We start from the raw sequence: 57671 nt of genomic DNA, 5'->3' as shown, positions 1-57671 counted from the left end.
TGCAGCGGCTGGAGCGGGAGTACGAGAACCTGCGCACCGCCCTGCGCCACGCCGTCGCCCTGCGCGACGAGCAGGAGGCGCTGTGCCTGGCGCTCTCCCTCGTCTGGTACTGGCAGATGCGCGACCTGCGCATCGAGGCCCGCAACTGGTGCCGCGAGGTCATGGCCCTCGGCCCCGACCCCTTCGCCGGGCCCGTCCGTCCCGCCGCCCCGGTGTGGCAGCGCTGCACCGACGCCCCGCCCCCGATGACCGGCGAGGTCCTGTGGGAGGCCCGGCGCGGTGTCCACCTGGCCCACCTCGCCTGCATGGACACCGAACTGGACGCCTGGCAGGACCCCCGGGCGCAGGAGAAGCTGCGGACCATCGCCCAGACCTACGAACCCGGCCTGCCGCAGAACTGCCGGCTCCCCGGCCTGCTCTGGTTCTTCGCCGTGATGCTGACCGGCGACATGGACCGGCTGCGCGTCATCATGGACGCCGCCATCCACACCTGCCGGCAGACCCCCGGCTTCGACTGGGAGCTGGCCTCCGGCCTCCAGATGCGGGCCAACTTCCTCGCCAACCGCACCGACTGGGCGGGCGACGCCGCCCGCGACGCCGACGAGTCGCTGGAGATCTACCGCCGCCTCGGCGACGACTGGGGCACCGCCGAGGCCCTCTCCGCACGCGCCGAAGCCCTTGAACGCCAGGGCGACCACGCCCTGGCCGCCGCCGACTACGAGGCGGCCGTCGCCCACGCCGAACGCATCGGCGCCCGCGCCCAGGCGGCCGTTCTCACCGCCCGGCTGGGCAGCGCGCTGCTGGAGGCGGGTGAGGGCGAGCGCGGCGAGCGGCTGCTGCGCGAGGTGATCGCACAGCGCGAGGACTCGCACAGCGAGGCCATGCCCGCCGCCCGCCTCTTCCTCGCCGGCTGGCTCGGCATGACCGGCCGCGTCGCGGAGGCACGGGAGCAACTGCGGCGGCTGCGCCAGGACTTCCGCATCGCCCACTTCATCGTCTTCGACGCGTTCATCCTGGGCGCGGAGGCCTGGCTGGACGCCGGGGAGGGGCGGTACCAGGAGTGCCTGGACCGGATCCGCAAGGCGCTGGAGCGGGCCGCCGACCCGCTGTCCGAGGCCATCGCGCCCCATATGCGTTCCGGGTATCTGATCATCGGCGCCTGGGCCCTGGCCGCTCTCGACGGCGGCCGACGCGCCGAGGACGCGGTCCGCTGCCTGGGCGCCTTCGACGCCCTGCTGCCGGCCGGCCACATCGCCCGGTTGCAGGAGCGCGAGGCCCGGGCGCAGGCGGAGCGGCAGGCCCGGGTGCTGCTCGGCGGCCGGGTGTACGAGAGCGCGTACACGGAAGGCGGCGGCCTCTCCCTGGAGGAGGCCGCCGCCCTGCTCCGACCGCTCTGACCGAACTCGGCCCGCCCGGTCAGCTCTTGGTCCGGAACTTGTGGATCGCGATGGGCGCCATCACCGCCGTGATCGCCACCGACCAGCCGAGCGTCACCCAGAGGTCGTGCGCGACCGGCCCGCCCACCATCAGACCGCGCGCGGCGTCCGCCAGCGTCGACAGCGGGTTGTAGTCGGTGAACGCCTGCAGCCAGCCCGGCATCGACGTCGTCGGCGCGAAGATCGACGAGCCGAACTGGAGCGGGAACAGCACCAGGAAGCCCATCGCCTGCACGGACTGCGCGTTCTTCATGATCACGCCCAGGGTGAGGAACACCCACATGATCGACGAGGCGAACGCCGTGGACAGGGCCACGGTGGCGAACAGCCCGAGCCAGTTGTTGATCTCGAACCCGACCGCGACGGCGACGAGCATCAGCACGGCGGTCGCGAACAGCATCCGCAGCAGCTCCACCGAGATCTTCGCGAACAGCACCGAGCCGCGCCCGATCGGCAGGGACCGGAAGCGGTCCATGACACCGGAGTTGAAGTCCTGGCTGAAGCCGGTGCCGACGCCCTGGGACAACGTCATGCTCATCATGGCGATCATGCCGGGGATCACGTACTGCACGTACTGGTCCTGCCCGCCGCCCAGCGCCTGCCCGATCGAGCCGCCGAACACGAAGACGAACAGCAGGGTGAAGATGACCGGCATCAGCAGCGCGTCGGCCATCGACTCCGGGTCCTGCCGGATCCACAGCAGGTTGCGGCGGACGAGCGCGCCGGTGTGCCGCAGATGCCCGCGCAGTGTGATCCGGGCGTCGTCGCCGGCGGTCGCGGCGGTGGTGGTGGCGGTGGCGGCGCTCATACGGCGACCTCCTCGCGGTCGTCGACGGGCGCGGTGTCCTGCGGGGCACTGGCACGGTGGCCGGTGAGCGACAGGAACACCTCGTCGAGGCTGGGCAGTTCGGTGGTGATGGAGGCGAGCGTGATGCCGTGGGCCGTGAGGGCGCCCACGACGGCGGTCAGTTGCTCGTCGCTGAGGATCGGTACGAGGAGGGTGCCGGTGGCGCCGTCCACCGTGGTGGTCGCGAGCCCGGTGATGCCGAGGCCGTCCAGGTACCCGGCGAGCGGCCGGAGGTGGACGGCGTCGGCCGGGCGGATCCGCAGCGTCCGCCCGCCGACCTTGGCCTTGAGGTCGTCGATCCTCCCGTCGGCGACGACCTTGCCCCGGTCCACGACCGTCAGCTCGGAGGCGAGCTGCTCCGCCTCCTCCATGTACTGCGTGGTCAGCAGCACGGTCACGCCGTCGCCGACCATGGCCTTCACCTCGTCCCACACCTCGTTGCGGGTGCGGGGGTCGAGCCCGGTGGTCGGCTCGTCGAGGAAGAGCACGGCGGGCCGCCCGATCATCGAGGCGGCCAGGTCGAGCCGCCGCCGCATACCGCCGGAGTAGGTGCTCGCGGGCCGCTTGGCCGCCTCGGTCAGCGAGAACCGTTCCAGCAGCTCGTCGGCGCGCGCACGTGCCTCCTTGCGGGGCAGGTCGAGCAGCCGTCCGATCAGGTACAGGTTCTCCCAGCCGGGCAGCTTCTCGTCGACGGAGGCGTACTGCCCGGTGAGCCCTATCAACCGCCGTAGCTGGCGCGGCTGCCGTACGACGTCGTAGCCGGCCACGGTCGCCTGTCCCGAGTCGGCCTTCAGCAGGGTGGACAGAATCCGCACCAGAGTGGTCTTCCCGGCCCCGTTCGGCCCGAGCACCCCCATCACGGTGCCCTCCCGCACCTCCAGGTCGACCCCGTCCAGAGCCTTGGTCTCCCCGTAGTGCTTCACCAGCCCCCGCACGGTGACAGCGGCGCCGCCGGTTCGTGTGTCGATTCGCGTCATGACACAGACGGTCCCAGGCCCCACCGACAAACCACCGACAAGCCACCGACAAGACGACGACAAGACGACGACGAGCACCGCAACCATCAATGGAGGCACCACGACGGCGAGCAACCACGTCGCGAGAGCGGCGCCGGTTCAGGCGCAAAAAGGGGGACGGCCCGCCGACTGGGGGAGGGTCGGCGGGCCGTCCGATGGTGCGGCAGTGGCTCGCTAGTGCACGGAGTGCTCCTCCTGCGGGAACGTTCCCCCCACGACATCCTCGGCGAACGCCTTCACCGCGCCGCCCATGACCTCACGCAGATTCACGTACTGCTTGACGAACTTGGGCACCCGCCCACCCGTCAGCCCCAGCATGTCGGTCCACACCAGCACCTGCGCGTCGGTCTCCGGGCCGGCCCCGATCCCCACCGTCGGAATGTGCAGCACCCGCGTCACCTCGGCCGCCAGCTCCGCCGGCACCAGCTCCAGCACCACGGCGAACGCGCCCGCGTCCTGCACGGCCTTCGCGTCGCGCAGCAGCTGCTGGGCCGCCTCCTCGCCCCGCCCCTGCACGCGATAGCCCATCGCGTTGACGGACTGCGGGGTCAGCCCGATGTGGGCCATGACCGGGATGCCGGACTCGACGAGCAGCCGGATCTGCTCGTGCGACCGCTCGCCCCCCTCCAGCTTCACGGCCTGCACGCCCGCCTCCTTCACCAGCCGGGTCGCCGAGCGCAGCGCCTGCACCGGACCCTCCTGGTAGGAGCCGAAGGGCAGGTCGCCGACGATCAGGGCGCGCGAGGTGCCCCGTACGACCGCCGCCGACAGCATGGTCATCTCGTCGAGGGTGACGGGCACGGTCGACTCGTACCCGAGGTGGCAGTTGCCCGCCGAGTCGCCGACGAGCATGACCGGGATCCCGGCCTCGTCGAAGACGGACGCGGTCATCGCGTCGTACGCGGTGAGCATGGGCCAGTTCTCGCCGCGCTCCTTGGCGGCGGCGATGTCGCGCACGGTGATGCGGCGGGTGCCCTTGCCGCCGTACAGCGTCCTGCCGCCGTCGGAGGGCTTCTGAGCAGTCTGGGCAGCCGTAAGCTGCGTCATTGCACGGCTCCTTACACGTCATCTCGAGGCGCCCTGACGGCGTCCCCGGACCACGTCCATGGTGGCACCTCGTGCCATCGAGGGCTAGGGGAGCCCCTGTGAGTTCCGCCCGCCCGGCCCAGCCTCGGGCTTTACGCACGCCGCGGTTAAGTTCTCGGTAAAGCTTTCCGATACGAGACGGTCTCGTATCGCAATGACCCTAGGCTCGACGGCATGATTTCTCCTGCCGACCGGGCCCCCGTGAGCCCCCGGATACCGGAAGCGGTGCACCGGCGCCGCTGGGCGATCCTCGGCGTACTGATGCTGAGCCTGCTGATCGTCGTACTCGACAACTCGATCCTGAACGTCGCCATCAAGACGATCTCCACCCCCGCCCCGACCGGCCTCGGTGCCACGCAGAGCGAGCTGGAGTGGGCGATCAACGCCTACACCCTCGTCTTCGCCGGCCTGCTGTTCACGGCCGGGCTGCTCGGTGACCGCCTGGGCCGCAAGAAGGTGCTGCTCGGCGGTCTCGCGGTGTTCGGCATCGGCTCCGCACTCGCCGCGTTCTCCGGCTCCCCGGGCGAGCTCATCGCCTTCCGTGCCGTGATGGGCCTGGGGGCGGCGTTCGTGATGCCCGCCACCCTCGCCGTGCTCATGAACGTCTTCGAGCGTGAGGAGCAGCCGAAGGCCATCGGCATCTGGGCGGGCGGCGTCGGACTCGCCATCGCCATCGGACCCATCACCGGAGGGGTGCTCCTCGACCACTTCTGGTGGGGCTCGGTCTTCCTCATCAACGTGCCGATCGTGCTGCTCGCGCTGGTGCTGATGCTGTGGCTGGTGCCCGACTCCCGCGATCCGAGCCCCGGCCGGATCGATCCCGTCGGCGTGGTGCTGTCCGTCGTCGGTCTGGTGCTGCTGGTCTACGGCATCATCAAGGGCGGCCAGCTCGCCGACTTCTCCGACGCCACCGTGCTGGCGACGATCGGTGCCGGACTCGCCGTGCTCGTCGCCTTCGTCGTGTTCGAGAAGCGCAGCGACCACCCGTCCATCGACGTCACGTACTTCAAGAACAAGGTCTTCTCGGCCGCCATCGCCGCCATAGCGCTGGTCTTCTTCGCGCTGATGGGCGTGACCTTCTTCTCCGTCTTCTACACGCAGAGCGTGCGCGGCTACTCGCCGCTGCAGACCGGTCTGCTGATGCTGCCGCTGGCCGCCGCCCAGATGATCTTCGCGCCGCGCGCCCGGCTGCTGGTCGACCGCTTCGGCAACAAGGCCACGACGACCGCCGGCATGCTCGTCATAGCCGCGATGCTGGCCGCCTTCGCCACGCTGGACGCGGACACGCCCATCTGGATCCTGGAAGTCGTCTTCTTCTTCATGGGCACCGGCATGGCGCACATCATGACGCCGGTCAGCGTCGTCATCATGCAGGCCCTGCCCCGCGAGAAGGCCGGCTCCGCCTCCGCGCTCAGCAACACCTTCCGCCAGGTCGGCGGCGCCCTCGGCATCGCCGTCCTCGGCTCGGTGCTGTCCACGGCGTACCGCACGGGCATCGAGGACAAGCTCGGCCTGCTGCCCCCGGCCCTGCGCCACACCGCGGGGGAGTCCATCGAGGCCACCCTCGGTGTCGCGGCGAAGCTCGGCCCGCGCGGCGAGGCCCTGGTCACCCCGGCCAACGACGCGTTCCTGCACGCGATGCACGTCACCGCCCTGTGGGGAGCGGGCGTCGCGCTGATCGGCACGGTCGTCGTGGCCCTGTTCCTGCCCGGGAAGCCGCCGGCGTCCCAGCCGGGGGAGGAGGAGAAGGAGTTGTCGGACGCGCGGTCGTAGTCCTGCGCGAGAATGCGGTGACACCCGGTCGAGAAGGGACGGAGCGACGTGAGCCTCGCCGAAAGGCACCCCCGGCACGACGGGCCTCCGAGGGGCCGCCCCAGAAGCGAGGCCGTCGAACGCTCCATCATCGAGGGCGTGATGAAGCTCCTGGAGGAGGGCGTGCCCCTCGCGGAGCTCTCCATCGAGCGCGTCGCCCGCACCGCCGGCGTCGGCAAGGCCACCATCTACCGCCGCTGGCGCGGCAAGGAGGAACTCTTCGTCGACGTCCTGCGCGCCGCCGAACCCGACGACCCCCCGCTCCCCGGCACCTCCCTGCGCGACGACCTCGTGGTCATCCTGGAACGGGCGCGCAGGCGAGGCCTGGCCAGCCGCTCGTCGGCGATTCTGCACAACGTGCACGTCCAGATGAAGAGCAGCCCGAAGATCTGGTCGGCGTACCACGCCACCGTCATAGCGCCGCGCCGCCGGCTCGGCATCGAGGTCCTGCGCCGCGGCCAGGAGAACGGGGAGTTGCGCACGGACGTCGACGTCGAACTGCTCAGCGACATGTTCATCGGACCCGTGCTCGTGCGCTCCGTCCTGCGTCCCGACGCCGACCTTCCGGACGACCTCGCCGCGACGGTCGTCGACACACTGCTCGAAGGCCTACGCCCCGTCAGTCCGCCTGCTGACCAGCCCTAGTGTGCGCGTTTCGTCACAGAGGGCGCTTACCCCGGGCCGGACCGGAACTCGCCGCACCGGCTCGAACGTCCTCGCCCCCGTACGGCCGTCGAGGGACGGCAGTAACGGAACGGATCATCCCCTAAGGTCGTAAAGGCACGGGGGCGATGGTGTGCACGGCAGGCAGTGAGGCGACGGTATGGCGCAGCAGGCGTACATGACGGAGACGGACAACGGTGGCTCGGGGCCCGAGCCCCGGGGGAACCGGGTTCGGCGCCTGTTCGACCGGCTGCTCGGCGGCCGGCGGGGCGACCCGCGGATCTGGCGGCGCGGTCTGTTCGTGGCCCTGTGCGCGGTGCTGCTGGCCGTGGTCATGCTGCTGCACTCGCACATCCCGAACACGATCGGCAACCTGGGCAGCCTCACCGAGACGTTCCTGCCCTGGCTGGGTGTTTTCGTTCCGGTGCTGCTCGTGCTCGCCCTGGTGCGCAAGTCGGCGACCGCGCTGATCGCCGTGCTGCTGCCGTCGGTGGTCTGGCTGAACCTCTTCGGCGGCCAGCTCACCGACAAGACCGCCTCCGGCGGCGACCTCACCGTGGTCACGCACAACGTCAACGCCGAGAACCCGGATCCGTCCGGCACCGCCCGTGACGTGGCCGCCTCCGGCGCGGACATGCTGGCCCTGGAGGAGCTGACACCGGACGCGGTCCCCACGTACGAGAAGGCGCTGGCGTCGACGTACCGGTACCACTCGGTGCAGGGCACGGTCGGGCTGTGGAGCAAGTACCCGCTGACCGGCGTACGGGACGTCGACATCGACCTGGGCTGGACCCGGGCGATGCGCGCCACCGTGACCGCCCCGGCCGGGCAGGTCGCCGTCTACGTCGCCCACCTGCCGTCGGTGCGGGTCAAGATGGAGGCCGGGTTCACCGCCCGGCAGCGCGACCGGAGCGCCGACTTCCTGGGCGAGGCCATCGCCCACGAACCCCTGAAGAACGTCGTCCTGCTCGGTGACCTGAACGGCACGATGAACGACCGCGCGCTGAACGCCGTCACCTCCCAGATGCGCTCCACGCAGGGTGCGGCGGGCAACGGCTTCGGGTTCAGCTGGCCCGCGTCGTTCCCCATGGCGCGCATCGACCAGATCATGGTCAAGGGCCTGAAGCCGGAGAGCTCGTGGACCCTTCCGGAGACCGGCAGCGACCACCTGCCCATAGCGGCACGTGTGAGGGTCGCCACAGGCGGCTGAGAAGAACCGCAGGTCAGAGCCGTTCGGGCCGGGATCGGCAACCGCGGCTTCACTTCTCGTGAACCTCACGGAATAGTCGGCCTGCGAGACTTTGTTCCGTACTTGAACATACAAAGTACGGATCCCCAAGCAAGTCTCGAAAGGTTCGACATGCCCCTGGCCCTGCTCGCCCTCGCCGTGGGCGCCTTCGGCATCGGCACCACCGAGTTCGTGATGATGGGGCTGCTGCCCGATGTCGCGGACGACCTGCACATCTCGATACCCAGCGCCGGCCATCTGGTGTCGGCGTACGCGCTGGGCGTCGTCATCGGCGCCCCGCTGCTGGCCGCGGTCACCGCCAAGATGTCCCGCCGCACGGTCCTGATCGGGCTGATGGGGCTGTTCGTCGTGGGCAACGCACTGTCGGCCCTCGCCCCCGACAACGGCTGGCTGCTGGCGGCTCGCTTCCTGAGCGGTCTGCCGCACGGCGCCTTCTTCGGCGTCGGCGCCGTCGTCGCCACGAACATGGTCGCCCCCGAACGCAAGGCGCGCTCGGTCTCGCTGATGTTCCTCGGCCTCACGGTCGCGAACGTCGCGGGCGTGCCGGTCGCGACCCTCATGGGCCAGCACCTCGGCTGGAGGGCGACCTTCCTCGGCGTCAGCGCCATCGGCCTGGCGGCGATCGCCGCGCTCGCGTTCCTCATCCCGCACGACCACGAGCACACCACCGCCAAGGGCCTGCGCGGCGAACTCGCCGCCCTGCGCTCCGTACCGGTCTGGCTGTCGCTCGGCACCACCGTCGCGGGCTTCGGCGCCCTCTTCGCGGCGTACAGCTACATCACGCCGATGCTCACGGACGCCGCCGGCTACGCCGACGCCAGCGTGACCCTGCTGCTGGCCCTGTTCGGCGTCGGCGCGACCGCCGGCAACCTGCTGGGCGGCCGGCTGGCCGACCACTCCCTGCGGGGCACCCTGTTCAGCGGCCTGGGCTCTCTGGTCGTGATCCTGGCGCTGTTCCCGCTCCTGATGCGCACGGAGGCGACGGCCGTCCTGGCCGTGATGCTGCTCGGCATGGCGGCCTTCGCCACCGGCTCCCCGCTCCAGCTGATGGTCATGGAGAAGGCCTCCTCGGCCCCGTCCCTGGCCTCCTCCGCCAACCAGGCCGCCTTCAACCTGGCCAACGCCGGCGGGGCCTGGATCGGCGGCCTCGCCCTGGCCGCGGGCTTCGGGGTCACCTCCCCGGCCCTGGCCGGCGCCGCCCTGGCCGTCCTCGGTCTGGGCGTGGCGTCGCTGGCCTACGCGGTGGACCGGCGCGCGGTGCCGGCCGCCGGACACGAGCGGATTGTGGCGAGCCACGTCCCGCAGGAAGCGGAAGCGGTGCACCACTGACGCGGTCCCGATGACAGGAGCGGCAGTGCGCGGGTGACGATCCCGCGGGCTGCCGCTCCGTGCGTCCGGTCAGCCCCGGCGGGCCGCGACCACCGCCGAACTGGTGGGCGTCGTGAGGACTTCCGTGGCGTCCAGGTCCGGGTGCGTGAGGTAGAACAGGCGCAGTTCGTCCACCTCGCCCTCGAACCGGGGCGGCCACTCGGCCGACGGGGTGAAGTCGTCGAGGACGAGGATCCCGCCGGGGGCGAGCAGCTCCACGACCCGCTGGGGAGCGTCACGCTTCCCGCCCCCGTCGCAGAAGAAGACATCGAACGGCGCGTGCCGCTCGAGCAGGCGCCAGTCGCCGGTCAGGACACTGACCCGGCTGTCGTCCGCGAAGACCCCGGCCGCCCTTCGGGCCAGCTCCTCGTCCCGCTCCACGGTGACGAGCCGCGCACCGGCCCCGAGCCCACTGTGCAGCCAGGCGGTGCCGACCCCCGACCCGGTGCCGCTCTCGGCGACCACCCCACCGGGCTTCGCCGCCGCGGCCGTACGCAACAGCCTGCCCACCTCAGGGATACAGCTCTTCTCGAACCCCGCCTCGACGGCGAGCCGCTCCGCGACACCCACCCGCCCCGGAACCTCACGCGCTGCCATGCCCAGCCCCCTTGTCTCGGTCGGCCCGACGCTACCTGACCCGCCGTCAGGCGTGGACGCGTTCGCTCGGCGGACACAGGCGAGGGGGCCGACGGTCCGTGACCGTCGGCCCCCTCGGCCGGACAGCGAGGTGTCCCGGAGGGCCTCGTCAGAGCGACTCCCGCCAGCCGTTCGTGATCGGCAGCCGGCGGTCCTTGCCGAAGCCCTTCGCCGAGATCTTCGTCCCCGGCGGGTACTGGCGCCGCTTGTACTCCGCCGTGTCCACCATGCGCAGGGTCTTGGCGACCAGAGCGGGGTCGTACCCGGCCGCCACGATCTCGTCCGCGCCCCGGTCCCGGTCGACGTACAGCTCCAGGATCGCGTCCAGCACCGGGTAGTCGGGGAGCGAGTCCGTGTCGACCTGGCCCGGGCGGAGCTCCGCGCTCGGGGGCTTGGTGATGGAGTTCTCGGGGATCGGCGGGGTCTGGCCGCGCTCCCGGGCGGCCCGGTTGCGCCACTCGGACAGGCGGAAGATCGACGTCTTGTACACGTCCTTGATCGGGCCGTACGCCCCGACCGAGTCGCCGTAGAGCGTCGAGTAGCCGACCGCCAGCTCCGACTTGTTACCGGGGGCCAGCACGATGTGGCCCTCCTGGTTGGAGATCGCCATCAGGAGCGTGCCGCGCAGACGCGACTGGAGGTTCTCCTCGGCCAGGCCCGTCAGACCGAGGGAACCCATGTACGCGTCGAACATCGGCTCGATCGCGACCGTGCGGTAGTTCAGGCCCGTGCGCCGGGCCAGTTCCGCCGCGTCGTCCTTCGAGTGGTCCGAGGAGTACTTCGACGGCATCGACACGCCGTACACGTTCTGCGCACCCACCGCGTCGCAGGCGATCGCCGCGACCAGCGAGGAGTCGATGCCGCCGGACAGACCGATCAGGACCGACTTGAAGCCGTTCTTCGCGACGTACGCCCGCAGGCCCACGACCAGCGCCGAGTAGACCTCCTCGTCGTCGTCCAGGCGGTCCGCGTAACCGCCCGTGAGCTCCGGCTCGTACGCGGCGACCGGCTCCTCGGACAGCACCACCCGGTCGATGCGCAGACCGTCGTCCACGACACCGGTGGGCGCGTCGGGCGACGCCGCCGGCAGGTCCAGGTCCAGGACCACGCAGCCCTCGGAGAACTGCGGCGCCCGCGCCACGACCTCACCGTTCTTGTCCACGACGATCGAGTCGCCGTCGAACACCAGCTCGTCCTGGCCGCCGATCATGGCGAGGTAGGCGGTGGTGCAGCCGGCCTCCTGGGCCCGCTTGCGGACCAGGTCCAGGCGGGTGTCGTCCTTGTTGCGCTCGTAGGGGGAGGCGTTGATCGAGAGCAGCAGACCCGCCCGCGCCGAGCGGGCCGCCGGGACCCGGCCGCCGTCCTGCCACAAGTCCTCGCAGATGGCCAGGGCGACGTCCACGCCGTGCACGCGCAGCACCGGCATGCTGTCGCCGGGCACGAAATAGCGGAACTCGTCGAAGACGCCGTAGTTCGGCAGGTGGTGCTTGGCGTAGTTCAGGACCACCTCACCGCCGTACAGCACCGCCCCCGCGTTCTGCGGCGCACCGGCCGGCTGGCCGTACTTCGGCTGGGCGGTCGCGCTGCGGTCGAGGTAGCCGACGATCACCGGCAGATCGCCGAATCCCTCGTCGGCCAGGCGGGCGGCGAGACTTCGCAACGCCGTCCGGGAGGCCTCCACGAAGGACGACCTGAGGGCCAGGTCCTCGACGGGATACCCGGTCAGCGCCATCTCGGGGAACGCCACGAGATGCGCTCCCTGCTCGGCGGAGTGCCGGGTCCAGCGGACGATCGACTCGGCGTTCTGGGCGAGGTCGCCGACGCTCGAGTCGATCTGGTTCAGGGCGAGACGTAGTTGAGGCACGGGCCCAGTGTAATCGTCAGAGCGACGCAATGGGGTGGCCTGGGTCACCCGGGCCACCCCGTTCTCCGGAGGAACTCAGCGGAGAAGCTCAGCGGAGAAGTTCAGCGGCGCCCGTACGACTCGACGTAGCCGTTCGCGGGCGAGCCCACGCCGGTGACGTCGTCGTAGCCCTTCACGGCCGCGAGCGAGCTGTCCTTGCCGAGGCTGCGCACGGAGGTGGCCAGACCGTCCGTGGCGTCGTAGCCGTTCACGAAGTCGACGCGGGCCACGGCGAGGCCGGAGCCCGTCGGGTTGTCGGTGACGTCGTGGAAGAGCTTCGAGCCGGCCTTGGCGTAGATCGCCGGGTTGGCGAAGCCGATCGCCTTGCCACGCGCCTCCTGGGCCAGGGCCTGGACGGCGGCGATGGCCGGCGCGGCGAGCGAGGTGCCGCCGATGCGGTACTCGCCGTACGCCTGCTTCTTCCCGTCGGGCAGGGTCTGCGTCTGGCCGACCAGGAAGCCGGTGTTGGGGTCGGCGATCGCCGCGATGTCCGGGACGACCCGGTTGCCGGCCGCGTTGTTCGCGTTGGCCAGCGCGTCCGGGACGACACCCCGCTGGTAACCGGGCTCGGCCACCGTCCTGCTGGTGCCGCCGCCCGCGCCGGAGGTGAAGGCGCCGGGGAAGTCCGTCCAGCTCTTGCCGTCGGCCGACAGGCCGGCCTTCTCGGTGCCCCAGCCGGTCTCCCACAGGTACGTGTCGCCCTTGCCGACGGCCAGCGAGGTGCCGCCGACGGCGGTGACCCAGGCCGAGTCGGCGGGGGAGTCGACCTGCTTCGTGCCGGAGCTCGCGACCTCGTCGCCGTCGTCGCCGGAGGAGAAGTAGAAGCCGATGCCCTCCACCGCGCCGAGCTGGAAGACCTGGTCGTAGGCGGCCGCGAGGTCGGGCGTCTGGGCGGCCTCGACCTCGCCCCAGGAGTTGGAGACGATGTCGGCCAGGTGGTCGTCGACGACCTTGCCCAGCGCGTCGAGCAGGTCGGCGTCCGTGCAGGACGCGGCGCCGACGTAGGTGACGTCGGCGGCCGGAGCGACCGCGTGCACGGCCTCGACGTCCAGGGTCTCCTCGCCGTACCAGCCGGAGGCCGAGCAGTCCTTGGTGTTCGTGTACTTCTTCGGCAGCACCTGGTGCAGCTGGCCGGTCTTCCACGCCGCGTCGCCGTTCCGCTCGGCGTAGGTGCCGGCGTCTTAGGCGATGGTCGGCGAGGCGTAGGCGTCCGTGATGGCGACCCGGACACCCTTGCCGGTGCGCTTGCCCGCGCCGTAGGCGGCCCGCAGCTGCTTGCCGGTGTAGCCCTTGACCGCGTACGGGATCTTCGTGCCGTACGCGTCCGGCAGCGTGCTCGCGGTCTTCGAGCCGTAGTACGAGGAGAACGGCCCGGCGTTGCGGAACACGGTGTCCGGCGGCGGCAGTTGGTCGTCGTGCGTCACCCGGTGCGGCGCGTTGTCCAGGCCGGTGACGGTCAGGACGGCGCCGGCCAGGCTCTCCGGCACGGAGACGGTGCTCGCCGGCGCGCGGTAGGTCTTCGAGCCCTTGGCGAAGTCGTGCAGCCGGGTGCCGAACGCCTTCTCGGCGGCGGCCACGTCACCGGTGACGGAGACGTAGCGCCGCGTCACCCCCGTGACCTTCAGCCCGGCACCCGTCAGCCACGCCTTCACGGCGCTCACCTGACCCCTGGTCGCGCCGAAGCGGGCCTGTGCCTGCTCGGCGGTCAGGTACTTCCCGTACGAGGCCGATTTCGGATCGGAGACGGCCTTCGCGTACGCGGCGAGGCCGGCCGCGTCCCGGCCCCGGAGATAGACACGGGCCGACAACCGGGCACCGTCGGAGGTGGCGCCCTTGTCGGCCCGTGCCGTGGCCCACGCCGGCCGGGTCCCGGCCAGCAGGTCGCGGAGCGGATGGTCGGCGGCGTGCGCCGCGGGTATGCCGAGCGCCAGCGCACCGGCGAGCATCGGCAGTGTCGCTGCCATGCTCACCCCGGCGCGCACCATGGCGCGGTTGGATCTCATGGAACCCCCTGTGCGGTCCGTCGCGAGTGGATCACTCGACGGTCGCCACTCTCGCGACGAACCGTTCATGCAAGGGGAATACGGAACCCAAGAAGCGCCCTACCCAGGCCAAGAAGAACCCAAGGAGCCGCAGGACAAGGCGATTTGACTCTTATGCCCTACCGGCGCGGCTCGGCGCCTCGCTCCTTCAGCATGTCCGCCATCAACGCGATCTCCGACCGCTGCGCCTCCACCATGCCCTGCGCGAGCCGCTTCTCCACCCCGACCGCGCACTTCTCCACACAGCCCTCGGCCATGTGGACCCCGCCCTTGTGATGGTCCGTCATCAGCTGGAGGTAGAAGACCTCGGCCTGCTTACCGCTGAGCTCGCCGAGCTTCTTCATCTCGGTGTTGGTCGCCATGCCCGGCATCAGCGCGCCGTCCTTGCCGGAGGCCATGCCGCCCATGTCCATCCAGGTCATCGGCGGCTCGGAGGAGACCTTGGGCAGCCCCCACAGGTCGAGCCAGCCGAGCATCATGCCGCGCTGGTTGGCCTGCGTCTGCGCGATGTCGTAGGCGAGGCGCCGCACCTCCTCGTCCTTCGTGCGGTCGCGCACGATGTACGACATCTCCACGGCCTGCTGGTGGTGCACCGCCATGTCCCGCGCGAACCCGGCGTCCGCGGACTCGGCGGAGGGGGTCCGGCTGCCGCCGTCGTCACCGGCGACGGCGTAGGTGATCGCGCCGGCCGCGACGAGCGCCGTCGCCGCGGCCCCGGCGACCAGACCGGCATGCCTCACTGCGACAGCCCGTTCGTGCAGGCGGCGCCCGGCTCGGGCGTCTGCTGTCCCTGGACGAACTTCTCGAAGAACTTGCCGACGTTCGGGTCGCTCGCGCTCGTCACTGTGCGCTGGTGGCCCCACGCCGAGAGCATGATCGGGTCCTTCTGGTCGTCCATCGGGCTCATCAGCGTGTACGGCGTCTTCTTCACCTTCGCCGCGAGCGCGTCCACGTCGGCCTTCTTCGCCTCGGCGTTGTACGTCACCCACACCGCGCCGTGCTCCAGCGAGTGCACGGCGTTGGTGTTGTTGATCTTCTTGGTGTAGACGTCACCGTTGCAGTTCTGCCAGACGGGGTTGTGGTCGCCGCCGACCGGGGGTTCGGAGGCGTACTTCACGGCCTTGGTGACGTGGTTGCGGGCCAGGTCCCCCTCCCAGGTCTTCACACCGTCCTTGCCGGTGGTGAACTTCCCCTTGGCCGAGGAGTCGCTCGCCGCGGTGTCGCTGCCGCCGTCGTCGCCGGACTGGGACCGCACGAGCACCACACCGCCGGCGACGAGACCGCCGACGATCACCACGCTGGCCACGATGGCGAGGATCCGGTTGCGGCGCTCACGGGCCTGTTCGGCACGCCGCATCTCCTCTATTCGAGCCTTGCGTGCCGTGCTGCTCTTGTTGGCGGAGCCCATGAGGTGTCCTTCGTGGGGAAAGTGGGACGGTCGGGTGAGCTGATCGTAATGGGGGAGGCGGCGCCCCTCGTAGAGCGGCCGAGGGAATGGGCCGAATCGATACGGCACCGACAGGTGCCCGACAGCTTCGGACGCGCGCCGCCTCGGCCCGGCACCGAAAATTTGAACCCGAGATGCGGCTTATCTACGCTGCCCGCATGCGGCTGCTGCGCTCCACCGACCTCGCCCTGCGGGTTCTGATGCGGCTCGCCGTCGCGGGCGAGTCGAGTCCGACGACGCGGGACGTCGCCGACGGCATGGACGTGCCGTACACGCATCTGGCGAAGGTCGTCGCCGAGCTCCAGCACATGGGCCTGCTCACCGCCCGGCGCGGCCGTGGCGGCGGACTCAGCCTCACCGAGCGGGGCCGCTCGGCGTCGGTGGGCGCGGTGGTGCGCGCCTTCGAGGGCGACGGCGACGTGGTCGACTGCGAGGGCCCCACTCCCTGCCCCCTCAACTCCGCCTGCCGCCTGCGCGTCGCCCTGCGCCGGGCCCAGGAGGCCTTCTTCGCCTCACTGGACCCGATCACGGTCGCGGACATCGTGGCGGAGCCGACCGGAACACTGCTGCTGGGGATCTCGCGGGGCCCCTAGACCCTCTACGCCTGACCCGCGAGCCACAGGTCCGGCCCGAACACCTCGTAGTGGATGTCGGCCGGTGCCACGCCCCGGTCGATCAGCTGGGCCCGCACCGCCCGCATGAAGGGCAGCGGGCCGCACAGGTAGGCGCGTGTGCCCGGGGCGACCGGGATGCCGGTGAGGTCGACCAGGCCCGGGTGGGTGCCCTCCGGGGCGTCCTGCTCGTACCAGAAGTGGACGGCGGAGTCGGGCAGTTTGGCGGCGTAGGCCTCGTGGTCGGCGCGCAGGGCGTGGGTGCCGGGCGAGCGGTCGCCGTGCACGACGGTGACCGGGGCGCGGTGCCCGGTGCCGGCGAGGTGCGCCAGCATCGCGGCCATCGGGGTCACACCGATGCCCGCCGAGGCGAGCAGCAGCGGCGTGCCGGGGCCGGCGTCCAGGACCAGGTCGCCGTACGGCTCGGACAGCTCCAGGACGTCACCCACCCGCACGTGCGCGTGGAGGTGGCCGGAGACCTCGCCGTCGGGGGCGCCGTCCTCGTGCACGCGCTTCACGCTGATCTGCCGCAGCTCCGGGCCGGGTGCGCCGGAGAGGCTGTACTGCCGTATCTGCCGGGCGCCGTCCGGGAGGGCGACGCGGACCGAGACGTACTGCCCCGCGAGGAAGTCCCGCACCGGACCGCCGTCGGCGGGCCGCAGCCGGAAGGTGACGACGTCGGCGGTCTCGGTGACCCGGTCGACGACCTCCCACGACCGCCAGGTGTGCCCGCCCCGCTCCTCCCGCAGCCGCCGCTCGACGGCGATGAGGGCGTTCGCCATCAGCCAGTAGACCTCGTCCCAGGCGGCCGCGACCTCGGGCGTGACGGCGTCGCCGAGCACCTCGGCGATGGCCGCGAACAGGTGCTCGTGGACGATGTCGTACTGCTCGGGCGTGACACCCAGCGAGGCGTGCTTGTGGGCGATGCGGTGCAGCATGACGTCCGGCCGCTGGTCCGGGTGGTCGAGCAGGTGGGTGGCGAAGGCGGCGATGGAACCGGCGAGGGCCTGCCGCTGGGTGCCGGAGGCCTGGTTGCCCCGGTTGAACAGGTCGTCCAGCAGTTCGGGGTGGGCCGCGAACAGCCCGGCGTAGAAGCGCTCGGTGATCGTGCCCAGGGCCGCGCCGACGGCGGGGAGGGTGGCGCGGACGGTGGCGGCGGACTGCTCGGACAGCATCGGGGCTCCTCTGTGCTCGACTGCGCGCACGGTATTTAAAGTTGCATCTGAGATGCAAATTAAGGAGCGAGGCGGCGAAACGGACCGGCCATTACGGATGAGGGTGCGAGCAGGCACTATGGGCGGAAGAGCAGTCCACCCGCCGTACGTGAGCGTTCGGATCCGGGTCGTCCGGGCGATCATGGTGTGCAACGCGTACGAAATGGTGGTGTGGTGGGATGCTCAGGTGCCCGACCGCCTCCCGTGGTACGGAAGAGAAGGCGGCCTGACCAGCAAGGATGGGGAAGCGGAAGATGGACAAGCAGCAGGAGTTCGTGCTCCGGACGTTGGAGGAGCGCGACATCCGGTTCGTACGCCTGTGGTTCACGGACGTGCTGGGCTTCCTCAAGTCCGTCGCCGTGGCCCCGGCCGAGCTGGAGCAGGCCTTCGACGAGGGCATCGGCTTCGACGGCTCCGCGATCGAGGGCTTCGCCCGGGTCTACGAGTCCGACATGATCGCCAAGCCGGACCCGTCGACCTTCCAGATCCTGCCCTGGCGCGCGGAGGCACCGGGCACGGCCCGGATGTTCTGCGACATCCTCATGCCGGACGGCTCCCCGTCCTTCGCCGACCCGCGCTACGTGCTCAAGCGCGCCCTGGCCCGCACCTCCGACCTGGGCTTCACCTTCTATACGCACCCGGAGATCGAGTTCTTCCTGCTGAAGGACCGGCCGCTGGACGGCAGCCGTCCGACGCCCGCCGACAACTCCGGCTACTTCGACCACACCCCGACCAACGTCGGCATGGACTTCCGCCGTCAGGCGATCACCATGCTGGAGTCGATGGGCATCTCGGTCGAGTTCTCCCACCACGAGGGCGCCCCCGGCCAGCAGGAGATCGACCTGCGCTACGCCGACGCGCTCTCCACGGCCGACAACATCATGACGTTCCGCCTGGTCATGAAGCAGGTGGCGCTGGAGCAGGGCGTGCAGGCGACGTTCATGCCGAAGCCGTTCTCCGAGCACCCCGGCAGCGGTATGCACACCCACCTGTCGCTCTTCGAGGGCGACCGCAACGCCTTCTACGAGTCGGGCTCGGAGTACCAGCTGTCGAAGGTGGGCCGCTCCTTCATCGCCGGTCTGCTGCGGCATGCCGCGGAGATCTCCGCGGTCACCAACCAGTGGGTCAACTCCTACAAGCGCATCTGGGGCGGCGCGGAGCGCACGGCGGGCGCGGGCGGCGAGGCCCCCTCGTACATCTGCTGGGGCCACAACAACCGCTCGGCGCTGGTCCGGGTCCCCATGTACAAGCCCGGCAAGACCGGCTCGGCGCGCGTGGAGGTCCGCTCCCTGGACTCCGGCGCGAACCCGTACCTGGCCTACGCCGTCCTGCTCGCCGCCGGCCTCAAGGGCATCGAGGAGAGCTACGAGCTCCCGCCGGGCGCCGAGGACGACGTCTGGGCCCTCTCCGACGCGGAGCGCCGCGCGATGGGCATCGAGCCGCTCCCGCAGAACCTCGGCGAGGCCCTGACCCTGATGGAACGCAGCGACCTGGTCGCCGAGACCCTCGGCGAGCACGTCTTCGACTTCTTCCTGCGCAACAAGCGCCAGGAGTGGGAGGAGTACCGCAGCGAGGTCACGGCGTTCGAGCTGCGGAAGAACCTTCCGGCGCTGTAAGGGCAGGCGGAGCGGGTTCGCCCGCCATCCAAGACATGGGGCCGACGGCCGTGAGCCGTCGGCCCTCGGTGTGAACTGGAAGGTGTCCCATGGCTGAGGAGCCGATCGACCTGATACGCCTGGAGGGCGAGGGCAACAGCGTCGTCCTCCGCATCACCGGGAGAGAGCAACGGGAGCATCCCGGCCGGACCGAGGTCCTGGCCGGAGAGTTCCGGATCGACACGCCCTTCGTACGCGGCGCTCTCCCGACCCGGCTCCTCCCCGGGGATCTGCGTCAGTGGCAGCAGGCCCTGGACCTGCTCGACGCGGGGCAGGACATCGCCTGGCGTGCGGACGGCCGGGCGCCCGGGCTTTTCATCGAACGCGACCAGGACGACGACCGGTGCCGGGTCACGGTCAAGGACCACTCGAGGACCCTGACGACGGTGACCGTGACGGTCCCGCTGGCCGACGCCTGGTTCGACGACGCGTACCGGCGCCTGGACCTGGCCCTGGAGACCTGGCCTCCCGACGGGATCTGAGACGAGATCTGCGGCGAGATCCGAGGCGAGAGCGTACGTTCGTACCTTCCAGAGCGTACGATCGTACGCATGCCGATGGACTACTTCGCGAACGACCCCCGCACCAACCTCGAGCGCATGCTCGCCGGCGACCTCTACATCGCCGACGACCCGGAGATCGCCCGGCGCCAGCAGCGGGCGATGCGGCTCGCCGCCCGGTACCTCGCCGCCTACACCGAGGACGCCGAGGCGGCACGGCCGATGCTGGGCGAGCTGCTCGGGGAGGTGGGGGAGGGGGTCGACGTGCGGCCGCCGCTGTACGTCGACTACGGCAGCAACATCTCCATCGGGGCGCGCACCTTCGTCAACTACAACCTGACCGCGCTGGACGTCGCCCGGATCACCATCGGGGAGGACTGCCAGATCGGCCCCAACGTCCAGCTCCTCACGCCCACCCACCCCGTGGAGCCGGAGCCGCGCAGGGACAAGCTGGAGGCCGCACGTCCGATCGTCATCGGGGACAACGTCTGGCTCGGCGGGGGAGCCATCGTCTGCCCGGGGGTGACCATCGGCGACAACGCCGTCATCGGCGCGGGCGCGGTGGTCACCAGGGACGTCCCGGCCAATGTCGTCGCCGTCGGCAACCCCGCCCGGCCCGTCCGCAACTTCTGACCGCCCGGAGAAGGAGTCTCATGGCCACCGGGCACACGGACCCGCGACGGCGCGAACGCATCCTCGCCGCCACGCTCGACCACATCGCCGACGAGGGAGTCGCCGGCGTCTCCCACCGCAAGATCGCCGTCCGGGCCGGTGTGCCGCTCGGCTCGATGACCTACCACTTCACCGGCATCGACGAGCTGCTGCGCGAGGCCTTCACCCGGTTCGCCGACCACATCGTGTCCGTCTTCGAGCAGCACCTCGGCCGCGCCGACACCCCCGATCAGGCCCGTGAGGCCGTCACTGACCTCGTCCACGCGCTCTCCGAGGGGCCCCGCCGCGACCTCGTGCTCGCCCACGAGCTGTACACCCTGGCCGCCCGGCGGCCGGAGTACCGACGGCTCACGCACGCCTGGATGCTCCGCAGCCGGCTCCTCCTGGAGCAGCACTTCGACGCGGACACCGCCCGCCAACTGGACGCGCTGATCGAGGGACTGACCCTGCACCGCTCCCTCGACACCGAGCCGCAGAGCCGTGAGCTGACGCGGCTGGCGGTGCACCGCATGACATCCGGGACCTGACAGCGGCCCCGGGGCCCGCTAGGCCTGCTGCCGCTTCAGGTCCGCCAGCACCTGGTGCAGCGGCTCCGTCGCCCGCCGCCGGTACTCCTGGACCGCCCAGCCGTTGCCGTCCGGGTCCTGGAAGTGCATGAACGTGGCGCCGTCGTCGGGGGAGTACTGGACCGGTTCCGAGACGTCGAGCCCGCGTGCGACGAGCTCCGCGTGGGCCGCCTTGATGTCGGCCACGCACAGTTGCAGACCCTGGTAGGAGCCGGGCGCGGGGGTGGGGCCGGGAGTCATCTCCCAGATGGTCGAGCCGAGCGCGATCGAGCAGCCGGAGCCCGGGGGCGTCAGCTGGACGATCCGCATCCCCGGCATGACCTCCTGGTCGATGTCCACGTGGAAGCCGACCTTGTCCCGGTAGAAGTCCCGGGCGCGGTCGATGTCGGTCACGGGCAGCGGGATGACTTCGAGGGTGATGTCCATGGCGAGACTCCTTCGTCCGGCGTCATGCGAGCCGCCACCTCGTCCGGTGGAACGGCTGAACGGCTCCCCCTCACCGAAGCCGAAAACGGGGCGCGGCGCCACCGATCGGACGGCCGCGCGGCGAAGTTCGCCGCCGAGTGTTCCTCCGCCCCTCGGCGTCCGCACGGCCGGCGGGGCCCGTCCGCCTGCCGAACTCACCGACGCTTCCCCCTGGCTCTGCGGTTAGGCTCAAAGCCGTACGACCTTGATCCGAGGAAAGTCCGAGGCAAGTCCGAGGGAGGCCCGGGATGACGGCGGCGCCGGGGCGCAGGAGCAGCACCTTCACACGACTGCTGCGGCACGGCTTCATCGACGCCTCCGCCGCCGAGCGGCTCCTGGACAGCCCCGAACTCGTGCCCCTGCGCGACGACCCGGTGCTGCTGGAGGCGCTGGGCGCGACCGCCGACCCCGATCTCGCGCTCCTCGGGCTCGTCCGGCTGCTGGAGGCACAGCGCGACCACGGCGCCCGCCAGGAGCTGCTCGACACGCTGATCTCGTCCAAGCCCCTGCGCGACCGGCTCCTCGGTGTGCTCGGCGCCTCCACCGCCCTCGCCGACCACCTCACCCGGCACCCCGACGACTGGCAGGCGCTCGTCATGTACGAGTCGTACGACCTGCACCCCGGGGTGGAGGAGTTCGAGGCCGGCCTGGCGGAGGCGGACGACCCGGTCTCCCTGCGCGTCGCCTACCGGCGCTGTCTGCTGTCCATCGCCGCCCGGGACGTGTGCGGCACCACCGGCGTCGCCGAGTCCGCCGCCGAACTCGCCGATCTGGCCACCGCCACCCTGCGCGCCGCCCTCGGCCTCGCCGAGGCCGCCGCGCCGGAGGACGCCGGGCTGTGCCGGCTCGCGGTCATCGCGATGGGCAAGTGCGGCGGCCACGAGCTGAACTACGTCTCCGACGTGGACGTCATCTTCGTGGGGGAGGCCGTCGAGGGCGCCGACGAGACCAAGGCCGTGCGCGCCGCCACCCGGCTCGCCTCGCACATGATGCGGATCTGCTCGGAGACCACGGTCGAGGGCTCCATCTGGCCCGTGGACGCCAACCTGCGGCCCGAGGGCAGGAACGGCCCGCTGGTGCGGACCCTCTCCAGCCACCTCGCCTACTACCAGCGCTGGGCCAAGACCTGGGAGTTCCAGGCACTGCTCAAGGCCCGTCCGGTCGCCGGTGACCTGGAGCTCGGCGAGGAGTACGTGAGCGCCGTCCAGCCCCTGGTGTGGAAGGCCGCCGAGCGCGAGAACTTCGTCCCCGACGTGCAGAAGATGCGCCGCCGGGTCGTGGAGAACATCCCCGTCGCCGAGGTCGACCGCCAGCTGAAGCTGGGCCCCGGCGGCCTCAGGGACGTCGAGTTCGCCGTGCAGCTGCTCCAGCTGGTGCACGGCCGGACCGACACCTCGCTGCGCAGCGGCACGACCCTCGACGCGCTGGAGGCCCTCGCCGCCGGTGGCTACGTGGGCCGGGCCGACGCCGCGCAGCTCGACGAGGCCTACCGTTTCCTGCGCACCATGGAGCACCGGATCCAGCTGTTCCGGCTGCGTCGCACCCATCTCGTCCCCGAGGAGGAGGCCGAGCTGCGCCGCATCGGCCGCTCCCTCGGCCTGCGCCAGGACCCCGTCGCCGAGCTGATCCGCGAGTGGAAGCGGCACGCCACCGTCGTACGGCGGCTGCACGAGAAGCTGTTCTACCGGCCGCTGCTCGACGCGGTCGCGCAGCTCGCGACCGGCGAGGCCCGGCTGAGCGCCGAGGCGGCCCGGGAACGGATGGTCGCCCTCGGCTACGCCGACCCCGCCTCGGCCCTGCGGCACCTGGAGGCGCTGGCCTCGGGCGTCACCCGCAAGGCCGCCATCCAGCGCACCCTGCTGCCCGTCCTGCTGGGCTGGTTCGCCGACTCGGCCGACCCGGACGCGGGCCTGCTCAACTTCCGTAAGGTGTCCGACGCGCTCGGCAAGACCCCCTGGTACCTGCGGCTGCTCAGGGACGAGGGCGCCGCCGCGCAGAACCTCGCCCGGGTGCTGTCCGCCGGCCGGCTCGCGCCCGACCTGCTGATGCGCGCACCGGAGGCGGTGGCGCTGCTCGGCGACGGGGACGGCGGCGGCCTCGAGCCGCGCTCCCGCCCCCACCTCGAGCAGGAGATACTCGCCGCCGTGCGCCGGGCCGACGGTGCCGCCCAGGCGGTCACGGCCGCCCGCGGAGTGCGCCGCCGCGAGCTGTTCCGTACGGCCGCCGCCGACATCGTCGGCTCCTACGGCACCGAGGAGCAGCCCGCCGAGGCGGACCAGGGCGCCCTGGTGGACCGGGTCGGCGGCGCGGTGTCGGACCTGACGGCCGCGACGCTCGCCGGCACCCTGCGGGCCGTGGTGCGGGAGGGCTGGGGCGACAGCCTGCCCACCCGGTTCGCGATCATCGGCATGGGCCGGTTCGGCGGTCACGAGCTGGGCTACGGCTCCGACGCGGACGTGCTGTTCGTGCACGAGCCGCGCGACGGCGTCGACGAGCGGGAGGCGTCCCAGGCGGCCAACAAGGTCGTCTCCGAGATGCGCCGCCTGCTGCAGATCCCCAGCTCCGACCCGCCCCTGCTCATCGACGCCGACCTGCGCCCGGAGGGCAAGTCCGGGCCGCTCGTGCGGACCCTCACGTCGTATGAGGCGTACTACCGCCGGTGGTCCCTGACGTGGGAGTCGCACGCGCTGCTGCGGGCCGAGCCCGTGGCCGGCGACGAGGACCTGGGCCGCCGGTTCATCGAGCTGGTCGACCCGCTGCGCTATCCGGCGGGCGGGCTCGGCGACGAGGCCGTGCGCGAGATCCGGCGGCTGAAGGCCCGGATGGAGTCCGAGCGGCTGCCGCGCGGCGCCGACCCCAAGCTGCACGCCAAGCTCGGCCCGGGCGGTCTGTCCGACGTGGAGTGGACCGTGCAGCTGATGCAGCTCCGGCACGGCGCGGACGAGCCCGGTCTGCGCACGACCCGCACCCGGGAGGCGCTGGCCGCGGCCCGTACGGCCGGGCTGATCACCGACGAGGACGCGGAGATCCTGGACGAGGCCTGGGTTCTCGCGACCCGGGTCCGCAACGCGGTGATGCTGGTCCGCGGCCGGGCCGGTGACACGTTCCCCTCGGAGCCGCGCGAACTGGCCGCGGTGGGACGCTACCTGGGGTACGGCCCCGGTCACGTCGGCGACATGCTCGACGCGTACCGGCGGACGGCACGCAGGGCCCGGGGCGTGGTGGAAGAGCTCTTCTACGGGGCCGCCGAGCGCTGACAGCCCCGGGTCAGGCCGTCGTCCGGGCCGCCGGCACGTCCTTGCCCCGCGACGCGTCCGGCCGCTGGGCCGGCACCACCTGCGGCAGGGCGTACGGCTGCCTGCCGTACCACAGCCTCGCCACCGAGAACCCGAACGCCAGGCACAGCAAGCCACCGACAGCATCCAGCCAGAAGTGGTTGGCCGTGGCGACGATCACCACCAGCGTCAGCGCCGGGTACAGCAGGGCCAGCACCCGCACCCAGGGAACCCTCGAAAGAGCGAAGATCGTCAGGCCGCACCACACCGACCAGCCGATGTGCATCGACGGCATCGCGGCGTACTGGTTGGACACCTGCTTCAGGTCGCCGGACGCCATCGAGCCCCAGGTCTGGTGGACCATGACCGTGTCGATGAAGTCGCTGCCGTTCATCAGCCGCGGGGGCGCCAGCGGATACAGGTAGTAACCGACCAGGGCGACGGCGGTCGTCGCGAACAGCACCAGGCGGGTCGCCGCGTAGCGGCCGGGATGGCGACGGTACAGCCACACCAGGACACCCAGTGTCACCACGAAGTGGAGCGTCGCGTAGTAGTAGTTCATGCCGATGATCAGCCAAGTCACCGAGTTCACGGCGTGGTTCACCGACTCCTCGAACGCGATGCCCAGAAGGTGCTCGGCCTGCCAGATCCAGTCGGCGTTGCGCAGCGCCTCGGCCCTCTGCTCGGGCACCGCGTTGCGGACGAGTGAGTACGTCCAGTAACTGACCGCGATCAGCAGGATCTCGAACCAGAACCGGGGACGACGGGGGGTGCGCAGCCGGCGCAGCGGGCCCAGCGGGCCCTGCCGGGGCTCGGCCGCAACGGGGCCCTGGAAGGCCGCTTCCCGGCCTTCCGGCGTCGTCACGGTCGTGTCGCTCATAGGCACAGAGTCTGCCAGAAAAGGACTTCCTCACCGATCATCCCGCGGCCCGGTCCGACCCGCATGTTCTACGGCGAAATCAGGCCATGAACCTCGGGAACCACTGAGGGAACAGGACCCCCTAGGAGCGCCCGCGCTCCCCGGGCGCCGAAGCCGTCGAGCCGCGCACCACCAGTTCCGGCATGAACACGAACTCGCTGTGCGGCGCGGGCGTCCCGCCGATCTCCTCCAGCAGGGTGCGCACGGCCGCCTGCCCCATCGCCGGGACCGGCTTGCGGATCGTGGTCAGCGGGGGGTCCGTGAAGGCGATCAGCGGGGAGTCGTCGAAGCCGACCACGGACACGTCCTTCGGCACGTCCAGACCGCGCTGCCGCGCCGCCCGGATCGCGCCCAGCGCCATCATGTCGCTGGCGCACACCACGGCCGTGCAGTCCCGCTCGATCAGCGCCGTCGCCGCCGCCTGACCACCCTCGAGGGTGTAGAGGGAGTGCTGGACCAGCTCCGTCTCCACGGTCTCGGCGCCCAGGCCCAACTGGTCCTGCATCGTGCGCACGAACCCCTCGATCTTGCGCTGCACGGGCACGAACCGCTTGGGCCCGAGGGCCAGGCCGATCCGGGTGTGCCCGAGGGACACCAGGTGCGTGACCGCCAGGCTCATCGCCGCACGGTCGTCGGGGGAGATGAACGGCGCCTGCACCTTCGGCGAGAAGCCGTCGACCAGCACGTACGGCACGCCCTGCGCGCGCAGCCGGTCGTAGCGCCGCATGTCGGCGGTGGTGTCCGCGTGCAGTCCGGAGACGTAGATGATGCCGGCGACCCCGCGGTCGACGAGCATCTCCGTGAGCTCGTCCTCGGTCGAGCCGCCCGGGGTCTGGGTGGCCAGCACCGGCGTGTACCCCTGCCGGGTCAGCGCCTGGCCGATGACCTGGGCCAGGGCCGGGAAGATCGGGTTCTCCAGCTCCGGGGTGATCAGCCCCACGAGGCCCTCGCTGCGCTGCCGCAGCCGCACCGGGCGTTCGTAGCCCAGCACGTCGAGGGCGGCCAGCACGGACTGGCGGGTGGTGTCGGCGACGCCCGGCTTGCCGTTGAGGACGCGGCTGACGGTCGCTTCGCTCACTCCCGCCTGCGCGGCGATGTCGGCAAGCCGTGTGGTCACAGCACCGGACTGTAGCGGCCGGGGTTCTGCTTGCACACCGACGGGACGCCTGGTGCGTGCCGTCGCACGGCCCGCTGCGGGTGGCTTGGTCATCGCGGTCCCTCGAAATCGTGGTCGGCGTCCGATCCGCAACGGATGTTCCCCCTGGCGGACACGGATGGCAAGTGCTTGCAGAGTCTTGCACAACTGTCCGACTCCCCGACGATCAGCCGCCGATCAGCCGGAAAGCAGGGCTGCGGGGCAGCCGAGCGGAGGTCACGGCGGGATAACCATCCGCATCTCTTGCACCTTTTTGCTGCAAGGTCTTTCGCAACTCCTTGCAGCGCGGCTAATCTCACCGACGCCCGGCGGCCAACGGCGCAGTCGGCAGCACGAACGGGCTTTCACCCTCAAGGAGAACTCATGCGGCGTGGCATAGCGGCCACCGCGCTGGTGGCGTCCCTCGCCCTGGCGGCGACGGCCTGCGGCGGAAGCGACAGCGGCGACGAGGCCGACGGCCCGGTCACCATCACCTGGTGGGACACCTCCAACGCCACCAACGAGGCGCCGGCCTACCAGGCCCTGGTGAAGGAGTTCGAGGCCGCCCACAAGGACGTCAAGGTCAACTACGTCAACGTCCCCTTCGACCAGGCGCAGAACAAGTTCGACACCGCCGCCGGTTCCAAGGGCGCCCCCGACGTGCTGCGTTCCGAGGTCGGCTGGACCCCGGCCTTCGCCAAGAAGGGCTTCTTCACGCCGCTGGACGGCACCGAGGCCCTCGCCGAGCAGGACAAGTTCCAGCCCAGCCTGATCGAGCAGGCCAAGTACGAGGGCAAGACCTACGGTGTCCCCTTCACCACGGACACCCTCGCCCTCGTCTACAACAAGGCCCTGTTCAAGAAGGCCGGCGTCGAGGCCCCGGGGACCTGGGACGACCTGAAGAAGGCCGCCGCCACCATCAAGGACAAGACCGGCGCCGACGGCTACTGGGGCTCCACCCAGGCCTACTACGCCCAGCCCTTCCTCTACGGCGAGGGCACCGACACCGTCGACGCCGACGCCAAGAAGATCACCGTCACCTCACCCGAGGCCAAGAAGGCCTACGGCACCTGGCAGAGCCTCTTCAAGGGCAAGGGCCTGCACAAGGCCGACACCACCGCCGACGCCTACGCCCACATCCAGGAGGCGTTCGTCAGCGGCAAGGTCGCCTCGATCCTCCAGGGACCCTGGGAGATCACCAACTTCTACAAGGGCTCGGCCTTCAAGGACAAGAGCAACCTCGGCATCGTCACCGTCCCGGCCGGCTCCACCGGCAAGGCGGGCGCCCCGACCGGCGGCCACAACCTCTCCGTGTACGCGGGCTCGGACAAGGCCCACCAGGACGCCTCGCTGAAGTTCGTGAAGTTCATGACCTCGGCGAAGGCCCAGGAGACCATCGCGCTGAAGAACTCCACGCTTCCCACCCGCGAGGACGCCTACACCGCCGAGGTCAAGGCCGACCCGGGCATCGCCGGCTACCAGGGCGTGCTGTCCGCCGCCCAGCCGCGCCCGGCCCTGCCGGAGTACAGCTCCCTGTGGCCCCCGCTCGACGACGAGCTGCTCAAGATCGCGAGCGGCAAGGAGTCCCTGGACAAGGGCCTCGGCAACGCCGAGACCGCCATCACCAAGCTGGTGCCGGACTTCTCCAAGTGACCGCCGCGTGGCCGCCGGATCCCCCGGTCATGGGGGAGGGGACCCGGCGGCCACCGGCCCACGCCCGCGCCCGGGCCCGGGCGGCTCTCCTCAACTCCTTGAACCTCCAGAAGGTGTCGAACCATGACAGTCGCCATCGACCGAGCGACCGGCAAGCGGCGCGGTGAGCGGGAACCGCGACCCGGGCCGGCCCAGCGGCTGAAGAACGGCTTCCACAAGCACTGGTACGCCTACGCGATGATCGCCCCGGTGGCGATCGTCCTCGGGGTCCTCGTGCTGTACCCGCTGGCGTACGGCCTGTACCTCACCCTCACCGACGCCGACAGCCTGAACACCGCTCGCACGATCGGCGTCAACCACATCGACGCCACCTACAAGTTCATCGGGCTGGACAACTACGCCGACATCCTGTGGGGCCCGACGGCGTACGACCGCCTCTGGTCGCACTTCCTGTGGACCGTCTTCTGGACGGCGGCCTGTGTCGCCCTGCACTACGGCATCGGTCTCGGACTGGCCCTGCTCCTCAACCAGAAGCTGCGCGGCCGCACCCTCTACCGGATGATCCTGGTGCTGCCCTGGGCCGTCCCCACCTTCGTCACCGTCTTCGGCTGGCGGTTCATGCTCGCCGACGGCGGCGTCATCAACAGCGGTCTGGACCTGCTGGGCCTGCCGAGCCCGCTGTGGCTGGAGGACACCTTCTGGCAGCGGTTCGCCGCGATCATGGTCAACACCTGGTGCGGTGTGCCGTTCATGATGGTCTCGCTGCTCGGCGGACTGCAGTCGATCGACGCGAGCCTCTACGAGGCGTCCGAGATGGACGGCGCCAATGCCTGGCAGCGGTTCCGGTACGTCACCCTGCCCGGCCTCAGGTCCGTCAGCACCACCGTCGTGCTCCTCGGCGTCATCTGGACCTTCAACCAGTTCGCCATCATCTTCCTGCTGTTCGGCAACACCGCGCCCGACGCCCAGATCCTCGTGACCTGGGCCTACTACCTGGGCTTCGGTCAGCAGCCGCGCGACTACGCCCAGTCCGCGGCCTACGGGATCCTGCTCCTGTCCCTCCTGATCGTCTTCACCTCCTTCTACCGCCGCTGGCTGAACCGCAACGAGCAGCAGCTCGCGATCTGAGGCAGGAGTTCGAAATGAGTACGACGAGTACGCCGAGTACGACCGCGGTCGAGGCCTCCGCCGCAGGGACCGAGCGGCGCCCTGCCGCGCCCCGCAAGGTCCGCGGCCGCGGCGAGAACACCCGCGCGGCCTCCCTCGCCTCGCACGCCGTGCTGATCGGCGCGAGCCTGATCGCCCTCTTCCCGGTCGCCTGGCTGGTCTTCCTGTCCCTCGGCCCGGACAAGGACGACTACCTCCACCCCGGGCGCATCTGGAGCAAGATGACGCTCGACAACTACGCGTTCGTCCTGCAGGACACCAGCTTCTTCGACTGGCTGAAGAGCACCCTGATCGTGGTGCTCGGCACGACGCTCATCGGCGTCGTGGTCGCCGCGTCCACCGGATACGCGGTCTCGCGCATGCGGTTCCCCGGCTACCGCAAGCTCATGTGGGTGCTGCTGGTCACCCAGATGTTCCCCATCGCGGTACTGATCGTGCCGATGTACCAGATCCTCTCGGATCTGCAGCTCATCGACAGCTACCTTGGTCTCATCCTTGTCAACTGCACCACGATCGTGCCGTACTGCGCCTGGCTGATGAAGGGTTACTTCGACACCATCCCGTTCGAGATCGACGAGGCCGGCCGGGTCGACGGGCTGACCCCCTTCGGCACGTTCGCGCGGCTGATCCTGCCGCTCGCCAAGCCGGGTCTCGCCGTCGCGGCGTTCTACAGCTTCCTCACGGCCTTCGGTGAGGTCGCGTTCGCCTCGACGTTCATGCTGAGCGACGACAAGTACACGTTCGCCGTCGGTCTGCAGACGTTCGTGAGCGAGCATGACGCGCAGCGGAACCTGATGGCCGCGACGGCTGTGCTGATCGCGATACCGGCGGCCCTGTTCTTCTACCTCGTGCAGAAGAACCTGGTGACCGGGCTCACGGCCGGTGGCACGAAGGGGTGACCTTCGTCGAGCGATCAGCCGCGGCGCCGTCGTGGTTGCTCGCGCCCACGCGGCGGAGCCGCAGATCGATAAGGTCCCGCGCCCCTTCGGGGGCGCGGGTGTGGCGGCCGTGGTGCTCATCCGACCCCGCTGTGCCGCGGCCGCCCCCATCTCCCCACCCACACTTCCATGACCGACATCCTGTTACGCATCAAGGACGACATGAGCCAGCAGCACTCCGCCGCCCCTGCCATGACCCCCACCGTCGTCAAGCACCGCGACTGGTGGCGGGATGCCGTGATCTACCAGGTGTACCCGCGCAGCTTCGCCGACAGCAACGGTGACGGCATGGGTGACCTGGAAGGTGTCCGCACCCGTCTGCCGTACCTGCGTGACCTCGGCGTCGACGCCGTGTGGCTCAGCCCCTTCTACGCCTCGCCGCAGGCCGACGCCGGCTACGACGTCGCCGACTACCGGGCCGTCGACCCCATGTTCGGCAACCTCCTGGACGCCGACGCGCTGATCCGCGACGCCCATGGGCTGGGCCTGCGGATCATCGTCGACCTGGTCCCCAACCACTCCTCCGACCAGCACGAGTGGTTCAGGCGGGCCGTCGCCGAGGGGCCGGGCTCCCCGCTGCGGGACCGCTACCACTTCCGCCCGGGCAAGGGGGAGAACGGCGAGCTGCCGCCCAACGACTGGGAGTCGATCTTCGGCGGCCCGGCCTGGACGCGGGTCACCGAACCCGACGGCTCGCCCGGCGAGTGGTACCTGCACCTCTTCGCCCCCGAGCAGCCCGACTTCAACTGGGAGCACCCGGCGGTCGGCGACGAGTTCCGGTCCATCCTGCGGTTCTGGCTGGACATGGGCGTCGACGGCTTCCGTATCGACGTCGCCCACGGTCTGGTGAAGGCGGAGGGGCTGCCCGACCTCGGATCCCGCGACCAGGTGAAGCTGCTGGGCAACGATGTCATGCCGTTCTTCGACCAGGAGGGCGTGCACGAGATCTACCGGCAGTGGCGGCTCATCCTCGACGAGTACGCGGGGGAGAAGATCTTCGTCGCGGAGGCCTGGACGCCGACCATCGAGCGCACCGCCCACTACGTCCGCCCGGACGAGCTGCACCAGGCCTTCAACTTCCAGTACCTCAGCACGCACTGGGACGCCGCCGAGATGCGCGAGGTCATCGACCGCACCCTGGACGCCATGCGCCCGGTCGGCGCTCCCGCCACCTGGGTGCTGTCCAACCACGACGTGACCCGGCACGCCACCCGCTTCGCCAACCCGCCCGGCCTCGGCACCCAGATCCGTCTGGCCGGTGACCGGGAGCTGGGCCTGCGCAGGGCCAGGGCCGCGACCCTCGTCATGCTCGCGCTGCCCGGCTCGGCCTACGTGTACCAGGGCGAGGAGCTGGGCCTGCCGGACGTCGTCGACCTGCCCGACGAGGTGCGCCAGGACCCGGCGTACTTCCGGGGCGCGGGCCAGGACGGCTTCCGTGACGGGTGCCGGGTGCCGATCCCGTGGACCCGGACCGGGTCGTCGTACGGCTTCGGTGACGGCGGCAGCTGGCTGCCGCAGCCGGACGGGTGGGGCGAGCTGAGCGTCGAGGCGCAGACCGGTGAGCCCGGCTCGACCCTGGAGCTGTACCGGGCCGCGCTCGCCGTGCGCCGGGAGCAGGCCGACCTCGGCGCCGGTTCGTCCGTGGAGTGGCTGCGGGCACCCGAGGGCGTGCTCGCCTTCCGGCGCGGGGAGTTCGTGTGCGTCGCGAACACCACCGGCGAGTCGGTGACGATGCCGGCGTACGGCCGGGTGCTGGTCGCGAGCGGGGAGATCCTCCAGGTCGACGACGAGTCGAAGGTGCCGGCGGACACCACGGTGTGGTGGACGACGGCGGTCACCGCCTGATTTTCCTTTGAATTCCGTACGGCCCGCTGCCCTTTCGGGTGGCGGGCCTTTACCATCTGCGTCACTGCAAGGTTTCTGAACCTTGCAGCAAGAACCTTCAACGAAGAAGGAAACCCCACATGGCACGCAGACACCTCTCCGCCGCCGTCGCGCTCGCCGCGGCTGCGGTTGTCATGAACCCGACCGGTGCACAGGCCTCCCCACCTGGCACCAAGGACGTCACCGCCGTCCTCTTCGAGTGGAACTTCGCCTCCGTGGCCCGGGAGTGCACCAGCACCCTGGGTCCCGCCGGATACGGCTACGTCCAGGTCTCCCCACCCGCCGAGCACATACAGGGCTCCCAGTGGTGGACGTCGTACCAGCCGGTCAGCTACAAGATCGCCGGCCGGCTCGGCGACCGCACGGCCTTCCGGAACATGGTGAACACCTGTCACGCGGCCGGTGTGAAGGTCGTCGCCGACACCGTCATCAACCACATGTCGGCGGGTAGCGGCACCGGCACCGGCGGCTCCGCGTACACGAAGTACGACTACCCGGGGCTGTACTCCTCCTACGACTTCGACGACTGCACGAGCCGGATCGGCAACTACCAGGACCGCTGGAACGTCCAGCACTGCGAACTGGTGGGCCTCGCCGACCTCGACACCGGCGAGGACTACGTCCGCAGGACGATCGCCGGGTACATGAACGACCTGCTCTCCCTCGGCGTGGACGGCTTCCGCGTCGACGCGGCCAAGCACATGGACGCCGCCGACCTGGCGAACATCAAGTCCCGGCTGAGCAATCCGTCGGTGTACTGGAAGCAGGAGGTCATCCACGGCTCCGGCGAGGCCGTCCAGCCCCCCGAGTACACCGGCAACGGCGACGTCCAGGAATTCCGCTACGCCTACGACCTCAAGCGGGTCTTCAACAACGAGAACCTCGCCTACCTGAAGAACTACGGCGAGGGCTGGGGCTACCTGAACAGTGGCGTCGCCGGTGTCTTCGTCGACAACCACGACACCGAGCGCAACGGCTCGACCCTCAGCTACAAGGACAACGCCACCTACACGCTCGCCAACGTCTTCATGCTGGCCTGGCCCTACGGCGCCCCCGACATCAACTCCGGTTACGAGTTCTCGGACACCGACGCGGGCCCGCCGGGCGGCGGCGCGGTCAACGCCTGCTGGCAGGACGGCTGGAAGTGCCAGCACAACTGGCCCGAGATCAAGTCCATGGTCGGCTTCCGCAACGCCACCCGGGGCCAGGCCGTCACCAACTGGTGGGACAACGGCGGCGACGCGATCGCCTTCGGCCGGGGCGGCAAGGGCTTCGTGGCCATCAACCACGAGTCGGGATCGCTGACCCGGACGTACCAGACGTCGCTGCCGGCGGGGTCGTACTGCGATGTGCAGAACAACAGGACCCTGACGGTGAACTCCAGTGGGCAGTTCACGGCCACCCTCGGCTCCAACACCGCCCTCGCGATCTACGACGGCAAGTCGAGCTGCTGAGTTACAAGTCAGCTGACGCCCCTCGGTCGGTTTCCACGAGGGGCGTCAGCACGGCCGCGTCGCACCGGTACGCCTGTGGCCCGCTGAAATTCCTTTCTGAGGTTTTCAGGACCCTTGCTGTAAGAGTTGCGGCGGCGGTACGGTCGCGCGGGGTCGGACCCGAAGAGCCGCACATCGCAAGGAGTCCACGTCTTGATACCGAGATGGCCGGTGCCGTCGAGGCGCCGAACTGCCCGTACTGGACGGGTCGCCGCGGTCACCGTCACCGCGCTGGCCGTAGCGCTCGTCCAACCCCTCGCGGCGCGGGCGGACACCCCGCCGCCGCCACCGTCCGACGCCAAGCTCGCCGCCGAGCCCGCCCGGCACGACTCCACGCGCGAGCAGTTCTACTTCGTCCTGCCGGACCGCTTCGCCAACGGCGACACCGGCAACGACAAGGGCGGACTCACCGGTACCCGCCTGACCACCGGTTACGACCCCACCGACAAGGGCTTCTACCAGGGCGGCGACCTCAAGGGCCTGACCAAGAAGCTCGATTACATCAAGGGCCTGGGTACCACTGCCATCTGGATGGCTCCGATCTTCAAGAACCAGCCAGTACAGGGCACCGGGGCGAACGCCTCGGCCGGCTACCACGGTTACTGGATCACCGACTTTACTCAGGTCGACCCGCACTTCGGGACCAACCAGGACCTCGAGACCCTCATCGACAAGGCCCACGCCAAGGGCATGAAGGTCTTCTTCGACGTCATCACCAACCACACGGCGGACGTCGTCGACTACGAGGAGAAGTCGTACGACTACCTCTCCAAGGGTGCGTTCCCGTATCTGACGAAGGACGGTGTGCCGTTCGACGACGCCGACTACGCGGACGGGCGGCGCGGCTTCCCTGCCGTCGACCGGGATTCCTTCCCGCGTACACCGGTCGTCACCAAGAAGAACAAGGTCCCGTGGTGGCTCAACGACCCGACGATGTACCACAACCGCGGCGACTCCACCTTCGCCGGTGAGAGCTCCACGCACGGCGACTTCGGCGGCCTCGACGACCTGTGGACCGAGCGGCCCGAGGTCGTGCGGGGCATGGAGAGGATCTACCAGCGCTGGGTGCGGGACTTCGACGTCGACGGCTTCCGGATCGACACCGTGAAGCACGTCGACATGGAGTTCTGGACGCAGTGGGCCACCGCCCTCGACACCTACGCCGCCCAGCGCGGCCGGGACGACTTCTTCATGTTCGGCGAGGTCTACTCGGCCGACACGAACGTCACCTCTCCGTACGTCACCCAGGGCCGGCTCGACGCCACGCTCGACTTCCCCTTCCAGGAGGCCGCCCGGCAGTACGCCTCGCAGGGCGCGAGCGCGCAGAAGCTCGCCGGTGTCTTCGGCGACGACTACAAGTACACGACCGGCAAGGCCAACGCGTACGAGCAGGTCACGTTCCTCGGCAACCACGACATGGGCCGCATCGGGTCGTTCCTGAAGCAGGACGACCCGAAGGCCACCGACGCCGAGCTCCTCGCCAAGGACAAGCTCGCCAACGAGCTGATGTTCCTCAGCCGCGGCAATCCCGTCGTCTACTACGGCGACGAGCAGGGCTTCACCGGCCCGGGCGGCGACAAGGACGCCCGGCAGAGCATGTTCGCCTCGCGCACCGCCGACTACCTCGACGACGACCGCATCGGCACGGACCGCACCCACGCCGAGGACGCCTACGACACCAAGGCCCCGCTCTACCGGCAGATCAGCGCCCTCGCCGCACTGCGCAAGGCCAATCCGGCCCTCACCGACGGCGTCCAGCAGCAGCGGTACGCGGCCGACGGGCCGGGCGTCTACGCCTTCTCCCGCACGGACGCCGGGTCCGGCACCGAGTACGTCGTCGCCTTCAACAATGCCGACGACAAGAAGACCGCGACCTTCGCGACCGGGTCTGCCGGCATGACCTTCATGGGGATCCACGGCACCACCGCCTCCCCGAAGAGCGACGGCGACAAGAAGCTCACCGTCACCGTCCCGGCCGGCTCGGCGGTCGTCCTCAAGGCGTCCGGCAGGCTCGCCAAGCCCGCCACCGCGCCCACGATCACCCTGAAGGCCCCGGCCGCCGGCGCCACCGGCACCGCGGAGATCACCGCGGAGGTCGACGGCGGGCAGCTCAACCGGGTCGTCTTCGCCGCGCAGACCGGCAACGGCAGGTGGCAGACCCTGGGCTCCGCCGACCACGCCCCGTACAAGGTCACCCACACCATCGGCACGAACGTGGCGCCCGGCACGGCCCTGCGCTACAAGGCCGTCGTGATCGACTCGGCCGGCCGCACCGCGAGCGCCCTCGCCACCTCCACCACCGGCACCCCGCCCGCCGAGGAGCCGCCCACCGCCTCCTCCCGCGACTACGCGATCGTCCACTACAAGCGCACCGACGGCGACTACGCCGACTGGGGCCTGTACGCCTGGGGCGACCTAGCCGAGGGCGAGGCCACCGAGTGGCCGAAGAGCCACCCCTTCACCGGCCGCGACGCCTACGGAGCCTTCGCCTGGGTCAAGCTCAAGCCCGGCGCCTCCAGCGTCGGCTTCCTCGTCATCGACAAGGACGGCGCCAAGGACGTCTCCACCGACCGCACGATCGACGTCACCAAGACCGGTGAGGTCTGGATCGAGCAGGGCAGGGACACCGTCACCACCGAGCGCCCCGACCATCCGGCCCCCGACAAGGGCAAGGCCGTCCTGCACTACCACCGGGCCGACGGGAACTACGACGGCTGGGGGCTGCACGTCTGGACGGGCGCCGCGAACCCCACCGAGTGGTCGAATCCCCTGAAGCCGGTCAAGACTGATACCTATGGTGCGGTCTTCGAGGTACCGCTCACCGACGGTGCCACCAGCCTCAGCTACATCCTCCACAAGGGCGACGAGAAGGATCTGCCCACCGACCAGTCGCTCGACCTCAAGGCGAACGGCCACGAGGTGTGGCTGGTGAACGGCCAGGAGAAGTACCTGCTCCCGCAGCCCGCGGGCAGCGCGGCCGCCCTCGACCTGACCACCTCCAAGGCCGTCTGGATCGACCGGAACACCCTCGCCTGGAACGGCTCCGACGCCGCCGCCTCCACCCAGCTGCTGTACTCCCGCGACGGTTCGATCGCCGCGCAGGACGGCGCCCTGACCGGTGACGCGAAGTGGCTGCGCCTGGCGAAGGGGGAGCTGACCGACGCCCAGAAGGCGAAGTTCCCGCACCTGAAGGCGTACGACGCCTGGACCGTCGACCCACGTGACCGCGACCGGGTCCGCGAGGCCCTGCGCGGTCAGGTCGTCGCCACTCAGCGGGCCGTGAACGGGGCTGTGCTCGCGGCTACCGGCGTGCAGATCGCCGGAGTCCTCGACGACCTGTACCCCGGCGCCACCAAGGCCGATCTGGGGCCCGCGTTCTCCAAGGGCCGCCCCACGCTGTCGGTGTGGGCGCCGACCGCACAGCAGGTGTCCCTGGAGATCGGTGACTCCACCGCGCCGATGAAGCGCGACGCCGCCACCGGCGTCTGGTCCGTCACCGGCCCCAAGTCCTGGAAGGGCAAGCGCTACCGGTACGTCGTGAAGGTCTGGTCCCCCAGCGTCCGCAAGGTCGTCACCAACAAGGTCACCGACCCCTACTCCCTCGCCCTCACCACCGACTCCGAGCGCAGCCTCGTCGTCGACCTGGACGACAACGCCCTCAAGCCCACCGGCTGGTCGGCGTACACCAAGCCCACCGCCGTACCGCTGAAGGACGCGCAGATCCAGGAACTGCACATCCGGGACTTCTCCGTGGAGGACCGGACCGCCAAGCACCCCGGCACCTACCTCGCCTTCACCGACAAGGCCGCCGACGGCAGCAAGCACCTGCGCGAGCTGGCGAAGGCGGGCACCTCCTACGTCCACCTGCTGCCCGCCTTCGACATTGCCACCATCCCCGAGAGGAAGGCCGGCCAGGCGAAGCCCGACTGCGACCTGGCCTCCTTCCCGGCCGACTCCGACAAGCAGCAGGAGTGCATCGGGAAGACCGCCGCGAAGGACGCCTACAACTGGGGCTACGACCCGTACCACTACACGGTCCCCGAGGGCTCCTACGCCACCGACCCGGACGGCACCGCCCGCACGGTCGAGTTCCGCAAGATGGTGAAGGCTCTCAACGACGACGGTCTGCGGGTCGTCATGGACGTCGTCTACAACCACACCGCCGCGAGCGGCCAGGCCGGCACCTCCGTCCTGGACCGGATCGTGCCCGGCTACTACCAGCGCCTCCTCGCCGACGGCTCGGTGGCGAACAGCACCTGCTGCGCGGGCACCGCCACCGAGAACGCCATGATGGGCAAGCTCGTCGTCGACTCCATCGTCACCTGGGCGAAGGAGTACAAGGTCGACGGCTTCCGCTTCGACCTCATGGGCCACCACCCGAAGGCCAACATCCTCGCGGTCCGCAAGGCCCTCGACGCCCTCACCCCCGAGAAGGACGGCGTCGACGGCAAGAAGATCATCCTGTACGGCGAGGGCTGGAACTTCGGCGAGATCGCCGACGACGCCCGGTTCGTCCAGGCCACGCAGAAGAACATGGCCGGCACCGGCATCGCCACCTTCTCCGACCGGGCCCGCGACGCCGTGCGCGGCGGCGGCCCCTTCGACGAGGACCCCGGCGTCCAGGGCTTCGCCTCCGGCCTGTACACCGACCCCAACTCCTCGCAGGCAGGCGGCACTCCGGCCGAACAGAAGGCCCGCCTGCTGCACTACCAGGACCTCATCAAGGTCGGTCTGTCCGGCAACCTCGCCGGCTACCGGTTCACCGACACCAGCGGCAGGGAGGTCACGGGCTCCGAGGTCGACTACAACGGCGCACCCGCCGGATACGCCGACGCCCCCGGCGACGCCCTCGCCTACGCCGACGCCCACGACAACGAGTCGCTCTTCGACGCCCTCGCCTTCAAACTGCCGGCCACGACGAGCGCGTCCGACCGCGCCCGTATGCAGGTCCTGGCCATGGCGACGGCCACCCTGTCCCAGGGCCCGGCCCTCTCCCAGGCGGGCACCGACCTGCTCCGCTCCAAGTCCCTGGACCGCAACTCCTACGACAGCGGAGACTGGTTCAACGCCGTCCACTGGAACTGCGCCGACGGCAACGGCTTCGGCCGCGGACTGCCCATGGCGGCCGACAACGCCGACAAGTGGCCCTACGCCAAACCCCTGTTGAGCAAGGTCAGGGTGGGCTGCGAGCAGATCGAGGGCGCCTCGGCCGCCTACCGCGACCTGTTGCGGATCCGGGCGTCCGAGCAGGACTTCTCCCTCGGCACCGCCGAGCGGGTGCGGTCCCGGCTCTCCTTCCCGCTGTCCGGAACGGACGAGACGCCCGGCGTGATCACCATGCTCCTCGGTGACCTCGTCGTCGTCTTCAACGCCACACCCGAGCGGCAGGAACAGCGCGTCCCCGCACTCGCCGGAACCGGCTACCGCCTGCACCCGGTGCAGGCGTCGGGGGCGGACCCTACCGTCAAGTCCTCCTCCTACGCGGCGGAATCGGGCACGTTCGCCGTTCCGGGGCGCACGGTCGCGGTCTTCACCCGGGCCGCCCGGTAACCGCACTACGTTGGGTGGGGCGGGCCGTGCTCCACGGCCCGCCCCACCCCCGTACGCCCTCGAAGGGCCGAGATGGACGGCAACGGCACACAGCAGGCCACCGGCACCACCGTGCTGGTCGTGGACGACGTCGCGGCCAGCCGGTACGCCATGGGCGCGGTACTGCGCCGGGCCGGCCACCAGGTCGTGCCGGTCGCGAGCGGCGGTGAGGCGCTCGTCGAACTCGACGTCCGGCTGCGGGACGGCACCCTGCCCGATGTGGCCCTCGTCGATGTGGGCCTGCCCGACATGAGCGGCTTCGAGCTGTGCCGCCGGGTCCGGGCCCAGCTGCCGATGGCCGCCCTGCCCGTCGTGCACTTCTCCGCCGCAGCGACCGCGCCCGGCGACCGGTGCCGGGGACTGGACGCGGGCGGGGACGCCTATCTGACCGTGCCGGCCGAACCGCAGGAGATCCAGGCCGTCGTCCGGGCCGCCGTGCGCCGTGCCACGGGGGCCGAGTCGGTCGTACAGCGTCTGACACTGTTGTCCGAGGCCATCATCACCGTGCAGACGGCGCGCTGCCCGCGGGAACTCGCCGCCGCGGCGGCCGACGGCGCCGCACGCCTCTCCGCCTCGCCCGCCGTGGCGTTCGTGATCGGCCCGGACGGCGAGCGGTACCGGGGCACGGCCCACTGCCGCCCCGCCCCCGCGGACAGCGAGGCCCACCAGGCGGCGGCCCGGCTGGTCACCCGGCTCGCGGAGGGCCGCACCGGGGTGCACAGCGCCGTCGTCCCCGCGCCCCTGTGGCCGGCCGGGATCTTCCGGGCGGGCGTCGAGGAGGACGCCCGCCTGACCGTGGCACCGGCCCAGGACGGCCGGTCGGCGGTGGGCCTGGCCACGCCCGTACGGCGCGTCGCCCTCACCGACCCCGCGGACGACGGTCTGCTCGGCCGCCTCGCCCAGGCCACCGCGCTCGCCGCCGAACCCTTGCTGCTCTACCAGGTGGAGCGGCACGTCGCCCTCACCCTCCAGCGCAGCTTCCTCCCACAGCCGCACAAGCTGCCCCACCTGCCCGGCGTCGACATCGTCGTCCGCTACGTGCCCGCGTCCAGCGAGACCGAGATCGGTGGCGACTTCTACGCCGCCCTGCGCACCGGCGAGGGAGTGCTCACCGCCGTCGGGGACGTCGCCGGGCACTCGCTGGACGCGGCCACCGTGATGGTCGAGATCCGGCACGCGCTGCGCGCCTACTGTGTGTCCGAGAGCGACCCGGCGGTGCTGGCCGGGCGGCTCGACCGGATGCTCCAGCTCTACCACCCCGACATCACGGCCACGGTGTGTCTGGCCCTGGTCGACCCCGGCACCGGGCGGGTGCGGATCGCCAACGCCGGTCACATCCCGCCGCTGATCCTGGGCGGCGGGGGCGGCGCGCGATACGTCGACGCGAGCGGCCCGCTGCTCGGGCTCGGGCTGGAGCGGCCCCCGCCGACCGAGGGGCAGCTGAAGCCCACCGACCGACTGCTCATGGTCACCGACGGCCTCATCGAGACCCGCGGCATCCCCCTCGACACCTCCATGGAACAGCTGCGCACAGCGGCCGTCGACGCCCCCGACGGCATGGACACCCTCTGCGACGTGCTGCTCGGCTGCTTCGGCCACGACCGGGACGACGACATCGCGATGCTGGCCCTGCGGTTAGGGTGAGCCCGTTGGCCGCCCAGAAGCAGGAGTACTGATGCCGCAGATCACCGTCGACTATTCCGCCGACCTCGCGGACGACTTCGACCGGCCCGGGTTCGCGAAGGCGCTCCACGAGGCCACGGTCGAGATCGCGGCCGCCAAGCCGCCGGCGTGCAAGACCCGCTTCCGCCCGACCGAGGACATCGTGGTCGGTCCGCAGGCCGAGGGGCACGCCCATGTGCACGTCCACTTCGCGTTGCTCGCCGGCCGCACCGAGGAGACCAAGGCCCGGCTCACCGAGGCCGCCCTCGAACTGCTGCGGACGTACGTCAAGCCCGCCGAGGGGCTCGTGCTGCACGCCTCCGCCGAAGTCCGCGACCTGGACGCGTCGTACCGGAAGTTCGAGAGCTGAGGCCCGGCGGGGTCACGACGCCAGGGCCACCAGCCGGCCGGCCAGGTTCGCGAACGGGCCGTCGGCCGGCTCGTCCTTGACGATGCGGCGCAGCAGGGCCGCCATCTCCGCGTCGTAGGCGGCGCTGACGGCGGCGAGCGCGGCGAAGTCGTTGACGAGCTGGGGTTCCAGCTCGTCCCGCGGGATGCGCCGGCCGTCCAGCCAGATCAGCGCCGTCGACTCGGCGAGCGAGATCCAGGAACGGACGACCAGCTCCAGACGCGCGGGCGGATCGGTCACGCCCAGGTGCGAAAGGATCTGGACATACGCGGCCTGCCGCACGGAGTCGACGAGGGCGTTGGTCGTCGAGGAGCCGACCGCCGGCCCACCGCGCATGAGAGCGGAGAAACCGGGCCCGTGCTCCTCCACGAAGTCGAAGTAGCGGCGCATCACACGCAGCAGCCGCGCCCCCAGCGGGCCCTCGTGCGGTTCCACGAAACGGGCCGCGAGATCGTCCGCGGCCCGCTTCAACGCCGCCTCGTACAGGCTGAGTTTGCCGGGAAAGTAGTGGTAGACCAACGGGCGTGATATGCCCGCGGCCGACGCTATCTCGTCGATGGAGACCTCGTCGGGCGAGCGGCGGCTGAACAGTTCGAGGGCGACGCCGATCAACTGCTGCCGCCGCTCCTCGACTCCCAATCTGCGGCGAACCCCGGTAGTCATGCGAACACCTTACCGATCGATTCCGGCCTCGAACGGACCGGATCGATCGGTGAGGTTCGGACGCGTGCGCCGGGCGGGTGCCCCAACTGCCGGTCAGTGCAGTCCGCCGACCGACCGCCCGTCCCGCAGCGTCCCCTTCAGCTCGGCCCGCACCCCCCGCTCGGCCGGCAGGGTCAGCAGACTGCCCCGCGCCGACCCGCTGACCCCGCCCCTCACCCGGACCGACGCGGTCTCCCGGCTGCCGGCGGCCAGCAGATACCAGTCGCCCGCCCCCGACTTCCACAGCACGCCGGCCAGCACGTGCGGATCGCGGGCCCCGCACGCCGGGACGTTCTCGGCCTTCGCCGCGACCGCCCCGTACCTCCCGCCCGGTGTGTGGAACTGCGCCAGCACCCGCGCCCCGTCACCCCGCCAGGTCTCGGCCCGCGTGCACACCCACGCGGCCGAACCCGCACCCCCACCCGCTTCGCTCGCGCCCGGCAGCGGCTGCTCGTTGAACGCCCAGGCGTTGACGCTCCGCACACCCGCGGAGCGCAGCGTGCCCAGCGAGCACGCGTACGGCTTCCAGGTGCGCAGCGCCTCGGCACCGGACACCTCGCGCGGGGAGCCCGGCCGTCCGGCGGTGAGCCGGGCCGGGACCAGTTCGCCGAGGTCGGTCAGCAGGCGCTTCCCCGTGCCGTCGGTCAGTTGCAGCACGTTCCACGAGGCGCACCCGCCGGAGCGCAGGGCCGGGCCGGCCAGCGGCGCCGTGACACCGTCGGTGAGGGCGAGGTCCATCGCACCCGAGCCCGGCTTCATCAGGTCCCGCTCGCCCGCCTTCTCCACCCAAGGGGCGGTCAGATAACGGACGTTGCCGTCGGCCCGGCCCAGGACCACCGCGCTCGCCTCCGCCCGGCGGGCGCCGTCGACCCGGGCGAAGTCGAGCGCGGCGCCCTGCGTGCCGTCCTTCGGTTCGGCGTACCGGGCGATGCGCCAGCCGTCGTGGAGGATCACCACCCGCGCGGCGTCGACCGTCCCCGCGTACAGCAGCTGCGGCGGACCGGCCGGGCCACCGGACGGGGTGCCGGGCGTCGCCGACACCCGTACCGTCCCGCCGGGGCGGGCCCATACGGCCAGCACGCGGCGCAGCAGAGCCGTGTCACCGGTGAGGTCGCCGCGGGCCGGCCACACGGAGAAGTCGGTGCGCGCCGAGGTCCGCCACGCGGCGGGGGAGACCCTGGTCAGCTTCGCCGGGTCCAGGGCGGCCTGAGCGGCCGGGTTCCGCGCGTACGGGGGCGCGGCGGCGCCGTCCGGGCCCCAGCCCCCGCCGGGCAGACCGAGCAGCGCCCCGCAGACCAGCAGCGCGGCCCCGGCGGCCAGCGCCCCCTTCAGGTGCTGGCGGCGGCGCATCAGGTCGGTGGGGCGGGCCTGGAGCGAGCAGGGGTCGAACTCGGGGGAGTCGAGCAGCCCGTACTGGGCCGGGACGCCGTCGGCCTCCAGCAGCGCGCCGTCCGCGTCGGCGACGCCCGCGGCCGTGAGCACCTCGCGCACGCCGTCGTCCTCCAGCCGCTCCAGACCGCGCAGCGCGTACGCGGCCCGGGCCGGTCCCGACAGGGTCGACAGCCGCTGGTCCAGGGCGAGTTCGTCGGCGCCGCCGGACCGCGGGAACAGCTTCAGGCCCCACACCTGCGGCAGCAGCGGCGGCAGCTGGGCCCGCTTGGGCCACGCCTTGCGGGTCAGCGGCAGCCCCGCCTCCAGCGCCGTGCGCAGCACCTGGAGACGGACCAGGGCGTAGCCCGGGTCGCCGTCCCCACCGGTCGACTGGGCGGGGATCACCGGTGCCGGTGTGCGGCTGCCGCGGGGCAGCGCCCGCTGGGTCAGGGCGTGTGCGGTCAGGACGCGCCTGCCGCGGCCCGTGCTCGGGGGCAGCACCAGATAGGCGAGCCGGACCAGCCGCGGGTAGTGCTCGACGAGCGCGGCCTCGGCCTGCTCGACGTCGACGACCGGGCCGGCGGGGGAGGCGGACGGGGGGCGCTGGGCGACATCCTGTGACTGCACGTTCAGCAGAACGAGCGAATCGTTCGATGGTCACCTGACCGCGGCGTCACGCCTCCGGCCGGTCTTCCCTTTCCTCCTCCGGCTCCACGAGCAGCCGGGCGTAGTTCGCCATCGACCGTTGGTAACGCGGCAGATGCGGGGCCAGGGCGCCCAGGGCCAGCGACAGTGCCTCGCGGTCCCGGCCCAGGCTGGACAGGCACAGGGCGAGACAGGCACGCACGGGGTCGTCGAGTTCGTCGGAGGGCGCGACCAGCTCGGGCGTCAGCAGCGCGACGCCCTCCTCGGCCCGGCCGGTGTTCCGCAGCGAGCTGGCCAGCTGGATCTTCGTCCGGCGCGCCTTGTAGGGGCTCACCTCGGGGAGGCCGCGGGCCAGCGCCTCCCGGTACAGCGGGACCGCCTTGTCCGAGTGGCCCGTGGAGTCCCAGGCGCAGGCCTGTTCGAAGGGCCCGAGCGGGCTGCCCTCCGGCAGCTCGGCGACGAGGGCGTCGACGTCGGCACGGAAGCGCGCCTCGGCCTCCTCCCCTTCGCCGTAGTCGTCGAATCGGCTCCACAGGGCGGCCACACGGTCTTCCCAGTCCTGGTTCACCGGGACACCCTCGCACGGACGTACCCACCGGGGCACCGGAAATTTGAGCACCGGGCGCTCCGCAGCCGTACCGAAGGCCGGAGAGCCTCTTGCCGGGGCTCCGTGCGGCATGCGTCCGGACCGTGCCGTGACAAGGACCGGAGGAACAGATGAGGGTGACCCGACCGATGCTCGCGCTGAGCGGCGCGGTGGCGATACTGGCGCTGGCAGGCTGCGGATCCGGCGCAAAGGACGAGGCGGCCGTCCCCAAGGAGGTGACCGGCAGCCTGGAACACATCGCGGCCGAGGCCAAGTGCAAGCCCAACATGCAGACCGACGCCGACACCATCCGCCAGGCCATCTGCGAGAAGGGCAAGGAGAAGTACATCCTCGCCACCTTCGCCACCGACCGCGGCCAGCGCGAGTGGCTGAACAGCGCCAAGGACTACGGCGGCTACTACCTCGTCGGCCGCAAGTGGGTCGCCGTCGGCCAGGAGAAGACGGTCACGTCGCTGCAGGGCACGCTCGGCGGGACCATGGAGGAGGGTTCCGAGCACATGAACCCCGGCGGCAGCCACAACAAGGGCGGCCACCACAGCTGACCGCACGGTCCGGGAACACGAGAAAGCCGGCGGAGGGAGAACCCACCGCCGGCTTTCTCGTGTTCCGGCCGAGGACTACTTGCAGTCCTGCCCGCTGTTGATGCACTGGACCATCTGGTTCATCACGTTCTCGTCGAAGAAGTTGATGAAGTCGTTGTGGTCGGTGATCGGCTTGTGCAGCTGCTCCGGGAAGGAGTCCACCGCGAAGGCGTTCTGCACCTGGCCGTTGTTGATCTGCGGCGCCTGGACGTCGTAGACCAGACGGACCTGGAGCTGCGGGATGGCCTTGAAGCCGTTCGAGCAGCTGCCGTCCGCCTCCACGAAGTCCACGTGGGTGCGGTGGTTGGCGCTGTCGATGTTCTGGCCGTCCCAGCAGCTCTGGAAGTTGGACAGCCGGACCACGCTGCTGCCCTCGGGGCAGAGCGGGTACTTGTCCGTCACCTGCCGGTCCTCGAAGCCCGTGCAGGTCCAGGACGTGTTGGCGTTGTTCAGGCCGTTGGTGAAGGACTTGGCGTCACCGGTGATGATGCGCAGGGCCTTCGGCATGGCGACGACATCGCTCGTCTTGTTGCCGACGAACTTCAGCTGCGCCTCGGCGGGCTGCACGATCTTGCCGACGTTGCTGTCCTGACCACCGCCGGGCTGGCCCGCGTCGACGTCGTCCGAACCGTCCTGGACGCGGATGACCGGCCAGAAGTAGGTGGACTTGTCGCCCTGGTTCTGGCAGGTGGTCTGACCGTTCTCCAGGTCCTGGTCGCTCGCGAAGGCGTTGTTGTTCTGGTTGCCGACGTAGTCGTGCTGGTGCTGGGCACCGTTGGACACACCGGGCGCCACGATCACGTTGTCCGAGTTGCGGTTCTCGTTCTCGTTGGTGCCGCACTCCGTGGTGAAGGTGCCGGTGGAGCCGCCGTCGCCGTTGGCCGCCAGACCGTTCGGCAGGTTGCGGGAGTTCGGCTGGACGTCCTCGATGTTGATGAAGTCGTTCGCCGCCGGGCCGTTGCCGGCCTGGCCGCCGTTGCCGCCCTGCCCCTGGCCGTTGTCCTGACCGCCGTTGTCCTGGCCCTGGTCCTGACCGCCGTTGTTCTGGTCCTGGCCACCCTGGTTCTGGTCCTGGCCGCCCTGGTTCTGGTCGCCCTGGTTCTGACCGTCGTTGTTCTGCCCGCCCCCGCCGTTGCCGTCGGTGGTGTTCGCGTCGGCGGCCATGCCCTTGCACTCGGCCATCTGGGTGAGGTTGTCCGGTGCCTGACCGCCGACCCGCTTGATGTTGATGCCGATGCGGTCGATGGCCGCGGTCCGCTTCGACTTCAGCGGGCCGAGGATGGCGTTGTTGACGAAGCCGGAGTCACCGGCCTGGGCCTGACGCGTGGAGGCGAGCCGGGTGTAGGCCTCGCTGATCTGCTTGTCGAGGTTCGCCAGCTCCTTGTCCACCCCCTGGCGAGCACCGTCCGGCACGTCGGTCAGCTGCTGGCCGACGTCCGGGCACTGGATCGTGGCGACCTGTGCGCCCGCGGACTTCGTCTGGTTCGCCGAGTTCTCCTCATGCGCCGAGGCATAGAAGTTTGCCCAGATCAGCCCGCCCCCACCGAGCGCTAGGGCCGCCGATGCGGCTATGGCCTTGGTGGCCATCGGCGTCCGGCGTTTTCTTGTGTTGCGTCCCATGGAACTCCTCTGACTTCCTTTTTCGGGGGCATCGAGGCGCCCGACAGGAGTGAAGCGGCTCCCTTCCATACGGAGGTGGTCCCACAGGTGTTCAGATGTCTCGGAAATTGATGCGAGATTCGTGAGGGCCTTGTGCCCTCAACAGGCCCTTTCGCACCGGGAGTTGTTGATCGTCCACGGTGGGTGAAGGGGCTCGTCCGGTTTCACCGGCCGTGGTCGAGATATGCGAGAACCGCCAGCACGCGACGGTTGTCGTCGTCCGAGACGTCCAGTCCCAGTTTGGCGAAGATGTTCGCTGTGTGCTTGGCGATCGCCCGTTCCGTTACGACCAGCCGCCCGGCGATCGCCGCGTTGGACCGGCCCTGGGCCATCAGCTCCAGCACCTCACGCTCCCGGGGCGTCAGCCGCGCCAGCGGCCGGCCGTCACCTGCCTGACGCGCCAGCAGCTGCTGGATGACCTGCGGATCCATCGCCGTGCCCCCGGCGGCGACCCGCCGTACGGCGTCCACGAACTGCTCGGCGTCGAACACCCGGTCCTTCAGCAGGTACCCGACCCCGCCGCTGCCGTCGGCCAGCAGCTCACGCGCGTACAGCTGCTCCACGTGCTGCGAGAGCACCAGCACCGGCAGCCCGGGCCTCTTCCTGCGCGCCTCCAGCGCGCACTGCAGCCCCTCGTCGGTCTGCGTGGGCGGCAGCCGGACGTCGACCACGGCGACGTCCGGCTCCAGCTCGGCCAGCGCGGCGGCCAGTTCCGGACCGGACTCGACGGCCGCCGCGATCTCGAAGCCGTGCGCCTGGAGCAGCCGGACGAGTCCGTCGCGCAGCAGGAAGAGGTCTTCGGCCAGGACTACGCGCAAGGGATCTCCATGGTCACCATGGTGGGACCGCCCGCGGGACTGCTGACGGCCAGGACGCCGTCGAATGTACCCAGTCGCCGCTCGACCCCGGCCAGTCCCGAACCGGCCTCGATCACCGCGCCGCCCTTGCCGTTGTCGGTGACGGTCGCCCGCAGCATGCCGTCCGCCTGGTGCAGGTCGACCCAGATCCGGTCGGCGCCGGAGTGCTTGACGGCGTTGGTGAGCACCTCGCTGACGGCGAAGTACGCGGCCGACTCCACGGGCGCCTGAGCCCGCCCGGGCAGGTCCACGCTCACCTCGGTGGCCACCGGCAGCCGCAGCGCCAGCGCCCGTACGGCGTCGCCCAGTCCGCGCTCGGCGAGGACCGGCGGGTGGATGCCGCGCACCAGCTCGCGCAGCTCGGACAGGGCCTCGACCGAGGAGGTGCGGGCCTGCGCGATCAGCTTCCTCGCCTGGTCCGGGTCCTTGTCGAGGAGCGCCTCGATGGTGCCGAGGTCCATGCCGACCGCGACCAGCCGGGCCTGGGCCCCGTCGTGCAGATCCCGTTCGATGCGCCGCAGTTCGGCGGCGGAGGCGTCGACCGCGTCCCGCCGGGTCTCGGTCAGGACCCGCACCCGCTCGGCCAGTTCCCCCTGGTTCGAGCCGAGCACGGCGCGGGTGAGCCGGAAGTGAAAGTCCAGCAGGCGCGGGGTGAGGAAGTGCGCGCAGAAGAGCAGGACGAGACCCAGGGCCGCCGCGCCGAGCGCGGACGCCTGCCCGGTGACCGGCACGAACCCGTACCAGTACCCGTCGGGGAAGACCCGCCACAGCCCGGCCGCGATCGCGAAGCCCTCCAGCGGATAGAAGAGCAGCACCGCCGGCAGCAGCGCGGTGACGAACCCGGCCGTCATGTCCACCGGCAGCCACAGCAGGTCCCGCCAGGTCGCCGGGTCGGACAGCATCCCGAAGGTGCGCGCCCAGGGGTTGGCGTCCTTCGGCAGCGGCCGGTACGCCGGGGGTATCCGCACCCCGCCCCACTCCGCGGCGAGCACCCGCCGCCAGTTCGCGAACACCCGCACCCCCGCCAGCACGTAGGGCGTCGTGACGAGCCCGACCCCGATCGGGATCAGCCCGATGGAGACGAGGGACAGGCAGAAGCACAGCACCGCCCCCGGCAGCGAGACGAGGGCCAGCGCCAGCCCCCGTACCGCGGCGAGCCCGATGCCCCGCCCCTTCGTCCGCCCGTCGCCGTTCTTCGTGTCCATGGTCATGGCGTCAGTCTCGCGGAGCGGGGCCGCGCGGTCACTGGGCCGGAACACCGGTCACGGGGTGGTGCTACGTACACCTCCGCCGTTCGTGCCGGGGGCGTCGGCGGCCGCGAGCACCTTCGCCTCCACCTCCGGGTCGAGACCGCTCGCCGGCCGGTCCGGGCGCTGCGGCGCCACGCCGCCGAGCTCCTGCAGCCACCGCCAGGTGTCCGCCACGGTCTCCTCGACGGGCCGGCAGCTCAGCCCCGCCCCGACCGCCCGGGAGACGTCCGCGCTGTGCAGGGCGTCGTGCAGGTCGCTGCCCGGAGGCACCCACACCGGCAGCTGTGTCCACGGCTCGACGCCCGCCTCCAGGATCACCTTGGGCGCGGTCCACCGCAGTTCGGCCGCACCGCCGGTGACCCGCGCACAGGCATCCACCAACGCGCCCATGGTGGTGTGTCCCTGTGGACTCGCCAGGTTGTACGGCCCGCTCAGTTCCCGCTCTGCCGCGAGCAGGATCCAGTCGGCCAGGTCACGGACGTCCACGTACTGCAGGGGCAGCTCGCGCGGGCCCGGGGCCAGCACCGGTCCGCCGCGCGCCGTACGGCCCAGCCACCAGGGCAGCCGGCCGATGTTCTCGTACGGCCCGAGGATCAGCCCGGCCCGTACGAGCACCGACCGGTCCTCGCCGAAGGCGTCCAGGACGGCCAGCTCCCCGCCCCGCTTGTCCCGCGCGTAGTCGGTGCCGTCCGCGTCGGCCGAGGCGCCCTCGACCAGGGGCGCGTCCTCGCCGTACCCGGCCGGCGGGGCCCATGCGTACACCGAGCGGCTCGACACGTACACGTACCGGCCGGCGCGGCCCCGCAGCAGCCGCGCCGCCTCCCGCACCGCGCGGGGGGCCGCCGACCAGGTGTCGACGACCACGTCCCACTCGCCCTCGTCCGCCGCGAGGGCGGCGAGAGAGCCGGGCGCGGTGCGATCGCCGAGCAGCGTCCGCGCACCCGGCGGCGCCTCGTGCCGTCCCCGGTGGAAGACGGTCACGTCCCAGCCCCGCCCCAGGGCCGCCTCCACGACGGCCCGGCCGACGAACTCCGTACCACCCAGCACCAGAAGTCTCATGCCGGTGACTCTGCCCGGTGCGGCGGTCCGGCGGAACCGAATCTGCCGTCAGCAGACGAGACCCCGCCGGCCCCGGGGGTCAGCGTTCCGTCGGCGGTACGTACTTGTAGCCGACGCGGCGGACCGTCCGGATCGTGTCGCGGTGCTCCGCGCCCAGCTTGCGGCGCAGACGGGCGACATGGACGTCGACCGTGCGGCCGTCGCCCACGTGCCCGTAGCCCCACACCGTGCCGACCAGCTGGTCACGGGTGTGCACCCGGCCCGGGTGCGCCACCAGGTGGGCCAGCAGCTCGAACTCCAGGTAGGTGAGGTCGAGCGGACGCCCGGCCACCTGGGCGGTACGCTGCACGGTGTCGACGCGGATCAGCGCGTCGCCGCCCGGCTCGGTGCCGGACGCGGGGCCGACGGCCTCCGGCCGGTCCGGCACGGCCACCGGGAACGGCGGCTGCTGGTCGGCCGGGACGAGCACCAGATAGCCGATCATCGGCGGCTGCCCCGGCAGCGTGGGCAGGGTGTGCTGCGGAGCCGGCAGCCACGTGGCACCCGGCGGCAGCAGGTCCGCGACCGTGACCACCTCGTCCCGGTCGACGGCACGCAACCGGTGCCGGGGACCGTTCGTCGAGGGGGCGTCGAGCGTGGCGGTGGACAGAGAACGAGTGGTCGCCATGAGAGGTCAGCTCTTTCGCGCGAGAGGTTCGTCGGAGAGGTCGACGGCCGCGAGTTCGTGGTCGGGGTCGCCGAGGACGTACGCGGTTCGCGCTGGCCGAAGGCCGGGGTGTACGGCTTTAGAGGGCCGGCGCGTTCGTCGCGCGGCAACACACCCGGTCGAAGTCGTGGTCCTGACGGGACGGCCAGAAGGGCTCGAGGTCGTCACGACCCGTCGCGGTGTGCTTCTGGTAGCTGGCCATGGGCCTATTGAAGCAGAGGAGACCCGGCGCCGGGACCCTCCTCTCACTGCTTGGACACCGGCCGCCCCACCGAGAACGCGAAGAGGCGCCCACCGCGAACGGTGAGCGCCCCCTCGGGAACGTGCGGGACGGATCAGACCTGGCCGGCCTTCTCCAGCGCCGAGCAGCAGGTGTCGACGAGCAGACGCGTCACCACGTACGGGTCGACGTTGGCGTTCGGACGGCGGTCCTCGATGTAGCCCTTGCCGTCCTTCTCGACCTGCCACGGGATGCGGACCGAGGCACCGCGGTTGGAGACGCCGTAGGAGTACTCGTTCCACGGGGCGGTCTCGTGCAGACCGGTCAGGCGGTCGTCGATGCCGGCGCCGTAGTTCTTGACGTGGTCGAGCGGCTTGGAACCCTCACCGAGCGACTCGCACGCGGTGATGATCGCGTCGTAGCCCTCGCGCATCGCCTTCGTGGAGAAGTTGGTGTGCGCGCCGGCGCCGTTCCAGTCGCCCTTGACCGGCTTCGGGTCGAGGGTGGCGGCGACGTCGAAGTCCTCGGCGGTGCGGTAGAGCAGCCAGCGGGCCACCCACAGGTGGTCGGAGACCTCCAGCGGCGAGACCGGGCCGACCTGGAACTCCCACTGACCGGGCATGACCTCGGCGTTGATGCCGGAGATGGCGAGACCTGCCTTCAGGCAGTTGTCCAGGTGCGCCTCGACGACGTCACGGCCGAAGATCTCGTCCGCGCCGACACCGCAGTAGTAGCCGCCCTGGGGGGCCGGGAAGCCGCCCTTGGGGAAGCCGAGCGGGTAGCCGTCCTGGAAGAAGGTGTACTCCTGCTCGATGCCGAAGATCGGCTCCTGAGCGGCGAACCGCTCGGCGACCTCGGCCAGCGCCGCACGGGTGTTGCTGGCGTGCGGGGTGAGGTCGATGTTCAGGACCTCGCACAGCACCAGGATGTCGTCGCCGCCGCGGATCGGGTCCGGGCAGGTGAAGACCGGCTTCAGGACACAGTCCGAGGAGTGCCCCTCGGCCTGGTTCGTGGAGGACCCGTCGAAGCCCCAGATCGGCAGCGCGTCCAGACCGGCGGGCCCGCCCGTGATGATCTTGGTCTTGGAACGGAGCTTGGCCGTCGGCTCGGTGCCGTCGATCCAGATGTACTCAGCCTTGAAGGTCACGGGCCACATCCTTCGGGGTGTGTCTGGGCGCGTATCGCGGGTGCTGGCGGCGCTGCGGCACTGGGACGCCGCGTCTGCTGCCCGGCAGCCTGCCAACAGGCGATTTCCCGGCCATTGCTCGAATGTGAACCCCGTGTTACCTGGTGGCACCGTGCCCCACGTCACCCCGTGCGGGCCTCCGGCAGCCCCCGGGCGCCGGTCACCGGCTCCCCTCCGTCAAGCCGGTGACCGGCGCCGGGCGTTCCGGACGACGCGCCGGTCCCGCTGCTCCCGGCCGGGAGCAGCAGGACCGGTGACACGTACGAGGGGCGGCCGAGGGGATGGGCCGCCGCCTCAGTGACTCAGTCGCCCGTACGGCCTCACCCCACCTTCTCGATCACGGCCCGGCGGATCAGGAACTTGCCGGCCTCACGGACCTGTTCGAAGGCCGCGTTGTTGAGCAGCACACAGCTGCCGGAGACCGAAGTGACCTCCACCGTCGTGGACTTGTTGTTGTCCAGGTTGGTGACCTTCAGCTTCGTGCCGGCCGGGAACTGGTTGCTGGACGCGGCAGGCGCACCGCCCTCGCCGGAGAGCGTGACGGTGGAGCCGTTGCACACCTGCTGACCGGAGGCCGCAGCGCCCCCACCGGCGTTTTCCGCCGGCGCGGACTCCGCGGGTTCCGAAGCCTGGGCGCCGCCGGCCTGCTCACCGTTCTGCGCGGGCTGCGACGGCTGCGCGGTCTGGGAGTCCTGAGCCGACTCCCCAACCGTGCACCCCGACGCCTCCTGCTTGCGTTTGATCTCCTCGATGACCGCCTCGCGGTTGGCGATCCTGGCCTCCGACTGCGCGTCGGGATCGGCCTTCTGGTCGGCGATGAACTTCTCGTTGTTGCCGAGGGCGGTGGCGAGTCCCAGACAGGCCGTCGACTCCGCGGCCGCCTTGGGAGTCGGCGGCGTGGCGTTCGACGTGCTCGCCATGACGAAGGCTCCGCCGCCCGCCACGGTCATCGCGCTCACCAGCAGCGCGATCTTCTTCTTCGGGCCGAGTGTTCTCCTACGCGACATGCGCGCCTCCTGAAGAGGTAGGGGAGCGTACGTCGCTATGTACGAGATACCGAACGAAGTTACTCAGCGGTTCCGGGAGTCACTGAAGTGACCTGCGTCACGGTGGGGGTCGTCAGCGGGAGAGAGCGTCCCGTACGGCCTCGTCGGTGCGTCCGACCACCGCCGTGCCGTCGTCCGCCGTGATGATCGGCCGCTGGATCAGCTTGGGGTGCCCGGCCAGCGCCCTGATCCACTGGTCCCGCGCGCTCGCGTCCCTGGCCCAGTCCTTGACGCCGAGCTCCTTGGCGGCGTCCTCCTGGGTGCGGGTGATGTCCCAGGGCTCGAGGCCGAGGCGGTCCAGCACCTGCCGGATCTCGTCCTCGCTCGGTACGTCCTCCAGGTAGCGGCGGACGGTGTAGTCGGCGCCCTCGGCGTCGAGCAACTGCACGGCACTGCGGCACTTGGAACAGGCCGGGTTGATCCAGATCTCCATGGGGCTCACAGTACGCGCCATCGACTCTGTTCGATTTTCCGCCGACCCACCCGCCCCTTCCGGACCTGCCGTGACGCGGCGCCAATTTCCTTCCCCACCAGGGCATTTGCCGGACCCTGCGGACTCCCTGATGTCAGTGCCCGGCGGTAAACTGTAAGCAGTGTTCGAGGGTGGCGCCGGGGACGCCGAAGTCTCCGTGGGCCACCCGACCGCGACAGGAGGATGCCTGTGCCCGCTGCCGCTCTGCAGTCCAAGCCGTTGCCCACCCAGTCCACCGCGAAGCGCCCTGTCCTGCTCGACCTGCCGTACGCGCCCGTGGCGAAGCGGCCGCTGCCGCCGGGCCGGCCGCGCGAGTGGTACGTCACGCACAACCGTCGCCTCAAGGCGATGCGCCTCGCCATCGCCCTGCTCGACTCCGGCGTCTACATGCCGAACCAGGCCCGCAACGAGACGATCCGTGACGCGGCGGATCTGATCGGCGTCCACCCCCCGTCCGACACCACCTGCCACATGGTGCGGGCGCTGATGCGTTACGCGCGCTGACCCCACCCGATCCGGAGCGCCGGGTGCCCTGTTCCGCGGGGCGCCCGGCGCCTTTTTTCGGCGGGGGGTGTGTGTACCGGCCGGCTGCCGCGAAGCCCGCCTACCCCGCGGCCAGTTCCTTCTCCAGGGGCGTGCGGAAGCGCGGGGTGACCCTGGTCGTGCCGAGCCACCCGGTCAGGCGTTCCGCCTCCCGCTCGATCGCCGCGCGGGCGTCACGGTCCACGCCCTCTTCGTCGAGGACGCGCCAGGCGATCTCCCCGCCGGGCCGCTGGGCCCAGCCGCCGACCACGCGGCCGTTCCACCACACCGTCGGCCCGACGTTCCCGCTGCCGTCGAACAGCAGGTGCCGCAGCTCCGGCGCGAGATACCAGTCGCGCTGCCGCCACCCCATCGCCGTCGGGTCGAGACCGGGCAGGAGCGCCGCCCACGGCTCGTCGGGCGCGGCCGGCGGATCGACGTCGCCGTCGCACACGTACCCCGTCCCCTCGTCCAGCCCCACCGGCTCCGCCCCGATCGCGGCCAGCGCCGCACGGACCTCCGTCACCCGCCAGCCCGTCCACCACTTCAGGTCGGCCTCGGTGGCCGGACCGCACGCGGCGAGCCACCGCCCCAACAGCTCAGCCTGTGCCTGCGCGGTGTCCAGTTCGGGATGTTCGGGTGCGACGGCCCAGCGGAACTGGCTGGACGTCCAGGAGCCGAGGGGCCGGCCGCGTACGACCTTCCCTTCGACGCCCAGCACCCTCAACAGCCGGGTCGAGACCGTGTGCACCCCCTCGTAGCGCTTCCCGGCCGCGTACACGAACTGCTCCCGCAGGCGCGGCTCGTCCTGGGCGAGCTCGGCGGCCGTCGCCTGTCCGCGCCGGGCGAGCGCAGCCAGGGCCGACTCCTCGACCTCCTTCAGCCAGGCCGCGTCCGGCGCCCCGGCCGTCGCCATGTCCTTGAGCAGCGCGGCCCGCTCCCGGGCGGCGACCGCCAGACCGGTCGAGGCGTGCACGACGGCCGTCAGGGCCGTGGGGAACACGAACACCGTGTGCCGCATGCCGTGCATCCGCACCAGGGAACGGTCCTCGTACAGCGCGCGCCCCGTCTCCGCCACCGTGTCCGCCGGGTCCGCCAGCCGCGCGCCCACGGCCAGATACACCGTCGCCGGGTCCGTACCGTGCAGGGCGACCAGCGAACCGGCGACCTCCTCCGGCGTCGCCGCCCGCGCCGCCCCCACCAGCCGCTGCCGCAGCGCGAGACGGGCCCGCCGCTCCGCCACCCCGATGAACCGCCGCGCCCCGCCCATACCGGCCTCCGATCGCCGCGTTCGTCCGACCCGCACATCGGCGCCCCTGTGCGGCAACCACCCTCGACCGCCGAGGGGCCGTGCTCCTTGAGCGCCCGTGCCCGCGCGGACGGAGTGGCTGCGCCGAGGCGTGCGGCCCAGGCTATCGCCGCGCCTGGGAGAGGTCGGTGCCCAAAAGGGTGGGGAACACCGCGGGGGTCGCCCAGCCCCGCAGCGTCGCGTGGATCGTCGACCGGAACGTGTCCTCCGCCGTGGCGGCGTCGAGGGCTCCGGCCAGTTCCAGGGTCACCAGCCCGTGCAGGGTCACCCACACCGAGAGGGCGATGGACCTCGTTTCGCCGGCGAGGACGGACTCGGCCAGGCCGCGGTCGATCGCCTCGAGGAGCGGCCGGATCGGGTCACTGGTGCCGACCGCGCCCGACGGGTCGAAGGACTGCACGCCACCGAACAGCACCGTGTAGAGGTGGTTGTGCTCGCGCCCCCAGCGACGGTATGCGGCGGCCAGTGCGTAGAGGTCGGCGAGGGGGTCCTCGGAGGCCGGCACGGCCGACACGTCCCGGAACAGACCGGCGACCGCTCTGTTGCGCACCTCGCCGATCAGCCCGTCCTTGCCCCCGCACAAGGAGTACACCGCCGTGGTCGACGTCCCGGCGGCAGCGGCCAGGGCGCGGACGGTGACCGACTCCCGCGGGCGGGTGGCGAGCATCTCGGTCGCACACTCCACGAGCCGCTCTTTGACGCTCTCGTCGTTCGTCTTCGGCCTACCCACGGCACACAGCCTACCTTCTTTGATAACGTCGTTTTGAAACGCCGTTCTGAAACGCGCTGGAGACTCTCATGCCGAAGTCCGCCTTACGTCCTGTCCGCATGGCGTGCCGCCTCGTGCTGGCCCTCGCGGCCGTCACGGGGCTGGTCGCCCTCTTCCTGACGCTCATCGTCCTCACGGACGGGGCGGGTTCGGGGCTCCCCGCATGGCTGGCAACCCTGGGAACCGCGACCGCTGCCGCGCTGTGGTGGGGCCGGCGCCGGACTCGTCCGGGACGGCTCGTGCCGTTCCTGCCGGTGCTCCTCGCTGCCGCTCTGACGGCATCGGTCTGCATACCGACCGAGCCCACGGCACGGCGGTACCCGCCCGACCTGCCCTTCGTGGCCACACAGCACTGGAACCTGGCCACGGGCAGCCGGGTAGCCGTGTACCACTACCCACCCGCGAACACCGGCACCCCGCACCCCGTTCCGCTCGTGTACCTCCACGGCGGACCGGTTCGCGGCATCTCGCTCCCCGACCACCGGTTCCTGCGGCTCCTGGCGCGCCGGGGCTACGACGTCTACGCCTACGAGCAGGCCGGCGGGGGACGCAGCGACCTGCTTCCCATGGGCCAGTACACGATCTCCCGGTCGGTCCGCGACCTCGCCGCCTTCGTCGATCGCCTGGGCAAGGGCAAGGCCGACATCCTCGGGTTCTCAGCGGGCGCGGTCGTACTCACCCGGGCCCTGGCCGACCCGCGCGTCTCCACGCGCCTGCACCGGGCGATCATCGCCGAGCCCGGCCCGATGGACGGCCCCACCGCACGCGTCACCGGACACAAGGGACGGCCCTCCGCGCGCGGCCTCGCGCCGGACGTGACCGGGCCGCGGTCGACCCATGTCCCCCGGTACGCCGTCGCGTTCGGCCTCATGCGGCTCGGGCTCCTCACCCCCGACACGGGGCTGATCGGACAGGCCGAAGGCGCCAACGCCTTCACCGCCGCCGATCTCGGCAGCGACACGGCATCGAGCTACTGCGCGCGGGACGCGCACCGCATCCCCGTCGAGGACACGGCGCGAAACTTCTCCTTCAGTGCCGCCGCCAGCCTCCGCATCCAGCAGACGATCAAGGACTCTCCCTCCCTCGCCCCGCGGCTGAGGCTCTCCCGGACCCCCGCGATGCTGATGATCGCGGAGTGCTCGTCCCAGATCCGCCAATGGGCGACGGCCGCCCTCGCCCACGATCCCGCCATCCGGCGCACGCAGTACATGCCCGGCGTGGGACACCACATGTGGAACGGCCTCGACGACAACAACCGCCGAGCCGCCGCGGTCGTCACCGCATTCCTCCAGGACGAGCCGGCACCCCTGCCGAACTACCCGACCCGCCGTGACATCCCTGGCTTCCTCCGCGACCACAAGTGACGACGCCCCGCGGCCCGCTCCGTCGCCGCCGCCC

General features: G+C 71.0%; 47 protein-coding genes and 1 pseudogene (1 of these 48 running past the window's edge). 22 read left to right on the top strand and 26 right to left on the bottom strand.

All coding sequences use genetic code 11. The features are described from left to right. Positions 1-1397, top strand: the 3' end of a protein-coding gene (locus ABZ016_RS00505) for a BTAD domain-containing putative transcriptional regulator (RefSeq protein WP_356914310.1). It extends 1888 nt beyond the left edge of the window; only the last 1397 of its 3285 coding nucleotides appear in the window; the start codon falls outside the window, past its left edge; it ends in the stop codon at positions 1395-1397. A 19-nt stretch (positions 1398-1416) separates the two neighbouring features. Here the strand turns inward: ABZ016_RS00505 and ABZ016_RS00500 are convergent, their stop codons facing one another. From ABZ016_RS00500 to panB, 3 genes are all read right to left on the bottom strand, one after another. After that, on the bottom strand, positions 1417-2244 hold the full coding sequence (locus ABZ016_RS00500; RefSeq protein WP_356914309.1) for an ABC transporter permease: 828 nt from the start codon (positions 2242-2244) through the stop codon (positions 1417-1419). Beyond that, a complete protein-coding gene (locus ABZ016_RS00495; protein ID WP_356914308.1) occupies positions 2241-3260 on the bottom strand; it encodes an ATP-binding cassette domain-containing protein in 1020 nt (339 codons plus the stop codon). The genes ABZ016_RS00500 and ABZ016_RS00495 overlap by 4 nt, the downstream gene beginning before the upstream one ends. 213 nt (positions 3261-3473) lie before the next feature. Continuing rightward, the gene (gene panB, locus ABZ016_RS00490) at positions 3474-4346 is read right to left on the bottom strand and encodes a 3-methyl-2-oxobutanoate hydroxymethyltransferase (RefSeq protein ID WP_356914307.1); all 873 of its coding nucleotides are present in this window, start codon (positions 4344-4346) and stop codon (positions 3474-3476) included. Between the two features lie 213 nt (positions 4347-4559). On the opposite strand from panB, the gene ABZ016_RS00485 reads away from it, so the two are divergent. From ABZ016_RS00485 to ABZ016_RS00470, 4 genes are all read left to right on the top strand, one after another. Beyond that, complete coding sequence (locus tag ABZ016_RS00485) at positions 4560-6158, top strand: MFS transporter (RefSeq protein WP_356914306.1); 1599 nt, start codon at positions 4560-4562, stop codon at positions 6156-6158. Positions 6159-6206: 48 nt separating this feature from the next. Continuing rightward, positions 6207-6842 (top strand): TetR/AcrR family transcriptional regulator, encoded by a 636-nt coding sequence (locus ABZ016_RS00480; RefSeq protein ID WP_356914305.1) that lies wholly within the window; start codon positions 6207-6209, stop codon positions 6840-6842. Between the two features lie 178 nt (positions 6843-7020). After that, positions 7021-8070 (top strand): endonuclease/exonuclease/phosphatase family protein, encoded by a 1050-nt coding sequence (locus ABZ016_RS00475; RefSeq protein WP_356914304.1) that lies wholly within the window; start codon positions 7021-7023, stop codon positions 8068-8070. A 150-nt stretch (positions 8071-8220) separates the two neighbouring features. Continuing rightward, positions 8221-9438 carry an MFS transporter gene (locus ABZ016_RS00470; protein ID WP_356914303.1) on the top strand — a complete coding sequence of 406 codons (1218 nt, stop codon included), beginning with the start codon at positions 8221-8223 and terminating at the stop codon, positions 9436-9438. Between the two features lie 69 nt (positions 9439-9507). Here ABZ016_RS00470 and ABZ016_RS00465 read toward each other — a convergent pair whose 3' ends face one another. The 5 genes and pseudogenes from ABZ016_RS00465 to ABZ016_RS00445 form a co-directional block, all read right to left on the bottom strand. Further along, complete coding sequence (locus ABZ016_RS00465; RefSeq protein ID WP_356914302.1) at positions 9508-10074, bottom strand: class I SAM-dependent methyltransferase; 567 nt, start codon at positions 10072-10074, stop codon at positions 9508-9510. Between the two features lie 148 nt (positions 10075-10222). Then, on the bottom strand, positions 10223-11977 hold the full coding sequence (locus ABZ016_RS00460; RefSeq protein WP_356914301.1) for an NAD+ synthase: 1755 nt from the start codon (positions 11975-11977) through the stop codon (positions 10223-10225). Positions 11978-12078: 101 nt separating this feature from the next. Further along, a pseudogene (locus tag ABZ016_RS00455) lies at positions 12079-14019 on the bottom strand (S53 family peptidase). Positions 14020-14177: 158 nt separating this feature from the next. Beyond that, positions 14178-14798 carry a DUF305 domain-containing protein gene (locus ABZ016_RS00450; RefSeq protein ID WP_356914300.1) on the bottom strand — a complete coding sequence of 207 codons (621 nt, stop codon included), beginning with the start codon at positions 14796-14798 and terminating at the stop codon, positions 14178-14180. Then, complete coding sequence (locus tag ABZ016_RS00445) at positions 14795-15466, bottom strand: DUF3105 domain-containing protein (protein ID WP_356914299.1); 672 nt, start codon at positions 15464-15466, stop codon at positions 14795-14797. Before ABZ016_RS00445 ends, ABZ016_RS00450 begins: the two co-directional genes overlap by 4 nt. Before the next feature lie 197 nt (positions 15467-15663). Here ABZ016_RS00445 and ABZ016_RS00440 point away from each other — a divergent pair, with 197 nt between their 5' ends. Then, positions 15664-16098 (top strand): Rrf2 family transcriptional regulator, encoded by a 435-nt coding sequence (locus tag ABZ016_RS00440; RefSeq protein WP_356914298.1) that lies wholly within the window; start codon positions 15664-15666, stop codon positions 16096-16098. Between the two features lie 5 nt (positions 16099-16103). On the opposite strand, the gene ABZ016_RS00435 is transcribed toward ABZ016_RS00440, so the two are convergent. Next, the gene (locus tag ABZ016_RS00435; RefSeq protein ID WP_356914297.1) at positions 16104-17291 is read right to left on the bottom strand and encodes a globin domain-containing protein; all 1188 of its coding nucleotides are present in this window, start codon (positions 17289-17291) and stop codon (positions 16104-16106) included. Positions 17292-17584: 293 nt separating this feature from the next. Between ABZ016_RS00435 and glnA the strand changes: the two genes are divergently transcribed. From glnA to ABZ016_RS00415, 4 genes are all read left to right on the top strand, one after another. Continuing rightward, positions 17585-18946 (top strand): type I glutamate--ammonia ligase, encoded by a 1362-nt coding sequence (gene glnA, locus ABZ016_RS00430; RefSeq protein ID WP_003989771.1) that lies wholly within the window; start codon positions 17585-17587, stop codon positions 18944-18946. A gap of 89 nt (positions 18947-19035) precedes the next feature. After that, positions 19036-19467, top strand: a complete 432-nt coding sequence (locus ABZ016_RS00425) for a DUF5959 family protein (protein ID WP_356914296.1) — start codon at positions 19036-19038, stop codon at positions 19465-19467. Positions 19468-19536: 69 nt separating this feature from the next. Then, complete coding sequence (locus ABZ016_RS00420) at positions 19537-20118, top strand: sugar O-acetyltransferase (RefSeq protein ID WP_356914295.1); 582 nt, start codon at positions 19537-19539, stop codon at positions 20116-20118. Between the two features lie 20 nt (positions 20119-20138). Continuing rightward, the gene (locus ABZ016_RS00415; protein ID WP_356914294.1) at positions 20139-20684 is read left to right on the top strand and encodes a TetR family transcriptional regulator; all 546 of its coding nucleotides are present in this window, start codon (positions 20139-20141) and stop codon (positions 20682-20684) included. An 18-nt stretch (positions 20685-20702) separates the two neighbouring features. Here ABZ016_RS00415 and ABZ016_RS00410 read toward each other — a convergent pair whose 3' ends face one another. Continuing rightward, entirely contained in the window at positions 20703-21149 is a 447-nt protein-coding gene (locus tag ABZ016_RS00410) for a VOC family protein (protein WP_356914293.1), read from the bottom strand. A 287-nt stretch (positions 21150-21436) separates the two neighbouring features. On the opposite strand from ABZ016_RS00410, the gene ABZ016_RS00405 reads away from it, so the two are divergent. After that, positions 21437-24445, top strand: a complete 3009-nt coding sequence (locus ABZ016_RS00405) for a bifunctional [glutamine synthetase] adenylyltransferase/[glutamine synthetase]-adenylyl-L-tyrosine phosphorylase (protein ID WP_356914292.1) — start codon at positions 21437-21439, stop codon at positions 24443-24445. 10 nt (positions 24446-24455) lie between these two features. On the opposite strand, the gene ABZ016_RS00400 is transcribed toward ABZ016_RS00405, so the two are convergent. Then, on the bottom strand, positions 24456-25343 hold the full coding sequence (locus ABZ016_RS00400) for a phosphatase PAP2 family protein (RefSeq protein WP_356914291.1): 888 nt from the start codon (positions 25341-25343) through the stop codon (positions 24456-24458). Between the two features lie 121 nt (positions 25344-25464). Continuing rightward, positions 25465-26499, bottom strand: coding sequence for a LacI family DNA-binding transcriptional regulator (locus ABZ016_RS00395; RefSeq protein WP_356914290.1), 1035 nt, complete (start codon positions 26497-26499; stop codon positions 25465-25467). Between the two features lie 402 nt (positions 26500-26901). Between ABZ016_RS00395 and ABZ016_RS00390 the strand changes: the two genes are divergently transcribed. From ABZ016_RS00390 to ABZ016_RS00355, 8 genes are all read left to right on the top strand, one after another. Further along, positions 26902-28170 (top strand): extracellular solute-binding protein, encoded by a 1269-nt coding sequence (locus ABZ016_RS00390; protein ID WP_356914289.1) that lies wholly within the window; start codon positions 26902-26904, stop codon positions 28168-28170. Between the two features lie 123 nt (positions 28171-28293). Continuing rightward, complete coding sequence (locus ABZ016_RS00385) at positions 28294-29298, top strand: sugar ABC transporter permease (RefSeq protein WP_356914288.1); 1005 nt, start codon at positions 28294-28296, stop codon at positions 29296-29298. Between the two features lie 14 nt (positions 29299-29312). Beyond that, positions 29313-30236: a carbohydrate ABC transporter permease gene (locus ABZ016_RS00380; RefSeq protein ID WP_356914287.1), complete on the top strand. Its 924-nt coding sequence runs from the start codon at positions 29313-29315 to the stop codon at positions 30234-30236. A gap of 201 nt (positions 30237-30437) precedes the next feature. Then, complete coding sequence (locus ABZ016_RS00375) at positions 30438-32120, top strand: glycoside hydrolase family 13 protein (protein WP_356915024.1); 1683 nt, start codon at positions 30438-30440, stop codon at positions 32118-32120. Between the two features lie 119 nt (positions 32121-32239). Next, entirely contained in the window at positions 32240-33613 is a 1374-nt protein-coding gene (locus tag ABZ016_RS00370; protein ID WP_356914286.1) for an alpha-amylase family protein, read from the top strand. A 192-nt stretch (positions 33614-33805) separates the two neighbouring features. Beyond that, positions 33806-39202, top strand: a complete 5397-nt coding sequence (pulA, locus tag ABZ016_RS00365; protein ID WP_356914285.1) for a pullulanase-type alpha-1,6-glucosidase — start codon at positions 33806-33808, stop codon at positions 39200-39202. Positions 39203-39274: 72 nt separating this feature from the next. Beyond that, the gene (locus ABZ016_RS00360; RefSeq protein WP_356914284.1) at positions 39275-40885 is read left to right on the top strand and encodes a fused response regulator/phosphatase; all 1611 of its coding nucleotides are present in this window, start codon (positions 39275-39277) and stop codon (positions 40883-40885) included. A gap of 31 nt (positions 40886-40916) precedes the next feature. Beyond that, on the top strand, positions 40917-41273 hold the full coding sequence (locus ABZ016_RS00355) for a 5-carboxymethyl-2-hydroxymuconate Delta-isomerase (protein WP_356914283.1): 357 nt from the start codon (positions 40917-40919) through the stop codon (positions 41271-41273). Positions 41274-41285: 12 nt separating this feature from the next. On the opposite strand, the gene ABZ016_RS00350 is transcribed toward ABZ016_RS00355, so the two are convergent. From ABZ016_RS00350 to ABZ016_RS00340, 3 genes are all read right to left on the bottom strand, one after another. Next, entirely contained in the window at positions 41286-41975 is a 690-nt protein-coding gene (locus ABZ016_RS00350) for a TetR/AcrR family transcriptional regulator (RefSeq protein ID WP_356914282.1), read from the bottom strand. Between the two features lie 93 nt (positions 41976-42068). Further along, on the bottom strand, positions 42069-44012 hold the full coding sequence (locus tag ABZ016_RS00345; RefSeq protein ID WP_356914281.1) for a hypothetical protein: 1944 nt from the start codon (positions 44010-44012) through the stop codon (positions 42069-42071). Positions 44013-44058: 46 nt separating this feature from the next. After that, entirely contained in the window at positions 44059-44598 is a 540-nt protein-coding gene (locus tag ABZ016_RS00340) for a tetratricopeptide repeat protein (RefSeq protein WP_356914280.1), read from the bottom strand. Between the two features lie 149 nt (positions 44599-44747). Between ABZ016_RS00340 and ABZ016_RS00335 the strand changes: the two genes are divergently transcribed. Further along, on the top strand, positions 44748-45179 hold the full coding sequence (locus ABZ016_RS00335) for a hypothetical protein (protein WP_356914279.1): 432 nt from the start codon (positions 44748-44750) through the stop codon (positions 45177-45179). 75 nt (positions 45180-45254) lie between these two features. Here ABZ016_RS00335 and ABZ016_RS00330 read toward each other — a convergent pair whose 3' ends face one another. The 9 genes from ABZ016_RS00330 to ABZ016_RS00290 all read right to left on the bottom strand — a co-directional run bounded on the left by ABZ016_RS00330 (position 45255) and on the right by ABZ016_RS00290 (position 53634). Next, positions 45255-46838 (bottom strand): DUF1996 domain-containing protein, encoded by a 1584-nt coding sequence (locus ABZ016_RS00330; RefSeq protein ID WP_356914278.1) that lies wholly within the window; start codon positions 46836-46838, stop codon positions 45255-45257. 203 nt (positions 46839-47041) lie between these two features. Beyond that, positions 47042-47695 carry a response regulator transcription factor gene (locus ABZ016_RS00325; protein ID WP_356914277.1) on the bottom strand — a complete coding sequence of 218 codons (654 nt, stop codon included), beginning with the start codon at positions 47693-47695 and terminating at the stop codon, positions 47042-47044. Then, a complete protein-coding gene (locus ABZ016_RS00320; RefSeq protein ID WP_356914276.1) occupies positions 47686-48945 on the bottom strand; it encodes a sensor histidine kinase in 1260 nt (419 codons plus the stop codon). The genes ABZ016_RS00325 and ABZ016_RS00320 overlap by 10 nt, the downstream gene beginning before the upstream one ends. Positions 48946-48996: 51 nt before the next feature. Then, positions 48997-50043, bottom strand: a complete 1047-nt coding sequence (locus ABZ016_RS00315) for an SDR family oxidoreductase (RefSeq protein WP_356914275.1) — start codon at positions 50041-50043, stop codon at positions 48997-48999. A gap of 79 nt (positions 50044-50122) precedes the next feature. Then, a complete protein-coding gene (locus tag ABZ016_RS00310; protein ID WP_356914274.1) occupies positions 50123-50710 on the bottom strand; it encodes a winged helix-turn-helix domain-containing protein in 588 nt (195 codons plus the stop codon). Between the two features lie 118 nt (positions 50711-50828). After that, positions 50829-50951 carry a hypothetical protein gene (locus ABZ016_RS00305; protein WP_356914273.1) on the bottom strand — a complete coding sequence of 41 codons (123 nt, stop codon included), beginning with the start codon at positions 50949-50951 and terminating at the stop codon, positions 50829-50831. A gap of 133 nt (positions 50952-51084) precedes the next feature. Then, complete coding sequence (gene glnII, locus ABZ016_RS00300; protein ID WP_356914272.1) at positions 51085-52116, bottom strand: glutamine synthetase; 1032 nt, start codon at positions 52114-52116, stop codon at positions 51085-51087. A 359-nt stretch (positions 52117-52475) separates the two neighbouring features. Beyond that, positions 52476-53162, bottom strand: a complete 687-nt coding sequence (locus ABZ016_RS00295) for a hypothetical protein (RefSeq protein WP_356914271.1) — start codon at positions 53160-53162, stop codon at positions 52476-52478. Positions 53163-53274: 112 nt separating this feature from the next. Continuing rightward, positions 53275-53634 (bottom strand): arsenate reductase family protein, encoded by a 360-nt coding sequence (locus ABZ016_RS00290; protein WP_356914270.1) that lies wholly within the window; start codon positions 53632-53634, stop codon positions 53275-53277. Between the two features lie 228 nt (positions 53635-53862). Between ABZ016_RS00290 and ABZ016_RS00285 the strand changes: the two genes are divergently transcribed. After that, a complete protein-coding gene (locus tag ABZ016_RS00285; RefSeq protein WP_356914269.1) occupies positions 53863-54177 on the top strand; it encodes a hypothetical protein in 315 nt (104 codons plus the stop codon). Between the two features lie 100 nt (positions 54178-54277). Here the strand turns inward: ABZ016_RS00285 and ABZ016_RS00280 are convergent, their stop codons facing one another. After that, on the bottom strand, positions 54278-55465 hold the full coding sequence (locus tag ABZ016_RS00280) for a winged helix DNA-binding domain-containing protein (RefSeq protein WP_356914268.1): 1188 nt from the start codon (positions 55463-55465) through the stop codon (positions 54278-54280). 142 nt (positions 55466-55607) lie between these two features. Beyond that, the gene (locus ABZ016_RS00275) at positions 55608-56234 is read right to left on the bottom strand and encodes a TetR-like C-terminal domain-containing protein (RefSeq protein ID WP_356914267.1); all 627 of its coding nucleotides are present in this window, start codon (positions 56232-56234) and stop codon (positions 55608-55610) included. Positions 56235-56302: 68 nt separating this feature from the next. Here ABZ016_RS00275 and ABZ016_RS00270 point away from each other — a divergent pair, with 68 nt between their 5' ends. Further along, the gene (locus ABZ016_RS00270; RefSeq protein WP_356914266.1) at positions 56303-57637 is read left to right on the top strand and encodes an alpha/beta hydrolase; all 1335 of its coding nucleotides are present in this window, start codon (positions 56303-56305) and stop codon (positions 57635-57637) included. Positions 57638-57671 lie beyond the last annotated feature (34 nt).

This window comes from Streptomyces sp. NPDC006372 (assembly GCF_040612515.1).
In the GTDB taxonomy this organism is placed as follows: Bacteria; Actinomycetota; Actinomycetes; order Streptomycetales; family Streptomycetaceae; genus Streptomyces.
The sequence above is the reverse complement of the archived record's forward strand: the minus strand, read 5'-3'. Positions and strand labels throughout refer to the sequence as shown.

Bases quoted from the DNA above. Each gene is read 5' to 3' on its own strand.
- ABZ016_RS00405 (WP_356914292.1), top strand. From the start codon at position 21,437: ATGACGGCGGCGCCGGGGCGCAGGAGCAGCACCTTCACACGACTGCTG.
- ABZ016_RS00425 (WP_356914296.1), top strand. From the start codon at position 19,036: ATGGCTGAGGAGCCGATCGACCTGATACGCCTGGAGGGCGAGGGCAAC.
- ABZ016_RS00380 (WP_356914287.1), top strand. From the start codon at position 29,313: ATGAGTACGACGAGTACGCCGAGTACGACCGCGGTCGAGGCCTCCGCC.
- ABZ016_RS00465 (WP_356914302.1), bottom strand. From the start codon at position 10,074: ATGGCAGCGCGTGAGGTTCCGGGGCGGGTGGGTGTCGCGGAGCGGCTC.
- ABZ016_RS00310 (WP_356914274.1), bottom strand. From the start codon at position 50,710: ATGGCGACCACTCGTTCTCTGTCCACCGCCACGCTCGACGCCCCCTCG.
- ABZ016_RS00360 (WP_356914284.1), top strand. From the start codon at position 39,275: ATGGACGGCAACGGCACACAGCAGGCCACCGGCACCACCGTGCTGGTC.
- ABZ016_RS00350 (WP_356914282.1), bottom strand. From the start codon at position 41,975: ATGACTACCGGGGTTCGCCGCAGATTGGGAGTCGAGGAGCGGCGGCAG.
- panB (WP_356914307.1), bottom strand. From the start codon at position 4,346: ATGACGCAGCTTACGGCTGCCCAGACTGCTCAGAAGCCCTCCGACGGC.
- ABZ016_RS00305 (WP_356914273.1), bottom strand. From the start codon at position 50,951: ATGGCCAGCTACCAGAAGCACACCGCGACGGGTCGTGACGACCTCGAG.
- ABZ016_RS00375 (WP_356915024.1), top strand. From the start codon at position 30,438: ATGAGCCAGCAGCACTCCGCCGCCCCTGCCATGACCCCCACCGTCGTC.
- ABZ016_RS00335 (WP_356914279.1), top strand. From the start codon at position 44,748: ATGAGGGTGACCCGACCGATGCTCGCGCTGAGCGGCGCGGTGGCGATA.
- ABZ016_RS00420 (WP_356914295.1), top strand. From the start codon at position 19,537: ATGCCGATGGACTACTTCGCGAACGACCCCCGCACCAACCTCGAGCGC.
- ABZ016_RS00290 (WP_356914270.1), bottom strand. From the start codon at position 53,634: ATGGAGATCTGGATCAACCCGGCCTGTTCCAAGTGCCGCAGTGCCGTG.
- glnA (WP_003989771.1), top strand. From the start codon at position 17,585: ATGGACAAGCAGCAGGAGTTCGTGCTCCGGACGTTGGAGGAGCGCGAC.
- ABZ016_RS00370 (WP_356914286.1), top strand. From the start codon at position 32,240: ATGGCACGCAGACACCTCTCCGCCGCCGTCGCGCTCGCCGCGGCTGCG.
- ABZ016_RS00390 (WP_356914289.1), top strand. From the start codon at position 26,902: ATGCGGCGTGGCATAGCGGCCACCGCGCTGGTGGCGTCCCTCGCCCTG.
- ABZ016_RS00500 (WP_356914309.1), bottom strand. From the start codon at position 2,244: ATGAGCGCCGCCACCGCCACCACCACCGCCGCGACCGCCGGCGACGAC.
- ABZ016_RS00470 (WP_356914303.1), top strand. From the start codon at position 8,221: ATGCCCCTGGCCCTGCTCGCCCTCGCCGTGGGCGCCTTCGGCATCGGC.
- ABZ016_RS00440 (WP_356914298.1), top strand. From the start codon at position 15,664: ATGCGGCTGCTGCGCTCCACCGACCTCGCCCTGCGGGTTCTGATGCGG.
- ABZ016_RS00270 (WP_356914266.1), top strand. From the start codon at position 56,303: ATGCCGAAGTCCGCCTTACGTCCTGTCCGCATGGCGTGCCGCCTCGTG.
- ABZ016_RS00415 (WP_356914294.1), top strand. From the start codon at position 20,139: ATGGCCACCGGGCACACGGACCCGCGACGGCGCGAACGCATCCTCGCC.
- ABZ016_RS00410 (WP_356914293.1), bottom strand. From the start codon at position 21,149: ATGGACATCACCCTCGAAGTCATCCCGCTGCCCGTGACCGACATCGAC.
- ABZ016_RS00485 (WP_356914306.1), top strand. From the start codon at position 4,560: ATGATTTCTCCTGCCGACCGGGCCCCCGTGAGCCCCCGGATACCGGAA.
- ABZ016_RS00385 (WP_356914288.1), top strand. From the start codon at position 28,294: ATGACAGTCGCCATCGACCGAGCGACCGGCAAGCGGCGCGGTGAGCGG.
- ABZ016_RS00495 (WP_356914308.1), bottom strand. From the start codon at position 3,260: ATGACGCGAATCGACACACGAACCGGCGGCGCCGCTGTCACCGTGCGG.
- ABZ016_RS00280 (WP_356914268.1), bottom strand. From the start codon at position 55,465: ATGGGCGGGGCGCGGCGGTTCATCGGGGTGGCGGAGCGGCGGGCCCGT.
- ABZ016_RS00320 (WP_356914276.1), bottom strand. From the start codon at position 48,945: ATGACCATGGACACGAAGAACGGCGACGGGCGGACGAAGGGGCGGGGC.
- ABZ016_RS00445 (WP_356914299.1), bottom strand. From the start codon at position 15,466: ATGGGCTCCGCCAACAAGAGCAGCACGGCACGCAAGGCTCGAATAGAG.
- ABZ016_RS00315 (WP_356914275.1), bottom strand. From the start codon at position 50,043: ATGAGACTTCTGGTGCTGGGTGGTACGGAGTTCGTCGGCCGGGCCGTC.
- ABZ016_RS00435 (WP_356914297.1), bottom strand. From the start codon at position 17,291: ATGCTGTCCGAGCAGTCCGCCGCCACCGTCCGCGCCACCCTCCCCGCC.
- ABZ016_RS00330 (WP_356914278.1), bottom strand. From the start codon at position 46,838: ATGGGACGCAACACAAGAAAACGCCGGACGCCGATGGCCACCAAGGCC.
- ABZ016_RS00355 (WP_356914283.1), top strand. From the start codon at position 40,917: ATGCCGCAGATCACCGTCGACTATTCCGCCGACCTCGCGGACGACTTC.
- ABZ016_RS00475 (WP_356914304.1), top strand. From the start codon at position 7,021: ATGGCGCAGCAGGCGTACATGACGGAGACGGACAACGGTGGCTCGGGG.
- ABZ016_RS00400 (WP_356914291.1), bottom strand. From the start codon at position 25,343: ATGAGCGACACGACCGTGACGACGCCGGAAGGCCGGGAAGCGGCCTTC.
- ABZ016_RS00295 (WP_356914271.1), bottom strand. From the start codon at position 53,162: ATGTCGCGTAGGAGAACACTCGGCCCGAAGAAGAAGATCGCGCTGCTG.